At 69.9% G+C, this 55,711-nt stretch carries 50 protein-coding genes, 1 other RNA gene and 1 pseudogene (2 of these 52 cut by a window edge); 11 read left to right on the plus strand and 41 right to left on the minus strand.

The annotated features are described in order from the left end of the window. Positions 1–739: the 3' portion of an SDR family oxidoreductase gene (locus tag LG388_RS04425; protein ID WP_225781610.1), read on the plus strand. 281 nt of this gene lie to the left of the window's left edge; only the last 739 of its 1,020 coding nucleotides appear in the window; its start codon lies beyond the left edge, outside the window; it ends in the stop codon at positions 737–739. On the opposite strand, the gene LG388_RS04430 is transcribed toward LG388_RS04425, so the two are convergent. Further along, positions 723–1,688 carry a LysR family transcriptional regulator gene (locus LG388_RS04430; RefSeq protein WP_225781611.1) on the minus strand — a complete coding sequence of 322 codons (966 nt, stop codon included), beginning with the start codon at positions 1,686–1,688 and terminating at the stop codon, positions 723–725. The genes LG388_RS04425 and LG388_RS04430 overlap by 17 nt on opposite strands. Before the next feature lie 147 nt (positions 1,689–1,835). Here LG388_RS04430 and LG388_RS04435 point away from each other — a divergent pair, with 147 nt between their 5' ends. Beyond that, positions 1,836–2,240 carry a sel1 repeat family protein gene (locus LG388_RS04435; RefSeq protein WP_225781612.1) on the plus strand — a complete coding sequence of 135 codons (405 nt, stop codon included), beginning with the start codon at positions 1,836–1,838 and terminating at the stop codon, positions 2,238–2,240. 31 nt (positions 2,241–2,271) lie between these two features. Next, positions 2,272–3,027 carry a sulfite exporter TauE/SafE family protein gene (locus LG388_RS04440; RefSeq protein ID WP_225781613.1) on the plus strand — a complete coding sequence of 252 codons (756 nt, stop codon included), beginning with the start codon at positions 2,272–2,274 and terminating at the stop codon, positions 3,025–3,027. 306 nt (positions 3,028–3,333) lie between these two features. Here the strand turns inward: LG388_RS04440 and LG388_RS04445 are convergent, their stop codons facing one another. From LG388_RS04445 to LG388_RS04520, 16 genes and pseudogenes are all read right to left on the minus strand, one after another. Beyond that, positions 3,334–3,840 (minus strand): nucleoside deaminase, encoded by a 507-nt coding sequence (locus tag LG388_RS04445; RefSeq protein WP_225781614.1) that lies wholly within the window; start codon positions 3,838–3,840, stop codon positions 3,334–3,336. A gap of 32 nt (positions 3,841–3,872) precedes the next feature. Then, positions 3,873–4,907, minus strand: a complete 1,035-nt coding sequence (locus LG388_RS04450) for an ABC transporter substrate-binding protein (protein ID WP_225781615.1) — start codon at positions 4,905–4,907, stop codon at positions 3,873–3,875. 329 nt (positions 4,908–5,236) lie between these two features. Further along, positions 5,237–5,725, minus strand: a complete 489-nt coding sequence (locus LG388_RS04455) for an NUDIX domain-containing protein (protein WP_225781616.1) — start codon at positions 5,723–5,725, stop codon at positions 5,237–5,239. Positions 5,726–5,745: 20 nt separating this feature from the next. Further along, on the minus strand, positions 5,746–6,195 hold the full coding sequence (locus LG388_RS04460; protein WP_225781617.1) for a GatB/YqeY domain-containing protein: 450 nt from the start codon (positions 6,193–6,195) through the stop codon (positions 5,746–5,748). A gap of 173 nt (positions 6,196–6,368) precedes the next feature. Next, positions 6,369–6,581, minus strand: a complete 213-nt coding sequence (rpsU, locus tag LG388_RS04465) for a 30S ribosomal protein S21 (protein WP_007833691.1) — start codon at positions 6,579–6,581, stop codon at positions 6,369–6,371. A gap of 193 nt (positions 6,582–6,774) precedes the next feature. Further along, positions 6,775–7,992: an NAD(P)/FAD-dependent oxidoreductase gene (locus LG388_RS04470; RefSeq protein WP_225781618.1), complete on the minus strand. Its 1,218-nt coding sequence runs from the start codon at positions 7,990–7,992 to the stop codon at positions 6,775–6,777. An 8-nt stretch (positions 7,993–8,000) separates the two neighbouring features. Beyond that, the gene (locus tag LG388_RS04475; RefSeq protein ID WP_225781619.1) at positions 8,001–8,792 is read right to left on the minus strand and encodes a YaeF family permuted papain-like enzyme; all 792 of its coding nucleotides are present in this window, start codon (positions 8,790–8,792) and stop codon (positions 8,001–8,003) included. Next, a complete protein-coding gene (locus LG388_RS04480; RefSeq protein ID WP_225781620.1) occupies positions 8,789–9,922 on the minus strand; it encodes a sterol desaturase family protein in 1,134 nt (377 codons plus the stop codon). Before LG388_RS04480 ends, LG388_RS04475 begins: the two co-directional genes overlap by 4 nt. Positions 9,923–10,043: 121 nt before the next feature. Beyond that, positions 10,044–10,838 carry a uroporphyrinogen-III C-methyltransferase gene (cobA, locus tag LG388_RS04485; RefSeq protein WP_225781621.1) on the minus strand — a complete coding sequence of 265 codons (795 nt, stop codon included), beginning with the start codon at positions 10,836–10,838 and terminating at the stop codon, positions 10,044–10,046. Continuing rightward, positions 10,835–11,767 carry a DNA-binding protein YbiB gene (gene ybiB / locus LG388_RS04490; RefSeq protein WP_225781622.1) on the minus strand — a complete coding sequence of 311 codons (933 nt, stop codon included), beginning with the start codon at positions 11,765–11,767 and terminating at the stop codon, positions 10,835–10,837. The genes cobA and ybiB overlap by 4 nt, the downstream gene beginning before the upstream one ends. 82 nt (positions 11,768–11,849) lie before the next feature. Continuing rightward, complete coding sequence (locus tag LG388_RS04495) at positions 11,850–14,699, minus strand: nitrate reductase (protein WP_225781623.1); 2,850 nt, start codon at positions 14,697–14,699, stop codon at positions 11,850–11,852. Positions 14,700–14,725: 26 nt separating this feature from the next. Further along, a pseudogene (locus LG388_RS04500) lies at positions 14,726–15,928 on the minus strand (NAD(P)/FAD-dependent oxidoreductase); the annotation flags it as partial. Positions 15,929–15,956: 28 nt separating this feature from the next. Continuing rightward, positions 15,957–16,760, minus strand: coding sequence for an ABC transporter ATP-binding protein (locus tag LG388_RS04505; protein ID WP_225781624.1), 804 nt, complete (start codon positions 16,758–16,760; stop codon positions 15,957–15,959). Further along, positions 16,757–17,668 carry a nitrate ABC transporter permease gene (ntrB, locus tag LG388_RS04510; RefSeq protein WP_225781625.1) on the minus strand — a complete coding sequence of 304 codons (912 nt, stop codon included), beginning with the start codon at positions 17,666–17,668 and terminating at the stop codon, positions 16,757–16,759. The genes LG388_RS04505 and ntrB overlap by 4 nt, the downstream gene beginning before the upstream one ends. A 54-nt stretch (positions 17,669–17,722) precedes the next feature. After that, the gene (locus LG388_RS04515) at positions 17,723–18,979 is read right to left on the minus strand and encodes a CmpA/NrtA family ABC transporter substrate-binding protein (protein WP_225781626.1); all 1,257 of its coding nucleotides are present in this window, start codon (positions 18,977–18,979) and stop codon (positions 17,723–17,725) included. 391 nt (positions 18,980–19,370) lie between these two features. After that, a complete protein-coding gene (locus tag LG388_RS04520; RefSeq protein WP_225781627.1) occupies positions 19,371–20,633 on the minus strand; it encodes a nitrate regulatory protein in 1,263 nt (420 codons plus the stop codon). Positions 20,634–20,729: 96 nt separating this feature from the next. Here LG388_RS04520 and tsaD point away from each other — a divergent pair, with 96 nt between their 5' ends. After that, positions 20,730–21,773, plus strand: a complete 1,044-nt coding sequence (tsaD, locus tag LG388_RS04525) for a tRNA (adenosine(37)-N6)-threonylcarbamoyltransferase complex transferase subunit TsaD (protein WP_225781628.1) — start codon at positions 20,730–20,732, stop codon at positions 21,771–21,773. Positions 21,774–21,918: 145 nt separating this feature from the next. Here tsaD and lapB read toward each other — a convergent pair whose 3' ends face one another. The 10 genes from lapB to gyrA all read right to left on the minus strand — a co-directional run bounded on the left by lapB (position 21,919) and on the right by gyrA (position 34,630). Beyond that, positions 21,919–23,112, minus strand: a complete 1,194-nt coding sequence (gene lapB / locus LG388_RS04530; RefSeq protein ID WP_225781629.1) for a lipopolysaccharide assembly protein LapB — start codon at positions 23,110–23,112, stop codon at positions 21,919–21,921. Then, positions 23,102–23,428, minus strand: a complete 327-nt coding sequence (locus LG388_RS04535) for a lipopolysaccharide assembly LapA domain-containing protein (RefSeq protein ID WP_225781630.1) — start codon at positions 23,426–23,428, stop codon at positions 23,102–23,104. Before LG388_RS04535 ends, lapB begins: the two co-directional genes overlap by 11 nt. Positions 23,429–23,513: 85 nt before the next feature. Continuing rightward, positions 23,514–23,870: an integration host factor subunit beta gene (locus tag LG388_RS04540; protein WP_225781823.1), complete on the minus strand. Its 357-nt coding sequence runs from the start codon at positions 23,868–23,870 to the stop codon at positions 23,514–23,516. Between the two features lie 53 nt (positions 23,871–23,923). Next, positions 23,924–25,609: a 30S ribosomal protein S1 gene (gene rpsA, locus LG388_RS04545; protein WP_225781631.1), complete on the minus strand. Its 1,686-nt coding sequence runs from the start codon at positions 25,607–25,609 to the stop codon at positions 23,924–23,926. Between the two features lie 199 nt (positions 25,610–25,808). Continuing rightward, the gene (locus tag LG388_RS04550) at positions 25,809–27,830 is read right to left on the minus strand and encodes a bifunctional 3-phosphoshikimate 1-carboxyvinyltransferase/cytidylate kinase (RefSeq protein ID WP_225781632.1); all 2,022 of its coding nucleotides are present in this window, start codon (positions 27,828–27,830) and stop codon (positions 25,809–25,811) included. A gap of 147 nt (positions 27,831–27,977) precedes the next feature. Continuing rightward, complete coding sequence (locus LG388_RS04555; RefSeq protein ID WP_225781633.1) at positions 27,978–28,865, minus strand: prephenate dehydrogenase/arogenate dehydrogenase family protein; 888 nt, start codon at positions 28,863–28,865, stop codon at positions 27,978–27,980. A 264-nt stretch (positions 28,866–29,129) separates the two neighbouring features. Next, entirely contained in the window at positions 29,130–30,239 is a 1,110-nt protein-coding gene (gene pheA / locus LG388_RS04560; protein WP_225781634.1) for a prephenate dehydratase, read from the minus strand. A 61-nt stretch (positions 30,240–30,300) separates the two neighbouring features. Beyond that, a complete protein-coding gene (serC, locus tag LG388_RS04565) occupies positions 30,301–31,368 on the minus strand; it encodes a 3-phosphoserine/phosphohydroxythreonine transaminase (RefSeq protein ID WP_255632139.1) in 1,068 nt (355 codons plus the stop codon). A 50-nt stretch (positions 31,369–31,418) separates the two neighbouring features. Next, positions 31,419–31,994, minus strand: a complete 576-nt coding sequence (locus tag LG388_RS04570; protein ID WP_225781636.1) for a DUF2059 domain-containing protein — start codon at positions 31,992–31,994, stop codon at positions 31,419–31,421. Next, the gene (gene gyrA, locus LG388_RS04575; RefSeq protein ID WP_225781637.1) at positions 31,991–34,630 is read right to left on the minus strand and encodes a DNA gyrase subunit A; all 2,640 of its coding nucleotides are present in this window, start codon (positions 34,628–34,630) and stop codon (positions 31,991–31,993) included. Before gyrA ends, LG388_RS04570 begins: the two co-directional genes overlap by 4 nt. Before the next feature lie 227 nt (positions 34,631–34,857). Between gyrA and ompA the strand changes: the two genes are divergently transcribed. The 4 genes from ompA (at position 34,858) to ssrA (ending at position 37,468) form a co-directional block, all read left to right on the plus strand. After that, positions 34,858–35,514, plus strand: a complete 657-nt coding sequence (gene ompA / locus LG388_RS04580) for an outer membrane protein OmpA (protein WP_304956839.1) — start codon at positions 34,858–34,860, stop codon at positions 35,512–35,514. A 104-nt stretch (positions 35,515–35,618) separates the two neighbouring features. Then, positions 35,619–36,338 carry a bifunctional 2-polyprenyl-6-hydroxyphenol methylase/3-demethylubiquinol 3-O-methyltransferase UbiG gene (ubiG, locus tag LG388_RS04585; protein WP_225781638.1) on the plus strand — a complete coding sequence of 240 codons (720 nt, stop codon included), beginning with the start codon at positions 35,619–35,621 and terminating at the stop codon, positions 36,336–36,338. Further along, entirely contained in the window at positions 36,335–37,069 is a 735-nt protein-coding gene (locus LG388_RS04590; protein ID WP_370630097.1) for an HAD family hydrolase, read from the plus strand. The genes ubiG and LG388_RS04590 overlap by 4 nt, the downstream gene beginning before the upstream one ends. A gap of 13 nt (positions 37,070–37,082) precedes the next feature. Next, positions 37,083–37,468, plus strand: a transfer-messenger RNA (tmRNA) gene (ssrA, locus tag LG388_RS04595). Positions 37,469–37,550: 82 nt separating this feature from the next. On the opposite strand, the gene LG388_RS04600 is transcribed toward ssrA, so the two are convergent. From LG388_RS04600 to LG388_RS04610, 3 genes are all read right to left on the minus strand, one after another. Continuing rightward, positions 37,551–37,763, minus strand: a complete 213-nt coding sequence (locus tag LG388_RS04600) for a hypothetical protein (RefSeq protein ID WP_225781639.1) — start codon at positions 37,761–37,763, stop codon at positions 37,551–37,553. Positions 37,764–37,781: 18 nt separating this feature from the next. After that, entirely contained in the window at positions 37,782–39,143 is a 1,362-nt protein-coding gene (locus LG388_RS04605) for an IS5 family transposase (protein WP_225781640.1), read from the minus strand. Positions 39,144–39,393: 250 nt separating this feature from the next. Then, complete coding sequence (locus LG388_RS04610; RefSeq protein ID WP_225781641.1) at positions 39,394–39,678, minus strand: hypothetical protein; 285 nt, start codon at positions 39,676–39,678, stop codon at positions 39,394–39,396. 151 nt (positions 39,679–39,829) lie between these two features. Here LG388_RS04610 and LG388_RS04615 point away from each other — a divergent pair, with 151 nt between their 5' ends. Then, complete coding sequence (locus LG388_RS04615) at positions 39,830–40,105, plus strand: hypothetical protein (RefSeq protein WP_225781642.1); 276 nt, start codon at positions 39,830–39,832, stop codon at positions 40,103–40,105. 278 nt (positions 40,106–40,383) lie between these two features. On the opposite strand, the gene LG388_RS04620 is transcribed toward LG388_RS04615, so the two are convergent. The 8 genes from LG388_RS04620 to LG388_RS04660 form a co-directional block, all read right to left on the minus strand. Continuing rightward, on the minus strand, positions 40,384–44,667 hold the full coding sequence (locus tag LG388_RS04620) for a PilC/PilY family type IV pilus protein (protein WP_225781643.1): 4,284 nt from the start codon (positions 44,665–44,667) through the stop codon (positions 40,384–40,386). Positions 44,668–44,681: 14 nt separating this feature from the next. Next, on the minus strand, positions 44,682–45,311 hold the full coding sequence (locus LG388_RS04625) for a hypothetical protein (protein WP_225781644.1): 630 nt from the start codon (positions 45,309–45,311) through the stop codon (positions 44,682–44,684). Further along, positions 45,308–46,522, minus strand: a complete 1,215-nt coding sequence (locus LG388_RS04630) for a PilW family protein (RefSeq protein WP_225781645.1) — start codon at positions 46,520–46,522, stop codon at positions 45,308–45,310. Before LG388_RS04630 ends, LG388_RS04625 begins: the two co-directional genes overlap by 4 nt. A gap of 8 nt (positions 46,523–46,530) precedes the next feature. Further along, positions 46,531–46,965 (minus strand): type IV pilus modification protein PilV, encoded by a 435-nt coding sequence (pilV, locus tag LG388_RS04635; protein ID WP_225781646.1) that lies wholly within the window; start codon positions 46,963–46,965, stop codon positions 46,531–46,533. A gap of 44 nt (positions 46,966–47,009) precedes the next feature. Further along, positions 47,010–47,636 (minus strand): prepilin-type N-terminal cleavage/methylation domain-containing protein, encoded by a 627-nt coding sequence (locus tag LG388_RS04640; protein WP_225781647.1) that lies wholly within the window; start codon positions 47,634–47,636, stop codon positions 47,010–47,012. Next, entirely contained in the window at positions 47,630–48,076 is a 447-nt protein-coding gene (locus LG388_RS04645; RefSeq protein WP_304956840.1) for a type IV pilin protein, read from the minus strand. Before LG388_RS04645 ends, LG388_RS04640 begins: the two co-directional genes overlap by 7 nt. Before the next feature lie 206 nt (positions 48,077–48,282). Continuing rightward, positions 48,283–49,587: a cytochrome c gene (locus LG388_RS04655; protein ID WP_225781648.1), complete on the minus strand. Its 1,305-nt coding sequence runs from the start codon at positions 49,585–49,587 to the stop codon at positions 48,283–48,285. Continuing rightward, positions 49,584–50,312 carry a c-type cytochrome gene (locus LG388_RS04660; RefSeq protein WP_225781649.1) on the minus strand — a complete coding sequence of 243 codons (729 nt, stop codon included), beginning with the start codon at positions 50,310–50,312 and terminating at the stop codon, positions 49,584–49,586. Before LG388_RS04660 ends, LG388_RS04655 begins: the two co-directional genes overlap by 4 nt. Positions 50,313–50,506: 194 nt before the next feature. Here LG388_RS04660 and LG388_RS04665 point away from each other — a divergent pair, with 194 nt between their 5' ends. Continuing rightward, positions 50,507–51,946 carry a PLP-dependent aminotransferase family protein gene (locus LG388_RS04665; RefSeq protein ID WP_225781650.1) on the plus strand — a complete coding sequence of 480 codons (1,440 nt, stop codon included), beginning with the start codon at positions 50,507–50,509 and terminating at the stop codon, positions 51,944–51,946. Between the two features lie 18 nt (positions 51,947–51,964). Here LG388_RS04665 and LG388_RS04670 read toward each other — a convergent pair whose 3' ends face one another. The 3 genes from LG388_RS04670 to LG388_RS04680 form a co-directional block, all read right to left on the minus strand. Then, complete coding sequence (locus tag LG388_RS04670) at positions 51,965–52,933, minus strand: DMT family transporter (protein ID WP_225781651.1); 969 nt, start codon at positions 52,931–52,933, stop codon at positions 51,965–51,967. Further along, positions 52,930–53,529, minus strand: coding sequence for a methylated-DNA--[protein]-cysteine S-methyltransferase (locus tag LG388_RS04675; RefSeq protein WP_225781652.1), 600 nt, complete (start codon positions 53,527–53,529; stop codon positions 52,930–52,932). Before LG388_RS04675 ends, LG388_RS04670 begins: the two co-directional genes overlap by 4 nt. A 94-nt stretch (positions 53,530–53,623) precedes the next feature. After that, positions 53,624–55,135: an AlkA N-terminal domain-containing protein gene (locus LG388_RS04680; RefSeq protein WP_225781653.1), complete on the minus strand. Its 1,512-nt coding sequence runs from the start codon at positions 55,133–55,135 to the stop codon at positions 53,624–53,626. A gap of 286 nt (positions 55,136–55,421) precedes the next feature. Between LG388_RS04680 and LG388_RS04685 the strand changes: the two genes are divergently transcribed. After that, a protein-coding gene (locus tag LG388_RS04685; protein ID WP_225781654.1) for a phosphomannomutase/phosphoglucomutase crosses the window boundary here: on the plus strand, positions 55,422–55,711 show its 5' end (the start). 1,093 nt of this gene lie beyond the right edge of the window; the window shows 290 of its 1,383 coding nt (coding positions 1–290); the start codon lies at positions 55,422–55,424; its stop codon lies beyond the right edge, outside the window.

Below are 55,711 nucleotides of genomic sequence, written 5' to 3' on the forward strand. Positions count from 1 at the left end.
GGGCAAGGGTTCCAACCGCGTCTTCGAGCATTCGGTGGACGTGGGCGGCACGCGCAACGTGCTGGCCGCCTGCGTGGCGCAGGGCGTGCGGCATCTCGTCGTGTCGTCCAGCGGCGCGGCCTACGGCTACCACGCCAACAACCCCGACTGGATCGACGAGTCGCAGCCGCTGCGCGGCAACGAAGCCTTCGCCTATGCGGACCACAAGCGCCAGGTCGAGGAGCTGCTGGCGCAGGCGCGCCGCGACCATCCTGAACTGGCGCAGACGGTGCTGCGCATCGGCACCATCCTCGGCGAGCGCGTGCACAACCAGATCACGGCGCTGTTCGAGAAGCCGCGGCTGATCGCGATCCGTGGCAGCGCCAGCCCTTTCGTCTTCGTGTGGGATGAAGACGTGACCGGTGCCATCGCGCATGCGCTGGCCGGCGCGCCTGCGGGATGCTTCAACCTCGCCGGCGATGGCGCGCTGGGCATCCGGGAGATCGCACAGCGCCTGGGCAAGGGCTGCATCGAATGGCCGGCGCCGGTGCTGCGCACGGCCCTGGCCGTGGGCTCGGCGCTGGGCCTGAGCCGCTACGGGCCCGAGCAGCTGGACTTTCTGCGCTACCGGCCCGTGCTGGCCAACCGGGCGCTGAAGGAGGTCTTCGGCTACCGGCCCGCGAAGACCAGCGCGCAGGCCTTCGAGGCCTTTGTCGCGGCCCGCGCGGCGCAAGACCGGCCCGTCAGCCGTCGTCGCTGAACGCGGGCCCTTGCGCGGTCGGCGCCGCGGCCGCGGTGAGCCGCTGCCACAGCCTTTGCGCATGCGGGGCCAGCTCGCCCGGGCCGCACACGCAGACCAGCCGGCGCTGCGCGGCCCAGGCATCGCTGAGCGGCACGCGCGCGATCCGCGTGCTGCGCGCGCAGCGAGCGGCCGCTGCGTGGGGCACCACGCCGGCCCCGATGCCCTGCTCGACCAGGCGGCAGATGGCGTCGAAGCTGCGCACGCGCACCCGGTAGTGCACGCGCAGCCCCTGCCGCTGCAGTTGCAGGCCGATGTACTCCTGCAGCGGATTGCCGGCGGACAGGCCCACCAGCGCCAGCTCGGGCGCGCGCCGGTCGCCGGCCGCGCGGGGCAGCCGTTCGGCCAGTGCCGCGAGCGAGGCCCGGCGCGTGCCGGCCAGCACATGGCCGCGCGGCAGCACGAGCACCAGCGCATCCGCACGGAAGGGCCGCTGCACCAGGCCGCGCAGGTCGGCCAGGTCGGAGCAGATGCCGATCTCGCCCAGCCCGGCGCGCACGCCGTCCGCCACGTCGGCGCTGGCGCGCTCCTCCACGTCCACCGACAGCCGCGGGTGCGCGGCCAGGAAGTCGGCCAGCGGCGCCGGCAGGTGCTCCATGATGGCCGAGGTGTTGCACAGCAGGCGCACATGGCCGCGCAGCCCGGCGCCGTATTCGCCCAGCTCGCCGTGCAGGCGCTGCATCTGCGCGCCCACCACGCGCGCATGGTGCAGCAGCGTGCGGCCGGCCTCGGTGGGCCGCACACCCTGGGCATGGCGCTGCAGCAGGTCGCTGCCCAGCGCTTCCTCCATGCCGCGCACGCGCTGGCTGGCCGAGGCCAGCGTCATGTGCATGCGTGCCGCGCCGCCCGTGATGCTGCCGGCCTCCACCACGTGGATGAACAGGCGCAGATCGGTGAAGTCGAATCGCATGGCGCGCAAGGTAGCACGCCGGCCTCAGCCGCCGCCTGAGGCCGGCTGCCGCAGATCCACATTGGCGCGCGGGCCGCGGCGCCGCAGACTGCGGCCGTCGTTCCAGTCCTTGTTCTCCGCCGCTGTTCGCCCGCCAGGAGTGCCGCCATGCCGCTTTCTTCCGCTTCTTTCCGCCCTTCGGCAGCCGCCGGGCTGCTGTTCACCGGCCTTGCTGCGCTCACCGCCGCCGCCGGCCCGGTGCACGGCATCGATCCCGCGCTGCCGCTGACGCGCGAACAGGCTTTTTCGCTGGCGCTGGAGGCCGACACGCAGCGCGACCGCGCCGCCGTGCTGCACTGGCTGCGCCGCGCGGCCCGGGCCGACCTGCTGCCTGCGCAGGAGATGCTCGGCGTCGTTCTGATGCAGGGCCTGCTGCCGGCGGGTGCCGAGGGAGCGCGGGCGCGCTGCGAGGCCCGCGACTGGTTCCACCGCGCCGCGCAGCAGGGCAGTGCCATCGGGCGCATGCACCGCGATCTCATCAACCGCGCACTGGCCGGGCAGGTGTGCGGATGAGCGTGGCCCGCGGCGAGCAGAAGGTACACGCATGAGCCCGCTCGAGACGCTGCCGGGCGCCGCTTCCGCCGCCGCCGTCTTCCTGCTGGCCGGCATGGTCAAGGGGGTGATCGGCTTGGGCCTGCCCACCTTCTCGATGGCGCTGCTGGCGCTGTGGATGCCGCCCGCGCAGGCGGCGGCGCTGCTGGTGGTGCCTTCGCTGGTCACCAATGCGTGGCAGGCCGGGCCGCTGGGGTCGCTCGGCGCGCTGCTGCGCCGGCTGGGCGGCCTGCAGCTGGGCGTGTTCGCCGGCACCGTGGGCGGGGTGCTGGCCTGGGGCCCGCCGGCGGGCCGGCTGGGCGCGGGCCTGCTGGGCCTGGCACTGATCGCCTACGCGGCCTGGGGCCTGGCCGGGCGCCGACTGGCCGTGCCGGCCCGGGGCCCGGGCTGGGCGGGCGCGGCGGTGGGGCTGGTCACCGGGCTGCTCACGGCGCTGACGGGGGTGTTCGTGATTCCGGCCGTGCCCTGGCTGCAGAGCCTGGGCCTGGAGAAGGACGAGCTGGTGCAGGCGATGGGCTTGTGCTTCACCACCTCCACCGTGGCGCTGGCGCTGGGCCTGGCGGCCGTGGGAAGCTATGCGCCCGCGGGGCTGATGGCCTCGCTGGGCATGCTGCCGGCGGCAGGGCTGGGCATGGTGGCCGGGCAATGGCTGCGCCGGCGCCTGCCGCTGGCGCTGTTCCGGCGCTGCTTCTTCATCGCGCTGGCCCTGCTGGGGGCGTGGATGGTGAGCCGGGCCGCCATGGCTTGAGGCGCGGCCGGCTGCCCGGCGGCCAGGGATGGACCCCTGAGCACGTGTTCAAGGTCTCCCAGGGGCCGCGCAGCCCCCTTGCCGGGGGGGCCTGCAAGGCGCGCTGCGCCGCTCGTAGTGATCTACGAGCAAGCAGCGCAACGCCGCAGGACGCCCGGCAAGGCGGCTGCCCTGCGGGTTGGAGCGAAATCGGGCGATTTCTTCGGCCGTTCGCTTGCATGGACACCAGTCCATGCGGCGCGACCGGCCTGCGAACTCATCCCGATTGCGCTCCAACGCGACCCCTGCGAGACCTCGAACACGTGCTCAAACCTTCCAGGCGCCCACGTGCGACGCGGAGGATTCCTCGATCAGTGCTGGCCCCACGCACTCGATGGGATGCGTGGAGGCCGTGAACACGTCGCGGCAGGAGAGTTCGGCATCGCGCTGGTCCAGACGCTCGCCGCGGAACCCACGCAGCCGCACGGCGTCGATGCCGTACACCACGCGGCCGATGTTGGCCCAGAAAATGGCGCCCGCGCACATCACGCAGGGCTCGCCGGACGAGTACAGCGTGGCGCCGGCCAGTTCCTCCCGGCTGAAGCGCGGACTGGCCAGGCGCACGGCCGAGGTTTCGGCATGGGCCGTGCAGTCACCGGTTTCGCCGTTGGCGTTCCAGGCCTGCGCCATCACGCTGCCGTCGGGTGCGACGATCACGGCCCCGAAGGGCCGGTTGCCGCGGCTGCGGGCCGTGTCGGCCAGCGCGATGGCCTGGCGCAGGTAGCGGCCGTCGCGTTCGTCGAGCGCGACTTCCTCGGGCAGGGCGGGGTGCATCGCATCTCCTTCTGAGAGGCGGCCGGCGGCGTTCATGCCTGCACCTGCCGTTCGGCCAGTGCGGGCAGGAAGGCCGTGTTGAACAGCTTCTCGGGGGCAGGCTTGCGAGCCAGCTCGAAGACCGTCGCCACCTCGTCGATCTGCCTTGACAGCACGGCAGGCCGGATGCCGCCCAGTCCCACCTCGCGCGTTTCGGGGGTGCTCAGGTACTGGCGCGTGATGGCCCAGCGCTGGCGCTCCACGTCGAGCTTGAGGATGGGCTCGCGGGCGCGCATGGCGGCCAGGGCGGCTTCGGGATCGACCAGTGTTTCGCGCAGCGCGCGGTGGCTGGCGCGCACGAAGGCGCGTGCCGCGTCCGGCTTCTCCTGCAGCAGCCGGCCGCCAAGCAGGGCATTGCCGTACAGATGCAGGCCGGCCTTCTGGTATTCGAGCACCGACAGTTCCTGCGCCGGCAGGCGCGCGAACAGCGACACGGCCGAATCGTGGAAGTAGGTGGCAGCGTCCACGTCGCCGCGCACCATGACGTTGTCGCGCGCGCTGAAGTCGGTCGTCACCCATTCGAAGAGGTCGGGGCGGGTCTTGAGCGCGCGGGCCGCCATGGGCCAGCTGCGGCGCGTGGCTTCCACCGCGGCGGCGGCCACACGCTTGCCTGCGAGGGACTGGAAGTCGCTGCGGATGCCGCGGTCCTTGCGGCCGATGATGACGAAGGGGGCGCGGTTGTAGTACTGGTAGATGGCCTGCACCGGCGTGTCGGGGTTCTGGGCGTGGAACTCCACCAGCGAACTGATGTCGCCCAGCCCCAGGTCGTAGGCACCGCTGGCCACGCGCGTGATGGAAGCGACGGAACCCGAGCCGACGTCGATGCGCACGTCCAGCCCCTCTTCCTTGTAGTACCCGTTGGCCAGCGCCAGGAAGAAGGGCGCGGTCTGGCTGGTCACGCGGAAGTCGAGCGTGAAGCGCAGGGGCGTGAGCGCCTGGGCGAGCACGGCGGGGGCGGCCAGGCTGCCGCCGAGGGCAGCCGCCAGGGGCGGGGTCAGGGTGGAGGCGAGGAATCGACGGCGTTGCATGCGCGGAGCTCCGGTTCGTGGGCCGGCACGCAGCGCGCGCCGGCGGAAGGCCCGGCCATTCGGCGGTGGGCCGTGGGAGCCGGGGAACTGAGCAATTTCCGGGCGGGCCCTCGAAGGCGAAGGGCTGGCGCTGAACGCTTCTACTCGTGCGGGGAAGCCAGCACGAAGCGTGCCGGCGCGCGCGGGTGGGCTCGCTGCGGCGCGTCTGCATGCAGCGCCTGAGGGGACGGCGCGCCGGGCTTCGCCGCGTGCGCGGGCGTCCCGCTTTTGGTGCGTGCGCGCGTCGGCGGTGCGCGCAGGCCTCGCGCAGTGCGGAGAGAGGGCGGGCCTCAGCCGCCGCGTGCGACCGCGTTGCGCACGATCGCGATGGCCTGCCGGTAGGGCAGGGCAAAACCGTCCAGCGCATCGCCCTGGGCCAGCCAGCGGAAGGCGAACACCAGGCCGTCTTCCTCGGGGCTGCCGTGGGCCGTGTGCGTGAAGGTCTCGGGCAGCGGGGCACCGTCCCAGCGCATCAGGAACAGGTGCCACAGCTGCGGATGCGCGTGGCGGTTGCTTTCTTCCCCTGCGGCGCAGTCGCGGTGCAGGGTGCCCAGGCTTTGCAGCGGGCCCTCATAGACCAGGCCCGACTCTTCCCACAGCTCCCGGCGCACGGCCGCTTCGGGCGATTCGCCGGGCTCGATGGTGCCCTTGGGCAGTTGCAGGCCGCCATCGCCGGGATGGTCGAAGACCAGCAGCCGGCCGTGCGCATCGACCAGGCAGGCGCAGGCCTTGCCGATGGTCAGGATGGGCGAAGAGTCGCTGCTGCCGCTGTGCTGCATGGGGCCGCCTGCAGCCGGGCTCAGGCGCCCGACAGCGCGGCCTTCACCGCGGCGCTGACCTGGCCCATCTCGGCCTTGCCGGCCAGGCGGGTCTTGACCACGCCCATGACCTTGCCCATGTCGCCGGGGCCGCTGGCGCCCAGCTCGGCCACGATGGCCTTCACCTCGGCCAGCACCTCGTCGGCGCCCAGGCGCTGTGGCAGGTAGGCCTGCAGCACCGTGATCTCGGCCGCTTCCTTGTCGGCCAGCTCGGTGCGGCCGGCCTGGTTGAAGGCGGCAATCGAGTCCTTGCGCTGCTTGATCATCTTGTCGAGCACGGCCACCACGGCGGCGTCGTCGAGTTCGATGCGCTCGTCCACTTCCTTTTGCTTGATGGCGGCCAGCAGCAGGCGGATGGTGGCCAGGCGCTCGGCTTCCTTGGCGCGCATGGCGGCCTTCATGTCGTCGCTGATCTGTTGCTTGAGACTCATGGGCTTTCCTTCATCAAATTAGGGAGACCGAGGCTTCCCGCTGCACGGGGGGCGATGCCTCTGGGGGGCGTTTTCATCCCGGGGCGGCCCGGCGATGAAAACACAAAAGCCGCGGCAGGTGACCCCGGCGCGGCTCGTGGCACAGGCTGCAGGCGCAGCCGGTGACTTCGGAATCAGTACAGCTTCTTGGGCAGCTGCATGCTGCGCACGCGCTTGTAGTGGCGCTTGACGGCCGCAGCCTTCTTGCGCTTGCGCTCGGCCGTGGGCTTTTCGTAGAACTCGCGGGCGCGCAGGTCCGTCAGCAGGCCCAGCTTTTCGATGGTGCGCTTGAAGCGGCGCAGGGCAACGTCGAAGGGCTCGTTTTCTTTAACGCGGATGGTGGTCATTGAGTGAACAGTGGATGAAGGTGGCCCGCGCAAGATCGGCACGCAAAGCCGGGTTTCCTCAACTGAAAATCTGGATGGCCCGCTGAGGTCAAGGCCGAAGTTAGCCCGCGAGTATAACTTTTTTTGCGGCATGTCCAGCGCTTTTCGACAGGGCACCGGGGTGTTCCGCTTGTCTTGGCGCAGCCGCGGCCCGTCATGCCGAGGGCCGCAGCGCCTGGGCGCAGGCGTGGGCGCTGGCCCAGGCCCACTGGAAGTTGTAGCCGCCCAGCCAGCCGGTCACGTCCACCACCTCGCCAATGAAGTACAGGCCGGGCTGCTTCGATTCCAGCGTCTGCGAGGACAGGTCGCGCGTGTCCACGCCGCCGGCCGTCACCTCGGCTTTCTTGTAGCCCTCGCTGCCCGAGGGCGTGATCTCCCAGCGCGCGATGCGCTCCGCGAGCCGCGCCAGCGCCTTGTCGCCGGCTTCGTTGATGGGGCGTTGCAGCGCTTCATCGCTGGCGGCCCAGGCGTCGGCCAGGCGGGTGGGCATCAGCGCCGCCAGCTCGTTGGCCACGCGCTTGCGCGAATCGCGCTTGGCGGCCTGCAGTGCGCCGGCCACGTCCACGCCGGGCGCCAGGTCGATCTGCAGCGGCGTGCCGGGCGTCCAGTAGCTGGAGATCTGCAGCACGGCCGGGCCCGACAGGCCGCGGTGCGTGAACAGCAGGTCTTCGGCGAACTCCATCCGCTCTTTCTTGCTGCCCGTCGCCATGCGCACCGGCAGGGCCAGGCCGGCCAGCCCGGCATAGGGCGCCCAGGCCTCGCCACCGAAGGTCAGCGGCACCAGCGCCGGGCGGGGCGTGACCACGCGCAGGCCGAACTGCTCGGCGATGCGGTAGCCGAAGTCGGTGGCGCGCAGCTGCGGAATGGACAGGCCGCCGGTGGCGATGACCAGCTGCGGTGCCTGCACCGGGCCGCGCGCGGTGTCGATGCGGTAGCGGCCCGCTTCGTGCACCACGCCCTGCACGCCGCAGGGCTGCCAGCGCGTCACGCCGCCGGCCTCGCACTCGGCCAGCAGCAGGTCGATGATCTGCTGCGAGGAGTCGTCGCAGAAGAGCTGGCCCTTGTGCTTCTCGTGCCAGCGGATGCCGTGCCTGTCGACCAGCGCGATGAACTGCGCGGGCGTGTAGCGGGCCAGGGCCGAGCGGCAGAAATGCGGGTTCTGGCCCACGAAATGGCGCTGCGGCGCGCGCGGGTCGAGGTCGCGGTTGGTGAAGTTGCAGCGGCCGCCGCCGGCGATGCGCACCTTCTCGGCCACGCGCGGGCTGTGGTCCAGCAGCAGCACGCGCAGGCCGCGCTGCCCGGCCTGCGCGGCGCAGAACAGGCCGGCCGCGCCGGCGCCGACGATCACCGCGTCGAAGGAAGAATCGTTCACGGTCTCGGTCAATGCATCCCTCCCTCGCCCGCCACCACCGTGGGCTGGTACTTGAGGTGGCCCACGTAGCGCAGCGGCTGGTGCGCGGGGATCGACGGCACATCGCCTTCACGCATGTGCAGCAGGTCGGCCGGGCTGACCCAGCGCGGGTCGGCGGCCGTGATGGGCGCACCGGCCTGGTTGAAGGCCTCCAGCACGAACTGCGAGCAGAAGAACTGGTCGTTGCGGCTCACGCCCAACTGCACGAAAGCCATGCCGCTCACGCAGTAGTGGCGCACGGGCGCGGGCACGCCCGGCAGCTCGCACACGCGGCGGTTCAGCACGAAGGGCGCCTGCAGCAGCACCCCGGCCGTGTTGTAGCGCGTGCCCACGCGGTCCAGGGCCCATTCACGCAGCTTGCGCGCGTGCCCGGGCTGCAGGCCCTGGGGGCGGAAGGCGACCACCATGTGTTCTTCGTCGAGCACCTCGCCGATGCTGCGCGCGCGCACGCCGCTGCCCACGGCCTCGGCCACCTGGCCTTCGCCGAGGTAGAGCACGGCATGGCTCACGGGCGAGAAGGTGCCCAGCCGGATGCCGATGGAGTTCAACGTCTCGACCGAGGTCAGCAGGATGTCGCCGGCCTGCAGGGCGGTGGCGTCCACCAGCGCGCCGCCGTTGCCGGGCGCGATGGACGAATGCTGGATGCGCACGCGCGGCAGCGGCGCGTCGGCGGTGGGCAAGTCGATGTGCGAAGCGCAGGCGCCCAGCAGCAGCGCAAGAAGCGTGGCCGCGAGCGCCCGGCAGGCGATGCGGCCGCTCATCCCTTCCACACGAACGGGAACTTGAGCTGCTTGAAGAAGCCGTTGGGCACGTAGTCGCCCACCACGCCGTAGCGCTCGGGCCAGAGCTTGTCGCTCTTCACGGCCGTGCCGAACAGGTAGTCGAGGAAGGCGTAGTGCGCGGCATAGTTCTTGTCGATGGCCTCGTCGTCCTGGCTGTGGTGCCAGTGATGGAAGTTGGGCGTGACGATCACATAGCGCAGCGGCCCCAGGCGCACGCTCACGTTGCAGTGGTTGAACACGGCCTGGAAGCCCACGATGACGATGTACGCGTCGATCACTTCCTTGGAAAAGCCCAGCACGTAGATGGGCGCCAGCACCAGCGTGCGCGTGATCAGCAGCTCCAGGATGTGCTGGCGCGAGCCGGCCATCCAGTCCATGCTCTTGACGCTGTGGTGCACCGCATGCAGGCGCCACAGCAGCGGCACCTCGTGGTAGGCGCGGTGCGTCCAGTACTGCACCAGGTCGGCCACCAGGATGATCAGCAGCACGCCGGCCCAGAAGGGCAGGCCGGCCACCCAGCCGCGGATGCCGTCGTGCGCGGCCCAGCCGAAGAGCTTGTGCACCAGCAGGTTGGTGGCCAGCAGCACGAAGCCCACGATCATGTGGTTGACGATGAAATGGTGGAAGTCGGTCTGCCACTCGGCGCGGAAGATGGGCTGGTCCTTGCGCAGCGCGAACAGCTTCTCGATGAAGATGAAGATCAGCGCCGAGCCCAGCAGGTCGAGGATGAACCAGTCCAGCCCGATGTAGGGCGTGTGGTCGGGGAAGTTCGGGTCCACATCCACCTTGTGCCCGCCCAGCAGCGCCGCCGCCACCACCAGCAGGAAAGCGAAGGAGGACAGCCAGCGCGAGCGGTTGAACACGATGTTGACCAGCGCCAGCCCGCCTGCGACCACCAGGGCCGCGAGCATGATCCAGCGCATCACGTCCACGTCGTAGCTCTTGCGCAGCTCGGGGGTTGTGAGGTACTGCGGAAAGTGAAAGGCCAGCACGCCCAGGAAGCACAGCATGCCCAGCGTGAGCGCGAGGGTGCCCGTGACCAGGCCCTTGCCGCGCTGCAGCTCGCCGTGGCTTTCGGTGAATTGATTGAGTTTGTCCAGCTCCAGCATGCGCGTGCCCCGAGCGTTGCCAACGAAGGCGCGGATTCTAGGAGTTGGTGCCCGCCGCGCCGACTGGCCGATCGGCCAGTCGACCGGGCAGGCCGGCCGCACGGGAGAGGCCGGCCCGCGTTCAGGTGCCGAAGCGCGCCGCGTCCTGCTGCGCGGCGGCCATGCCGCGCAGCACGTCGCCCACCACGATCACGGCCGGGCTGCCCAGGCCCGCGGCGCGCAGGTCGGTGGCCAGGTTCGCCAGCGTGCTCGTCACCTGACGCTGGCCGGGCAGGCTGGCCTGCTGCACCACGGCCACGGGCGTGTCGGCCGGCAGGCCGCCGTCCTGCAACTGCTGCTGGATGGCGTCCACGCCCGCCACGCCCATGTAGATGACCAGCGTCAGCCGCGCGTCGCGCGCGGTGGCGGCCAGCGCGCGCCAGTCGGTCGGCTCGTGCCGGGCGGCGGCGCCGGTCTTGGCATGGCCGGTGACGAAGACCACGCCCTGCGCGCGGTCGCGGTGCGTGAGCGGCACGCCCAGCGCCGTGACGGCCGCCAGCCCGGCCGTGATGCCGTTGATGACGCCGCATTCGATGCCCGCTTCGCGCAGGTGCTCCACCTCTTCGCCGCCGCGGCCGAAGATGAAGGGGTCGCCGCCCTTGAGACGCACCACGGTCTCGCCTTCGCGCACCGCGGTGATCATGAGCTTCTCGATGAAGGACTGGGGCGTGCTCTTGCAGCCGCCGCGCTTGCCCACGTGGACGATGCGCGCCTCGGGCCGTGCCCATTGCAGGATCTCGTCGTTGACCAGGTCGTCCACCAGCAGCACGGTGGCCGCCTGGATGGCCTTCACGGCCTTGAGCGTCAGCAGTTCGGGGTCGCCTGGGCCGGCGCCGACGAGGGTGCAGCGGCCCTGGATCAGGGAAGGGGTGTTCATGCGTGGGGCCTCGGTTCTTGGGTCAGGGCGCGTGTCAAGGCATCGATATGGGCCACCTGCGCCGCAATGGCCGGCGGCACCGGCAGCTCGCCGGCCAGCACGCGGCGCGTGTAGTCGGCCGTCACGTCAGCGGCCAGGCTGTCGGGCAGGCCGGGCACTTCGGGCAGCGTGCCCGGCTGCTGGGCCTGCAGCGCCACCGGCCGGCCGCGCACGAAGCCGTCCAGCTGCGGCGTGCGGCGCGGGTCGCTGACCACTTCGCCTTCCAGCCCGCGTGACAGCAGGGCCGTGAGGCCCAGCAGCTCGAACAGCTCGGTCATCACGGTGGCGAAGGCCGGGTGCGTGTAGCTGCCGATCACCACCGCCGGGCCATCGACGGGCTGCATGAGCTTGACCACGCTGTGGCCCGCGTTGCGCAGCCCGACGATGCGGCGCACGTCCAGCAGACGCGCGAGGCCCGGGTGCAGCAGCGCGGTGCCCACCACGGCGACTTCGCCGGCCTCGATGCGCTGCAGCTGCGTGCGCGCCGGCACGTCGAGCAGCGCCAGCACGTCGCTGGCCAGCACGCGGCTGGATTCGGTGGCATGGCCGTGCACCAGCACCGGCAGCCCTTCGCGAGCCAGCAGCAGCGCCAGCAGCGGCGTGAGCACCGGCAGCCGGCGCGCGCCGTTGTAGCTGGGCAGCACGACGACCGGGCGCGTGCTGGCCGGCAGCTTGTTCAGGCGTGCGTGCGTGGCGTCCAGGAAGCCCGCCATCTCGGGTGTGGTTTCGCCCTTCACGCGCATGGCCAGGCAGAAGGCGCCGATCTCCAAGTCGGTGACCTCGCCGTCGAGGATCTGGCCGAACAGGTCGGCCGCCTGCTCGCGCGCGAGCGGCTTGGCGCCGCGAGCGCCGCGGCCGATTTCCTTGATGTAGTGCGCGATGCTGCCCATGGGTGCGTCGATTGTCCCGCAGCCTTTATGCCGGAAAGCCCATTCGCTTATGCCACCGGGCGGCAGTACGGCAGGGGTTGCATCACGCGACCCGCTCGGCCGCGCGCAGCATGCGCCGCAGCTCGGGCACGCAGGAGCCGCAGTGGGTGCCGCATTTCAGCGCGCCCTGCAGGGTGGCCAGGCGCTGGTTTTCGCTGCCTTCGCAGGCGCCGCCGTGGGCCAGGTGCGCCTGGATGGTGGCCTCGGCCACGCCGAAGCAATTGCACACCGTCCTGCCGCGCGCGGCCACGCCCTGCGGCGCATGGGGGGTTGCGGCGAGCAGCTGGCGCCCCAGGTGCTGGGCCGGCAGCCGGTCCTGCAGCAGCGTGCGCATCCAGCCCTGGGCGCGCGTGTCGCCGGCCAGCAGCACGGCGTGCACATGGGCGTGGTCGCCGTCGCGGCGAAGACGCACGGCGCGATGCTGGCCGCGGCGCAAGTCGGTGTAGCGCAGCGTGTGGGCGGTGTCCAGGCCCAGCAGCACCTCGATGCGGGCCAGCAGTTCGCCGGCCGGGGCTTCGTGTGCGGCGGCGCGCAGCAGCACGCCCACGGGCGCGGTGTCGCCCTCGGCCAGCGCGCCGCTGGCGCTGAAGGGCACGCAACTCACGAAGGGCAGGGCGCCTGCCGCTTCGCGCAGCTCGGTGCGCACGGCCAATGCGCGATCCGCCGGCAGCCAGGCCATGGCCAGCAGCGACCAAGGCAGCTCGGCCTTGAGGATCTTCACGGCCGTGTGCTTGAGCTCGGGCTGCTTGGAGACGGGGCAGTGCGCGGGCGTGGTCAGCGCATTGACGCCGGCCAGCGGCAGGCCTGCGCTGGACCGCCCGCCCAGGTACTCCGGCCCCCAGTGCATGGCCATGAAGGCCTGCGCGGGCGCCAGCGTGTCACTGGCCGCCACGGGTACCACCACGCTGCCGCGCCGCGAGGTCAGGTACACCAGGTCACCCTCGCCGAGCTGGCGCCGCGCCATGTCTTCGGGGTGCATCTGCACCACCGGCTCGGCCACGTGGCCGAACAGGCGGCCCAGGGTGCCGGTGCGGCTCATGCCGTGCCACTGGTCGCGCAGGCGGCCGGTGGTCAGCGAAATCGGCCAGCGCGTGTCGGGCGGTTCGGTCAGCGCCCGCCAGGGTTCGACCACGAAGCGGGCGCGGCCGTCCTCGGTGGCGAACACGCCGTCCTCGTACAGGCGCGCCTTGCCTTCGATCGCGCGCGCCGGTCCCGCGCCGGCGCGGCCCGTGCCATGGGTGCCCGCGGCCGGATCCGCAGGGCACGGCCACTGGCGGGGCTGGTCTTCGAGCAGCGCGTAGCTCAGGCCCGTGATGTCCAGGTCGCGCCCGCGCGTGGTTTCGCGGTGCTCGTTCCATACCTGCTCGGGCCGCCGGTAATCGAAGCGCGGTGCGTTGCGGCCCAGGCGCAGGGCCAGGCGCTGCGCGAAGTCGGTGGCGATGGCCCAGTCGTGCCGCGCCTCGCCGGCCGGCGGCACGGCCGCGCGCACGCGCGAGATGCGGCGCTCGCTGTTGGTGACGGTGCCTTCCTTCTCGCCCCAGGTGGTGGCGGGCAGCAGCAGGTCGGCGAAGGCGCAGGTGGCGGTGCCGGCAAAGGCTTCCTGCACCACCACGAACTCGGCGCGCTGCAGGGCGCGGCGCACCGTGGCCTGGTCGGGCATGGACTGGGCCGGATTGGTGCAGGCGATCCACAGCGCCTTGATCTCGCCGTCGGCCGCGGCCTGGAACAGCTCGATCGCGCTCTTGCCGGGTTGCGCGGGGATGCGGTCCACGCCCCAGAAGGCCGCCACCTCGGCGCGGTGCGCGGGGTTGGCCAGGTCGCGGTGCGCGGGCAGCAGGTTCGACAGGCCGCCCACTTCGCGCCCGCCCATCGCATTGGGCTGGCCCGTGAGCGAGAAGGGCCCGGCGCCGGGCTTGCCGATCTGCGCCGTGGCCAGGTGCAGGTTGATCAGCGCCGTGTTCTTGGCCGTGCCGTGCGCCGACTGGTTCAGGCCCATGCAGTAGAGGCTCAGCGTGGCGGCCGAGGTGGCAAAGAGCCGCGCGGCGCGGTGCAGCAGTGCGGGCGCGACGCCGCAGACCTCGGCCACGCGCGCCGGGGTGCAGTCGCGCACCAGGCTTTCGAGGGCCTCGAAGCCCGTGGTGTGGGCGGCGATGTAGGCCGGCTGCGTCCAGCCCTCGCGCAGCATCACGTGCAGCAGGCCGTGGAAGAGCATCACGTCGCTGCCGGGGCGAATGGCCAGGTGCAGGTCGGCGATCTCGCAGGTGTCGGTGCGGCGCGGGTCCACCACGACGATCTGCAGCGCCGGATTGGCACGCTGGGCGTCCTCGATGCGGCGGAACAGGATCGGGTGCGCCCAGGCCGTGTTGCTGCCGACGATGAACAGGCACTGCGCGTGGTCCAGGTCCTCGTAGCAGGCCGGCGGCGCATCGGCGCCCAGCGTCTTCTTGTAGCCGGCCACGGCGCTGCTCATGCACAGGCGCGAGTTGGTGTCGAGGTTGTTGGTGCCGATCAGGCCCTTGGCCAGCTTGTTGAAGACGTAGTAGTCCTCGGTGAGCAACTGGCCCGAGAGGTAGAAGCCGACGGCGTCGGGGCCGTGGTCGCGGATCACGGCGGCGAAGCGGTCGGCGGCCAGCGTCAGGGCGTCGTTCCAGCGGATCGGCTGCGCCGCGCCGCCACGGCTCTGGCGCTGCATCGGCTGCAGCAGCCGCGTCTGGCGCGTGACCTCGGCCGTGGCCGTGAGATGCAGCGTCGAGCCCTTGGTGCACAGCCGGCCGAAGTTGGCCGGATGTTCGGGATCGCCGCGCACGCCGGTGATCTGCGCGCCCTCGGACTGGATGATGACGCCGCACCCGACGCCGCAGTAGGGGCAGGTGGAGCGCGTTTCGGTACTCATGCTGTGCCCCGTGACGCGGCCTGCCGACCGAACATCAGCTGCTCACGCAGCGCAGCGATGTCGCGGCCTTCGCGCAGCAGCTCGAAGTACCAGTGCCCGTCGGCTGCGTCGCCGTACAGGCAGGCGCCGACCAGCCGGTCATTGCGGATCACGAGCTTCTTGTACGCGCCGCCTTCGGGATCGCGCAGCACGATCTCTTCGGTGCCTTCGCCGCCCAGGAAGTCGCCGGCCGAAAAGAGTTCGATGCCTGTCACCTTGAGCTTGGTCGACGTGAGCGAGCCGGGGTAGCGACCCAGCCCCATCTGGGCCAGGTGGTTGGCGGCCACGGCCGCCTGCTCGAACAGGGGGGCGACCAGGCCGTAGGCCACGCCGCGGTGCTGCGCGCATTCGCCCACCGAATAGATGCGCGCATCGGTCACGGTCTGCAGCGTGTCCGTCACCACCACGCCGCGTTCGCAGTGCAGGCCCATCGTCTGCGCGAGTTCGATGTTGGGGCGGATGCCCACGGCCATCACCACCAGCTCGGCCGGCAGCGCGCGGCCGTCGGCCAGGCGCACGGCCTGCACGCGCCCGCCCTCGGGTCCGACCATCGCCTGCGTTTCGGCCTGGAGCGCGAAGGCGATGCCGCGCGCCTCCAGCGCGCTGCGCAGCAGCTTGCCGGCGTCGCGGTCCAGCTGCCGTTCCATCAGCCATTGGCCCCGGTGCACCACCGTGACCTGCATGCCGCGCTGGCGCAGGCCGTGGGCCGCTTCCAGCCCCAGCAGGCCGCCGCCGATGACCACCGCATGGCGATGCGCGCGGGCGGCCTCGATCATGGCTTGGGTGTCGGCGATGTCGCGGTAGGCGATCACGCCCGCCAGGCCGGCGCCCGGCACGGGCAGCACGAAGGGGCGCGAGCCGGTGCACAGCAGCAGGCGGTCGTAGGCGGCCTCGGTGCCGTCGTCGGCCCGCACCACGCGGCGTGCGCGATCCACGTCCACCACAGTGCAGCCCGCGTGCAGCGTGATGCCGTGCTCGCGGTACCAGTCGAAGGCGTTCAGCACGATGTCGTCGAGCGTCTGTTCCCCGGCCAGCACCGGCGACAGCAGGATGCGGTTGTAGTTGGGATGCGGCTCGGCGCCGAAGACCGTGATGTCGTACAGATCGGGGGCCAGCCGCAGCAGCTCCTCGAGCGTGCGCACGCCGGCCATGCCGTTGCCCACCAGCACCAGTTTCAGCTTCTCCGGCATGCCGCGCTCCCTTGCCTCTGCGGTGTGTTCAGGCCGCCTTCTCGACGTGGCCCTGGCGCGTGTACAGGAAGTCGATCACGGCCTTGCGGCAGCGCACGTAGGCCGGGTCTTCGGCCAGTTCCACGCGGTTGCGCGGTCGCGGCAGATCGACCCTCAGCACTTCGCCGATGGTGGCGGCCGGGCCGTTGGTCATCATCACGATCCTGTCCGAGAGCAGCACGGCTTCGTCCACATCGTGCGTCACCATCACCACCGTGCTTTGGGTCTTCTGCACGATGGCCAGCAGTTCGTCCTGCAGCTTGGCGCGCGTCAGCGCATCCAGCGCGCCGAAGGGCTCGTCCATCAGCAGCACCTTCGGTTCCATGGCCAGGGCGCGCGCAATGCCCACGCGCTGCTTCATGCCGCCCGAGATCTCGCCGGGGCGCTTGTGCGCGGCAGGGGTGAGGCCGACCAGGGCCAGCGCCTCGTCGGTGCGCTGCTTGAGCTGCGCCCGGCTCTCGGTGGCCGCGAACACCCGCTCCACGCCCAGGTGGATGTTCTCGAAGCAGGTGAGCCAGGGCAGCAGCGAATGGTTCTGGAACACCACCGCGCGCTCGGGGCCCGGGCCGGCGATCTCCTTGTTGGCGCACAGCAGCGCGCCTTGCGTGGGCTTGGTCAGCCCGGCGATGAGGTTCAGCAGCGTGCTCTTGCCGCAGCCCGAGTGGCCGATCAGCGCCACGAACTCGCCCCTGGCCACCGTGAGGTGGATGTCGCGCAAGGCGACGAAGCGGCCCTTGGGTGTTTTGAACGCCTGCTCGACGCCCTGGATCTCGATGAACTTGCTGCTGCTCATGACTTCACCTCTTCGAACGTGAATGCGGTGGCGAGCCGGACCAGGGCGAGCTCCAGCACCAGGCCGACGATGCCGATCACGAAGATCGCGATGAGGATGTTCTTGACGTTGAGGTTGTTCCACTCGTCCCAGACCCAGAAGCCGATGCCCACGCCGCCGGTCAGCATCTCGGCCGCCACGATCACGAGCCAGGCCGTGCCCACCGCCAGGCGCACGCCGGTCAGCATGTAGGGCAGCACGGCCGGGAACAGGATCTTGGTAACGATCTTCCATTCCGACAGGTTCAGCACGCGCGCCACGTTCATGTAGTCCTGCGGCACGCGCTGCACGCCCACGGCCGTGTTGATGATCATGGGCCAGATGGAGCAGATGAAGATGGTCCAGATGGCGGCCGGGTTGGCGCCCTTGAACACCAGCAGGCCGATGGGCAGCCAGGCCAGCGGCGAGACCGGGCGCAGCAGGCTGATGAGCGGGTTGAACATGCGCGCCAGGAAGTTGAAGCGCCCGATGGCGAAGCCGGCCGGAATGCCCACCAGCGCCGCCAGGCCGAAGCCCAGCGCCACGCGCTGCAGCGAAGACAGCACGTTCCAGCCCACGCCCTGGTCGTTGGGGCCGTTGCTGTAGAACGGATCGCTGAACACCTCCACGGCCTGCTTCCAGGTCTCGACCGGGGCGGGGAAGCTGCCTTCGCTGCGCAGGGCCACCATTTCCCACACCAGCAGCAGCAGGCCGAAGCCCATGAGCGGGGGCAGCACGCGCAGCCAGAAGGCGCTGAAGTCCAGCGGCGCGCGGATGGGGCGTGCCTCCGTGTCGGGGCGGACGGGCGTGCGTGCGGCAGGCGCGCTGGCGGCGTGGGCCGGGGCGGGCGCCTCGGCCTCGGCAGGCAGGTGGAAGACGGCGGCAACCATGGTCGGGGCTCCTGTGGCGGGGAAAGGGGCGGTCATCCGGCGGGGATCCGGCATTCAGGCGCGGACCTTGAAGGCATCGGCGTACTTGGCGGGGTCCTTGCCGTCCCACACCACACCGTCGATCAGCTTGCTGCTGCGCATGGCGCTGGCCGGCACCGGCGTCTTGGTGGCCGCAGCGGCCTGCTTGTAGAGGTCGATGCGGTTGATGGCCGTGGCCACCTTCAGGTAGTCCGGGTGTTCCTTGAGCAGGCCCCAGCGCTTGTGCTGCGTGAGGAACCACATGCCGTCCGAGAGATAGGGGAAGGAGGCCGCGCCGTCGTTGTAGAACTTCATGTGGTTGGGGTCGTCCCAGTTCCTGCCCAGGCCGTTGGTGTAGCGGCCCAGGATGCGCTGGTTGATGGCGTCCACGCTGGTGTTGACGTAGCTCTTCCCGGCAATGGTCTCGGCCATCTTGTTCTTGTTCGTGAGGCCGGCGTCGATCCACTTGCCGGCTTCGAGGATCGCGGCCGTCACGGCGCGCGCCGTGTTCGGGTACTTGTCGGCAAAGTCGGCCGTGGTGCCCAGCACCTTCTCCGGGTGGTCCCTCCAGATGTCCTGGGTGGTCACGGCCGTGATGCCGATGCCGTCCATGATGGCGCGCTGGCCCCAGGGCTCGCCCACGCAGAAGCCGTCCATGTTGCCCACGCGCATGTTGGCCACCATCTGCGGCGGCGGCACCACGATGGCCTTGGCGTCCTTCAGCGGGTGGATGCCGCTGGCGGCCAGCCAGTAGTACAGCCACATGGCGTGCGTGCCGGTGGGGAAGGTCTGGGCGAAGGTGTATTCGCGCTTCTCGGCCGCCATCAGCTTCGCCAGCGAGGGGCCGTCCACCGCGCCCTTGTCGGCCAGCTTCTTCGACAGCGTGATGGCCTGGCCGTTGTTGTTCAGGGTCATGAGCACGGCCATGTCCTTCTTCGGGCCGCCGATGCCCAGATGCACGCCGTACACGAGGCCGTAGAGCACGTGGGCGAAGTCCAGCTCGCCATTGACCAGCTTGTCGCGCACGCCGGCCCAGCTCGCTTCCTTGCTGGGCACGATCTTCACGCCGTACTTCCTGTCGATGCCCAGCACCGACGCCATCACCACGCTGGCGCAGTCGGTGAGCGGGATGAAGCCGATCTTCACCTCTTCCTTCTCGGGCTTGTCGGAGCCCTGGGCCCAGACGGCGGCGCGCAACGCGGGGTCGATGGCGAGGGCGCCGGCAGCGGCGGCCTGCAGCACACGGCGGCGGCCCAGGCTGCGGGGGGCGGAGGAGCGGGAGGCATCGGTCATGAAGGAACTCCGAAAGAATCGAGGGGCGACAAACAAAAACAAAAAGGCGTCCTCGCCGCGCCGGCCCTGTCGCGTGCTGCGAACAGATGCCGGTGGGTGAGGACGCCTTTGTCCTGGGTCGGCCGGCCGCCCCCGCCTTTGGGAGCGGCCTGCCTTCAGACCTTCGTCGGTCTCTGCCAGCGATGCAGCAAGCGCCGTGCCATGTCTGCCTGCACGGCCGTGGCCGCCGCCGCTGGCGGGCGCTGGCGCGCGCAGCCCAGCGGGAATCCATGGGAAAGAGGGCGCCTCGCAAGGGCGGGGCGGCCCCACATGCGCGATCGCCAGCGGCCCCTGGGCAGGCACATCGTTTGTGCGCCGCACCAGTTTGGCGTGCCGCCGCGCACGCCGGCGTTCAGCGCGGCGCGGTGCCCAGGGGCAGGAAGTCGGCCATCGCCAGCACCGATTCGGCCACATCCACCAGGCGGCGGTTCTGGTTCATCGCGGTCTGGCGCAGCATCTTGTGCGCCTCTTCCTCGCTGAGCTGGCGGTGCGCCATCAGCAACCCCTTGGCGCGCTCCACCACCTTGCGCTCGTTGAGCGTGGCGCGCACCTGCTGCAGCTCGTCGCTCATGGCCTGCAGGCGGCGCGACTGTTCCTGCACCATCTGCAGCACCGAACGGTCGAGCTGGCGGCCGTAGGTGGGCGTGGACGCAGAGGGGGGCGGCCCGCTGGCGTCGGCTTCGGCGAAGAAGTCGCCGGCCTGCACGGCCTGCGCCTCGAGCGCTTCGTCGCGCTGCAGTTCGGCGCGGGCCTGGGTCATCTTGCGGCCGCACAGGGCGCGCAGCTCCTCGGCCAGTTCCTCCTCGATCGCCTGCATGGCGTCGATGCGCTGCGAGCAGACTTCAAACCAGGACGGGCCGAGCTCCGCGTCCAGCACCGTGCCGGCCGGCGAGGCGCAGGCGATGCGGCGCAGCCGCTCCAGCTCGGCCAGCGGCGCCGTGGCCTGGCTGCGCTGCCAGCGGCTGCCCAGGGCTTCGTTGCTGAAGTCGCGGAACACGCCGAAGCAGCGCTCCTGCGATTCGATCAGGTGCAGCCAGTGCTGGCGCTGGGCATCGCTGTTGCCGCCGCGCAGGAAGGCGGCGGCGCCGAAGGCCCGTTCCTGCCCCGCGAATTCCTTGCCCTGCATGAAGTTGAACTGCGCCACCAGCCAGCGCGAGATGTCGGGGTCGGTCGCGCCGTCGGCGGCTTCGAAGACCACGGCCAGCAGGCCGGCCAGCAGGCGCGCGAAGGCGGCGGTGGCGAGTTCGGGGCTGAGCTGCAGCGCCTGCGCGCGCGCGCGCAGCGCGGGCAGGGCATCCAGGCCCTGCAGCACATAGGCCACGCGCGGAAACAGGCGCGCGCCGCCCGCCAGGCGGCGCGGATCGCTGACCAGCGGATCGAGGGCGGCGCGCACCTGCGCCTCCTGCCGCCGGCTTTCGGCGATCTGCCGGACGCGCTCGGCCGCATAGCGCTGGCCGCCGGAACCCAGGAAGACGTTGGTCAGGCCGCGTTCGCGCTGCAGCGCATGCACCAGCCGGCCGACGGTGGCCACCAGCTCGCTGGTGCGCGCGAGCTGGTCCAGCTCGTCGATCTCGCAACGGCGGGCCGCAATCAGGAAGCCAAGGCTGGAGGTCATCGGGGGAAAACGGGCGCTGCGGGCAAAGGGGGCGCCTGGGCCGCCGCAATTTCCGTGCCGCGGCAGGGAGCAGGGGCCGGCCCCTACACTCGGACGATGCGAATCCTGGGCATCGAATCCTCCTGCGACGAAACCGGCGTGGCGCTGGTGGAAAGCGACGGCAGCGGGGCCTTGCCGCGCCTGCTGGCGCATGCCCTGCACAGCCAGATCAGCATGCACCAAGCCTATGGCGGCGTGGTGCCCGAGCTGGCCAGCCGCGACCACATCCGCCGCGTGCTGCCGCTCACGCAGGCCGTGCTCGCCGAGGCGAAGCTGGCGCGCGAGGCCATCGACGTGGTGGCCTTCACGCGCGGCCCGGGGCTGGCCGGGGCGCTGCTGGTGGGGGCCGGCGTGGCCTGCGCGCTGGGCGCGGCGCTGGGCAAGCCCGTGCTGGGCGTGCATCACCTCGAGGGCCATCTGCTTTCGCCTTTCCTGAGTGCCGACGCGCCCGAGTTCCCCTTCGTGGCGCTGCTGGTGTCGGGCGGCCACACGCAGCTCATGCGCGTGGAAGGCGTGGGCCGCTACGAGCTGCTGGGCGAGACCATCGACGACGCGGCCGGCGAGGCCTTCGACAAGAGCGCCAAGCTCATGGGCCTGCCATACCCGGGCGGCCCCTGGCTGGCCCAACTGGCCGAGGGCGGCGACGCGCAGGCCTTCAGGCTGCCGCGTCCGCTGCTGCACAGCGGCGACCTCGACTTCTCCTTCGCCGGCCTGAAGACGGCCGTGCTGACACAGGCGAAGAAGCTGGGTGACGAACTGGAGGCGCGCAAGGCCGACCTGGCCGCGTCCACCCAGGCGGCGATCGTCGAAGTGCTGCTGCGCAAATCGCTCAGCGCGCTGGACGGCACGGGACTCAAGCGCCTGGTGGTGGCGGGCGGCGTGGGGGCCAACCGGCAACTGCGCGCGCAGCTCGACGCGGCCTGTGCGCGCCGCGGGGTGCGCGTGCACTACCCGGAACTGCACCTGTGCACCGACAACGGCGCCATGATCGCCATGGCCGCCGCCATGCGCCTGCAGGCCGGGCTGGAAGCCGCGCAGCCGCGCTATGCCTTCGACGTGCGGCCGCGCTGGCCGCTGGACGCCCTGGCCGTCGGTGCCTGAGCACGCGCGTGAACCGCCTTCTCCCGAGCCGGCGCGCGTAGCGAAGCCCCAGGGCATCCAAGGGGCCGGCTCTGCCGGACCGTCGGGTGCGCCCCCTTTGGGAGCCCGAGGGGCACGCCGCGAAGCGGCCCCCGGGGGTTGCTTTCTAGAGTTCTTCCACGCGGCGCGGCGGGTAGCTGTCCCAGGCCTGGCAGCCGGGGCAGTGCCAGAAATGCTGGTGCGCCTCGAAGCCGCAGGCCGCGCAGCGGTAGCGCAGCAGCGGGCGGGCCGCCTGGTCCAGCGCGCGCTGCACCGGCGCGTGCGTGCGGTCGTCGTCCGAGAATTTTTCCTGGCTGAGCCAGCGCGAGGCGGCGACCAGCGAGGCGGGCTGGTGCTGCAGATGGCGCAGGTAGCCGTGGCGGGGGGGTGTCCCGGCGGTCGAGGCGGCCGATTCCTCACTCGCTTCCTCATCGGGGCCGCTGCCCAGCGCCATCAGCGCCTCCAGCACGTCGATGGAGGGCGACTGGGCGTAGCGCGCGCGCAGCAGGGCGCGCGCCTCGTCCGTGCGCCGCGCGCCCTGGGCCGCCTGCTGCAGTTGCGCGGCATAGAGCGGCAGCGCCATGGGCGCGACCTCGCTGAGGCGGCGCAGCGTCTCGTAGGCGGCGGCCGAGTCGCCTGCGCGCAGCTGCAGCGCAGCCAGATCGATGGCCGGCCGGGGCGCTTCCGGCGCCAGTTCGCACGCCTGTTTCAGCAGCGCCAGGGCCTGTTCGGCCGCGCCCTGGCTGCTGTGCTCGAGCGCCTGCTCGCACAGGTGGTGGGCACGCCGCGTGGCGTAGCTGGCCTGGCCGGCGGCGTCCAGCTTCTGCGCCACGGCTTCGGCCTGCGCCCACTCGCGCGAGCGCTCGTAGATGGCCAGCAGCGCGAGCCGGGCCTCGTTCTCGAACTTCGTGCCCTCCAGCTTCTGCAGCGCGGCCTCGGCGCGGTCCAGCAGGCCGGCGCTCAGGAAGTCCTGCGCCAGCGCATGCTGGGCGCGCTCGCGGTCGGCGCGGCTCAGGTCGCCACGCGAGAGCAGGTGTTCGTGCACGCGCACGGCGCGCTGGTATTCGCCGCGGCGGCGGAACAGGTTGCCCAGCGCGAAATGCAGCTCCTGCGTGTCGGGGTCGTTCTGCACCGCCTCGATGAAGGCATCGATGGCTTGGTCCTGCTGTTCGTTGAGCAGGTAGTTGAGGCCGCGGAAATAGGCTTTGGGCGCTTGCCGGTTCTCCAGCCGCAGCTGGCGCAGGTCCAGGCGCGAGGCCAGCCAGCCCAGCACGAAGGCGGCCGGAAAGCCCAGCAGCAGCCAGCTCAGGTCAAAGTCCATGGTGGCGCGCGATGGTGGGTTCCTGGACGGCCGGCACCGGGGCCGGCGTGGCGGGCACGGCGGCGGGTACGGCCTGCGCGCCAGCGGCAGCCTGCGCCTGCTGGGCGGCCTGGCGGCTGCGCCACCACAGCGGCAGCATGCCCAGCACGCCCACCGTCATGCCGCCAGCGAAAGCGGCCAGCACCACCAGCACCAGCGGCGCGCGCCAGTAGGTGCCAAAGAAGAAGTTCACCGTCGCGTCCTGCTGGTTGTTCAGCGCGAAGGCGAAGAGGGTAAAAAAAATGGCTGCCTTGAGCAGCCACAGGAAGTATTTCATGCCGGTCCCGTGTGCCGGGACGATTCTAAGAAGGCCGCGCGGCGCGTTGCGGGGTGCCGCGGCGCCCCGGCGGCCGGGCACGGCGTCATTCGTCGCCGTCTTCGTCCAGGGCCGCCGCGGCGGCGGCGGCGCCTCGCCCATCCACCGCCTCGCGCAGGGCCTTGCCCGGCTTGAAGTGCGGCACGCGCTTTTCGGGGATCTGCACGCTTTCGCCGGAGCGCGGGTTGCGGCCGATGCGCGGCGGGCGGCGATTGACCGAGAAGCTGCCGAAGCCCCGGATCTCGATGCGGTGGCCGCGCACGAGGGCGTCGCTCATCGCGTCGAGCATGGTCTTCACGGCCGATTCCGCGTCCCGGTGCGTGAGCTGCGGGAAGCGGGCGGCCAGTTCTTCAACAAGGTCGGAGCGGGTCATGTGCCGATGCGGGAAGGAAGGCGGAAACAGACGAAAAAAAAGACAAGGTGGCCCGGAGGCCGACCCTGTCTTCGCGCAGCAGCTTACTTGTCGCTGCCGTCCAGCTTGGCGCGCAGCAGGGCGCCCAGGCTGGTGGTGCCGGCGTTCTCGCGGGCCGACTGCTGGCTCAGGTGCGCCATGGCTTCCTGCTGGTCGACCAGGTCCTTCTGCTTGATCGACAGCTGGATGTTGCGGGTCTTGCGGTCCACGTTGATCACCACGGCCGTCACTTCGTCGCCTTCCTTGAGCACGTTGCGCGCGTCTTCCACGCGGTCACGGCTGATTTCGGAAGCGCGCAGGTAGCCCACCACGTCGCCGCCCAGATCGATCTCGGCGCCACGGGCATCGACCGTCTTGACCTTGCCGGTCACGGTCTGGCCCTTGTCGTTCACGGTCACGAAGGTGGTGAACGGGTCGCCGTCGAGTTGCTTGATGCCCAGGCTGATGCGCTCGCGGTCCACATCGACGGCCAGCACGATGGCTTCGACTTCCTGGCCCTTCTTGTAGTTGCGCACGGCGGCTTCGCCGGGCTCGTTCCAGGACAGGTCGGACAGGTGCACCAGGCCGTCGATGCCGGCCGCCAGGCCCACGAACACGCCGAAGTCGGTGATCGACTTGATCGGGCCCTTGACGCGGTCGCCGCGCTTGGTGTTCTGCGCGAATTCCTGCCAGGGGTTGGCCTTGCACTGCTTCATGCCCAGGCTGATGCGGCGCTTGTCTTCGTCGATCTCGAGGACCATGACTTCGACTTCGTCGCCCAGCGACACGATCTTGTTCGGAGCCACGTTCTTGTTGGTCCAGTCCATCTCGGACACGTGGACCAGGCCTTCGATGCCGGGTTCGAGTTCGACGAACGCACCGTAGTCGGCGATGTTCGTGACCTTGCCGAACAGGCGCGTGCCCTGCGGGTAGCGGCGCGACACGCCCAGCCACGGGTCGTCGCCCATCTGCTTGAGGCCCAGCGAGACGCGGTTCTTCTCGGTGTCGAACTTGAGGATCTTGGCGGTGATTTCCTGGCCGGCCTGCACCACTTCGCTCGGGTGGCGCACGCGGCGCCAGGCCATGTCGGTGATGTGCAGCAGGCCGTCGATGCCGCCCAGGTCGACGAACGCACCGTATTCGGTGATGTTCTTGACCACGCCGTGCACGATGGCGCCTTCCTTCAGCGTTTCCATCAGCTTGGCGCGCTCTTCGCCCATGGAGGCTTCCACCACGGCGCGGCGGCTCAGCACCACGTTGTTGCGCTTGCGGTCGAGCTTGATGACCTTGAATTCCAGGGTCTTGTTCTCGTAGGGGGTCAGGTCCTTGACCGGGCGCGTGTCGATCAGCGAGCCGGGCAGGAAGGCGCGGATGCCGTTGACCAGCACCGTCAGGCCGCCCTTGACCTTGCCGCTGGTGGTGCCGGTGACGAATTCGCCGGATTCCAGGGCCTTTTCCAGCGCCAGCCACGAAGCCAGGCGCTTGGCGGTGTCGCGCGAGAGGATCGTGTCGCCATAGCCGTTTTCCACGGAGCCGATGGCCACGGACACGAAGTCGCCGGCTTGCACTTCGAGCTCGCCCTGGTCGTTCTTGAATTCCTCGATCGGCACGTAGGCTTCGGACTTCAGGCCGGCATTGACCACCACGTGGTTGTGCTCGACACGCACCACCTCGGCGGTGATGACCTCGCCTGCGCGCATTTCAGAACGCTTGAGGGACTCTTCGAAGAGAGCGGCAAAAGATTCGGACATGAGTGTTCCTGTTCCGTCCACCAGGTTTCCAGCTGCCCATGCAGGATCGCTCGCAGCTGTTTCTAGGACTGGGGGCGGTGGGTTGTGGGCTTGCGCCCGGGTTGCGGGTTGAACAACCGGCAGGCCGTGCGCTGACGCGCGAGGAGAACCTGCCGGGACCAAGAAGGCCGCTGCACCGGGGGTGGAGCGGCCCGGCCTTTCAGCTGTCGCCGAAGGGCTGCACCTGCCGCCACCAGTTCAGCACCTGATCCACCGACTGATCGACGGTCTGATCGGAATTGTCCAGGAGGCGGGCATCCTCGGCCGGCTTCAAGGGCGCCACGCTGCGGGTCGAATCCCGTGCATCGCGCGCCTCCAGGTCGGCGCGAAGGTCGGCGATGTTAGCGCAAATTCCTTTGGAAATCAATTGCTTATGGCGGCGCTCGGCGCGATGCGCGGCGCTGGCCGTCAGGTAGACCTTGAGCGGGGCGTCGGGGAAGATCACCGTGCCCATGTCGCGCCCGTCGGCCACCAGGCCCGGCAGCTGGCGAAAGCCCTGCTGCAGCGCATGCAGCGCCTCGCGCACGGCTGGCAGCGCGGACACGCGGGAGGCGTCCATGCCGGCCTCTTCGGTGCGGATGGCGTCGCTGATGTCCTCGCGTGCATCGCCTTCGCCCAGCCAGATGCGGCCGGCGTCGAAGCGCAGGGGCAGGTCGCGTGCCAGGGCGGCGATGGCGGCTTCGTGCGCGGGCTCGGGCCGCAGCCCGGCGCGGCGGGCGGCCAGGCCGGTCACGCGGTACAACGCGCCCGAGTCGAGGTAGTGGTAGCCCAGGCGGCGCGCCATCTCGGCCGCCAGCGTGCCCTTGCCCGAGGCCGTCGGGCCGTCCACGCAGATCACCGGCACCGAGGCCGGCTCGACCACCTCGAACAGCGTCTCGAAGTAATCGGGGAAGGTCTTGGCCACGCATTGGGGATCGAGGATGCGCACCGGAAGTCCGTCGGGATTCAGCGCGGCCAGCGAGAAACACATCGCCACGCGGTGGTCGTCGTAGGTGTGGATGGCGGCGCGGCGCCAGTGGCCGGCCGGCAGCGGATCGACGCGCAGGGAGTCCGGCCCCGCCTCGACCGTGGCGCCCAGCTTGCGCAGCTCGGCGGCCATGGCGTCGATGCGGTCGGTTTCCTTCACGCGCCAGCTCGCGATGTTGCGCAGGATGCTTGGGCCGTCGGCGTACAGCGCCATCACGGCCAGCGTCATGGCGGCATCGGGGATGTGGTTGGCGTCGAGGTCGATGGCCTTGAGCGGCCAAGCGCCACGCCGCACCTGCAGCCAGTTGGGGCCGCTGTCCACCCGCGCGCCCATCTGCTGCGCGGCCTCGACGAAGCGGATGTCACCCTGGATGGAGGCGGCGCCCACCCCTTCGATGCGCACGCCGTCCTGGCCGGCGCGCGGCGCCGCCAGTGCGCCCAGCGCGATGAAGTAGCTGGCCGAGGAGGCATCGGCTTCCACGTGGATCTGGCCTGGCGACTGGTAGCGGCTGCCGGCGGGAATGGTGAAGCGCTGCCAGCCTTCGCGCTCCACGGCGATGCCGAAGCGCTCCAGCAGGTTCAGGGTGATCTCCACGTAGGGCTTGGAGATCAGCTCGCCCACGACGTCGATCACCACCGGCCGCGTGGCGGCGGCCAGCGGCAGCGCCAGCAGCAGCGCGGTGAGGAACTGGCTGGACACGTCGCCGCGCACGCGGATGGGGGCATCGAGCTGCAGCTGCGTAGGCGCCACGGGGCGAATGCGCAACGGCGGGTAGCCCGGGTTGCCCAGGTACTCGACCTCGCAGCCCAGTTGCACCAGCGCGTCGACCAGGTCGCCGATGGGCCGTTCGTGCATGCGGGGCACGCCGCGCAGGTCGAATTCGCCGCCGAGCAGTGCCAGCGCGGCCGTGAGCGGACGCATGGCCGTGCCGGCATTGCCCAGGAAGAGGTCGGCCTGCCGCGTGCGCACCACGCCGCCCAGGCCCATCACCTCCAGCGTCTGGCCCTCGCGCCGCAGGCCGCAGCCCAGGGCGGCCAGCGCGTCCAGCATCACGCGCGTGTCGTCCGAGTCCAGCAGGTCATGGACCTGCGTCGTGCCCTCGGCCAGGGCCGCCAGCAGCAGCACGCGGTTGGAAATGCTCTTGGAGCCGGGCAGGTGCACCGTGCCGCCGGCGGCAAGCAGGGGCGGCAGATCGAGGAAAGGCGAGGCGTACATGGCAAGGGGCGCCAGAGGGCGCGGACTCGAAACGACGGGGGCGAAGGAGGCTGGCATCCGGGGCCGATCCCCGGGACGTTCAGCTTCCGGCTCGGCGGCCGGGCGCGGCGCGGGCGCGCACCTGCGCCCCGGCGTCGCATCCAGCCCTCAATCTTCGGCACCGAGCGGCGTGTTGCCCGGGGCGGGCCACTGCAGGCGGGTCTGGCGCGCGGCGCTGATGGCGCGGTCCAGCGCGGCGCCGTCGCCCTGGGCGATCATCGCTTCCATCTGCAGCAGGGTGTTGCGAAACAGCTGCGACTGGCGCAGCACCTGCTCGCCATTGGCCAGCAGGATGTCGCGCCACACGGCCGGGTCGCCGCCCGCGATGCGCGTGAAGTCGCGAAAGCCCGGGCCGGCCAGCTCCAGGAAGCGCTGCCCCTCGGGCTGGGCCGCCATGGCGTTGACGAAGGCGAAGGCCAGCAGGTGCGGCACGTGGCTCACGGCCGCGAAGGCGGCGTCGTGCGCGTCGTGCGGCATGGTCACTACCTGCGCGCCCACCTGGGCCCACAGCTGCGCGGCCTGCTGGTGGTAGCTGCGGCGCGTGGCTTTCACGGGCGTGAGGATCACCTTGCGCTGATGGAACAGCGTGGCTTCGGCATGCTCGACGCCCGACACTTCCTTGCCCGCGATCGGGTGGGCCGGCACGAAATGGCTGAACTTGTGCTGCAGCGCGCGTTCGGCCGCGGCGATGACGTCGCCCTTGGTGGAGCCGACGTCCATCACCAGCGCATGCGGCGCCAGGCCGTGGCGGATGGCGCGGAAGGTGGCTTCGCTCGCGCTCACGGGCACCGCCACCAGCACCAGGTCGGCGCCCGACACCGCCAGCAGCGCCGAAGGCGCGGCCACGTCGATCACGCCCAGCTGGCGTGCGCGTTCGGTGGTGGAGGGCGACTTGCTGTAGCCCACCACCCGCTTGACCAGGCGCGCGCGCTTGAGCGCCAGCGCGAAGGAGCCGCCGATGAGGCCGCAGCCGATGAGACCGAGTTGCTCGAACATCAGGCCTCCGCCGGGCCGCCCCAAGGCAGGCCTGCGCCCCCCCGGGGGGCAGCGATACACGAAGTGATGAGCGTGGGGGTCGTCGCAATCGCCTCCGCCGGGCCGCCCCAAGGCAGGCCTGCGCCCCCCCGGGGGGCAGCGATACACGAAGTGATGAGCGTGGGGGTCGTCGCAATCGCCTCCGCCGGGCCGCCCCAAGGCAGGCCTGCGCCCCCTCGGGGGGCAGCGATACACGAAGTGAGGAGCGTGGGGGCAGCCATCGCTTCAGGCCTTCACCGGGTACGCGCCGATGATCTTGAAGAAGGCGCTGAGGCTGCGCAGCTCCTGCAGGGCGGCGGCCACGTGCGGCTGCGAGGGATGGCCGTCGAGGTCGATGTAGAAGTAGTAGTCCCACTGGCCGGTGCGGGCCGGGCGCGACTCGAAGCGCGTCATCGAGACCTTGTGCGTCTTCAGCGGCACCAGCAGGTCGTGCACGGCGCCCGGCTTGTTGGGCACCGACACCACGAGGCTGGTGCAGTCATGTCCGGACACCGGGGGCATGGCCAGCGTGGCGGGCAGAGTGATGACGGCGAAGCGGGTGCGGTTGTAGGCGTCGTCCTGGATCGCGTGGGCCACGATGTGCAGGCCGTACTGGGTGGCCGCCCGTTCGCTGGCCAGGCCGGCCCAGGCCGGGTTGGTGGCCGCCAGACGGGCGCCCTCGGCATTGCTGGACACGGCGCGGCGCTCGGCGTTGGGCAGATGCTTGGACAGCCAGGCCTGGCACTGCGCCAGGGCCTGCGGATGCGCCAGCACCGCCTCGATGCCTTCCATCGAGTTCTGCTGGCGCAGCAGGTTGTGGCGGATCAGCAGGCTGACCTCGCCCACCACATGGGTGGGTGAGTGCAGGAACATGTCGAGCGAGCGCGTGACCACGCCCTCGTTGGAGTTCTCCACGCCCACCACGCCGTACTGCGCGCTGCCGCTGGCGGTGGCATGGAAGACCTCGTCGAAGCTGCCACAGTAGATCAGGTCGGCGGCGCCGCCGAAGTACTCGATGGCGGCCTGCTCGCAGAAGGTGCCCTCGGGGCCCAGCACGGCCACGCGCTGCGGCGACTCGAGCGCCAGGCAGGCCGACATGATCTCGCGCCAGATGGCCGCCACATGCGCCTCGCGCAGCGGGCCCGGATTGGCGGCCTTGACCTTCTCGATGACCTGCGCGACGCGGTCGGGGCGGAAGAAGGGTGTGCCCTCGCGCTTCTTGACCTCTCCCACCTGTTCCGCCACCCGGGCCCGCGCATTGAGCAGCTGCAGCAGCTGCGTGTCGAGGGCGTCGATCTGCGTGCGCAGGTCGGCGAGGCTGGCGGAAGGATCGGGCGAGGGGGTGGAGGCGGTCATCGGCGGGGAAGGGAAGGGCGGCGGCCCGCCCCCGCGCGAAGAGGCGCAGATCCGGGCGGGCTCAGGCGTGTGAACGCTCGAATTCTCGCATGTAGGCCACCAGCGCCTGCACGCCCTCCAGCGGCATCGCGTTGTAGATGCTGGCGCGCATGCCGCCGACCGACTTGTGGCCCTTGAGCTGCAGCAGGCCGGCGTCGCGCGCGCCGTCCAGGAAGGCCTGGTTGCGCGACTCGTCGCGCAGCTGGAAGGGCACGTTCATGCGCGAGCGCCAGGCGGGCGCGACCTGGTTCACGTAGAACTGCGATCCGTCGATGGCGCCGTACAGCAGTTCGGCCTTGGCGATGTTGCGCCGCTCCATGGCTGCCACGCCGCTCAGTCCGCCCTCGCGCTGCGCGAGCAGCCACTTGAAGGTGAGCCCCGCCACGTAGATGCCCCAGGTCGGCGGCGTGTTGTACATGGACTGGTTGTCGGCCACCGTGCGGTAGTTGAAGGCACTGGGGCAGATCGGCAGGGCATGGCCCAGCAGGTCGTCGCGCACGACCACGATGGTCAGGCCGGCCGGGCCGATGTTCTTCTGTGCGCCGCCGAAGGCCAGGCCGACGCGCGACCAGTCCACGGGCCGCGAGGCCACGTGCGAGGAAAAGTCGATCACCAGCGGCGCCCGGCTGCCCAGCGCGGCGAGGTCCGGCAGTTCCTGGAACTCGATGCCGTTGATGGTCTCGTTGGAGCACAGGTGCACGTAGGCGGCGTCGGGGCTCAGCGTCCATTGCGCGGGCGCGGCCACGTCGGTGTGGCCGTTGCCGGCATTGGTGCTTGCCACGCGCGCCTGGGCGTAGCGCCCGGCTTCCTTGTACGACTTGGTGCTCCAGCTGCCCGTGACCACGAAGTCCACCACACCGCCGCGCGACAGGTTCAGCGGCACGATCGCGTTTTCGCCCAGGCCGCCGCCCTGCATGAACAGGATGTGGAACTCCGAAGGCACGGCCAGCAGCTGGCGCAGGTCGGCCTCGGCCTCGGCGAGGATCTGGCCGAATTCCTTGCCGCGATGGCTCATCTCCATCACGCCCAGGCCGCTGCCGTGCCAGTCCAGCATCTGCTCGGCGGCTTCGCGCAGCACTTCTTCCGGCATGGCGGCCGGACCGGCCGAGAAGTTGTAGGGCCGAGGCCCGCCCGCCGCGCTCACTTCTTGGCCGGCGCCTTGGTGCCCGCGGCGTTGCCGTTGGCAGGACCCGTGGGTGCCCCCAGCGCCTTGGCCACCGCCTTGTCCAGCTGGTCCAGCTTGGGTTCGATGCTGGTGCGCGTGTCGGCGACCACCTTCTCGGCCAGGGCCGCCTGCAGCTGGGGGTTGATTTCCTGGTACTTCTTGCTCACCGGCGAGTTGATCCAGGCCACCAGCTGGCGCAGTTCCTCTTCGGAGAAGTTCTGTTCCAGCACCGGCGTCAGGGCGGCCGGTGCCACCTGCACGGCCCGGTCGCGCACGATGGGGTAGGCCTCGTCGAAGTACTTCTTCAGCTCGGCGTCGGCGGCCTTGCCGGCGGCTTCGCGCTTGGCCTCGGGCACCTGCGTCTGCAGGTAGCCGGCGCCGGCACGGGCCACGGGCAGGCTCGACTCCTCGACCAGGCCGCGGGCCAGCGCTTCCACGCCGGGACGCTGCAGTTCCAGGAACTGCTTGATCAGCGCCGCCTTGTCCTGGGCCAGGGCCAGGCTGGAGGTGGCCAGCGTGGCGGCCAGCAGGGAGAGTTTCAGTGCTTTCATTCAGGACTTTCTGTGGAGGTGTTGGAATCGCCTTCGGCTTCCGCCCCGGCATGGGCGTCGTTCTCGACGATGCGTTGCAGGCCGCTGAGCTTGGCCCCTTCGTCCAGGCCGATCAGCGTGACGCCCTGCGTGGCACGGCCGAGTTCGCGGATCTCGCTCACCCGGGTGCGCACCAGCACGCCGGTGTCGGTGATGAGCATGATCTCGTCGTCGGCATGCACCAGGGTCGCGGCCACGACCTTGCCGTTGCGCTCGCTCTGTTGGATCGCGATCATGCCTTTGGTTCCCCGGCCATGTCGCGTGTATTCGGTGATGCTGGTGCGTTTTCCGTAACCATTTTCGGTCGCGGTGAGCACGCTCTGCTGCTCGTCCTCGGCCACCAGCATGGCGATCACGCCCTGGCCTTCTTCCAGCGTCATGCCGCGCACGCCGCGCGCATTGCGGCCCATGGGGCGCACGTCGTTCTCGTCGAAGCGCACGGCCTTGCCGCCGTCGCTGAACAGCATCACGTCATGCTTGCCGTCGGTCAGGGCGGCGCCAATCAGGTAGTCGCCCTCGTCCAGGCCGACGGCGATGATGCCGGCCTTGCGCGGGTTGTTGAATTCGTCCAGCGGCGTCTTCTTCACGGTGCCCATGGACGTGGTCATGAACACGAATCGGTCGGACGGGAAGTTGCGCGCCTCGCCGGTCAGTGCCAGCACCACGTTGATCTTCTCGCCGTCCTGCAGCGGGAACATGTTGACGATGGGCCGTCCGCGCGAGTTGCGCGAGCCCGCCGGCACTTCCCACACCTTGAGCCAGTACAGCCGGCCACGGTTAGAGAAGCACAGGATGTAGTCGTGCGTGTTGGCGATGAAGAGCTGGTCGATCCAGTCGTCTTCCTTGGTGGCCGTGGCCTGCTTGCCGCGCCCGCCGCGCTTTTGCGCGCGGTACTCGGACAGCGGCTGGCTCTTGATGTAGCCCGAGTGCGAGAGTGTCACCACCATGTCGGTGGGCGTGATGAGGTCCTCGGTCGACAGGTCGTAGGCGCTGTGCTCGATCAGGCTGCGGCGCGCGCCCAGCTTGGTCTGGCCGAATTCCTGCTTCAGCGCCGTGAGCTCGTCGCCGATGATGGTGGACACGCGCCCGGGCTTGGCCAGGATGTCGAGCAGGTCCTCGATCTCCGCCATCACTTCCTTGTATTCGGCCGTGATCTTGTCCTGCTCCAGGCCCGTGAGGCGTTGCAGGCGCATCTGCAGGATTTCCTGGGCCTGCGTGTCCGACAGCCTGTAGAGGCCATCGCCTTGCAGGCCGTAGGCGCGCTCCAGGCCTTCGGGGCGGTAGTCGTCGGCATTGACGATGCCGCCGTCGGCGCGTGTGCGCGTGAGCATCTCGCGCACCAGCTGGCTGTCCCACGCGCGGGCCATCAGCTCGGCCTTGGCGACCGGCGGGGTGGGCGACTCGCGGATGATGCGGATGAATTCGTCGATGTTGGCCAGCGCGACGGCCAGGCCTTCCAGCACGTGGCCGCGCTCGCGCGCCTTGCGCAGGTTGAAGACCGTGCGGCGGGTGACCACTTCGCGGCGGTGCTGCAGGAAGACCTCGATCAGGTCCTTGAGGTTGCACAGCTTGGGCTGGCCGTCGACCAGCGCTACCATGTTGATGCCGAAGGTGTCCTGCAGCTGGGTCTGCTTGTACAGGTTGTTCAGCACCACCTCGGGCACTTCGCCGCGCTTGAGCTCGATCACCAGCCGCATGCCCGATTTGTCGGACTCGTCCTGGATGTGGCTGATGCCTTCGAGCTTCTTCTCGTGCACCAGCTCGGCCATGCGCTCCTGCAGCGTCTTCTTGTTGACCTGGTAGGGGAGCTCGTCGACGATGATTGCCTGGCGCTGGCCGCGGTCGATGTCCTCGAAATGGCACTTGGCGCGCATCACCACCTTGCCGCGGCCGGTGCGGTAGCCTTCCTTGACGCTGTTGATGCCGTAGATCACGCCAGCCGTGGGGAAGTCCGGCGCCGGGATGATCTCCATCAGGTCGTCGATGCTGGCCTCGGGATGGCGCAGCAGGTGCAGGCAGCCATCGACCACCTCGCCCAGGTTGTGCGGCGGAATATTGGTGGCCATGCCCACGGCAATACCGCCCGAGCCATTGACCAGCAAATTCGGCAGCCGGCTGGGCAATACGATCGGCTCTTTCTCGCTGCCGTCGTAATTGGGCCCGAAATCGACCGTTTCCTTGTCGATATCGGCCAGCATTTCATGCGCGATTTTGGCCAGGCGAATTTCCGTATATCGCATGGCCGCGGCGTTGTCGCCGTCGACCGAACCGAAATTGCCCTGGCCGTCCACCAGCATGTGGCGCATGGAGAAATCCTGCGCCAGCCGCACGATGGTGTCGTAAACCGACTGGTCGCCGTGCGGGTGGTACTTGCCGATCACGTCGCCCACGATGCGCGCCGACTTCTTGTAGGGGCGGTTCCAGTCGTTGTTCAGCTCGTGCATCGCGTACAGCACGCGCCGGTGCACCGGCTTGAGCCCGTCGCGGGCGTCCGGCAGGGCGCGACCGACGATCACGCTCATGGCGTAATCGAGGTAGCTGCGGCGCATCTCCTCTTCGAGACTGATGGGCAGCGTTTCTTTGGCGAAGGAAGTCATCAAGGCGTCAAGACTGGGCGGAATGGCGGATTTTACGCCCCCGGGGATGTGGCGACCAAGCAACAGAACAGGCCGGATTCCGCCGCCGTCCTACGCTTGCGCCCCCCGCCCAAGCCGGTTTGCCAAAGACCCTATGGCACAATCATCTGAACGTTTTGGGTGGTGGTCACTTGAGACGTCCTTGATTCGCAGCGCGGCTGCGGCTTTTTCCCCCCAAGAGGAGAACCATGAAGAAACTGAACAAAGTGGCGATGATGTTTGCAGTCGCTGCGATCGCCACGGCCGCCGGCGCGCAGACCCGTGTGACCGCCGCCAACGGTGGCCCCGTGATCGACAACTGGCAGAACGGCACGAGCGAACTGGTCTGGAAGAACGGCACGAATGAACTGTGCTGGCGCGATTCCAACTGGACGCCCGCCACGGCTGCTGTGGGTTGCGATGGTGCTCTGGTTCCCGCCGCCGCTCCTGCTCCCGCCGTGACGCCGGCTCCCGCAGCGCCTGTCGCTCCGCCGGCTCCCCCGGTCGCCGCGTCCAAGGTCACCTTCGCTGCCGACGCCTTCTTCGACTTCGACAAGTCGGTGCTCAAGCCCGAAGGCCGCGCCAAGCTGGACGACCTGGTCAGCAAGATCCGTGGCATCAACCTGGAAGTGATCATCGCCGTCGGCCACACCGACTCGATCGGTTCGGACGCCTACAACCAACGCCTGTCGGTGCGCCGTGCCGAAGCCGTGAAGGCCTACCTGGTCTCCAAGGGCATCGAACGCAACCGCGTCTACACCGAAGGCAAGGGCGAGAAGCAGCCTGTGGCGGACAACCGCACCAAGGAAGGCCGCGCCAAGAACCGCCGCGTGGAAATCGAAGTGGTCGGCACCCGCGCCAACTGATTCGGATCCCGCGATCTTCGGAAACCCCGCCTCGGCGGGGTTTTTGTTTTGTACGGACGGCAGGCCTGGGCCCTGCGGCCGCAGGGCACGCCGATAATTTGCGCATGACCGCAGAAAAGCTCAACGCCGATCCGGCCGAACTGGCCAAATTCTCCGAACTCGCGCACCGCTGGTGGGACCTGGACAGCGAATTCCGGCCGCTGCACGACATCAATCCGCTGCGCCTGGACTGGATCGAAACGCTGGCGCCTGTGGCCAATCAGCGTGTCGTCGACGTCGGCTGTGGCGGGGGCATCCTTGCCGACGCCCTGGCGCGCCGCGGTGCGCAGGTGCTGGGCATCGACCTGGCGAGCAAGGCGCTGAAGGTGGCGCAGCTTCATGCGCTGGAAGCCGGCACGCGGGGCGTTAAGTACCGCGAGGTCAGCGCCGAGGCGCTGGCGGCCGAGATGCCCGGCCAATTCGACATCGTGACCTGCATGGAAATGCTGGAGCATGTGCCGGACCCGGCCTCCGTCGTCCGGGCGTGCGCGACGCTGGTGAAGCCCGGCGGCTGGGTGTTCCTGTCCACCATCCACCGCAACGCCAAGGCATTCGCGCTCGCCATCGTGGGTGCGGAGTACGTGCTGGGCATGCTGCCCCGCGGCACGCACGAATACGCGAAGCTGATCCGGCCCAGCGAACTGGCGGGCCACTGCCGTGCCGCCGGCCTGGAACTGCAGCAGATGCGCGGCCTGCAGCACAACCCGGTCACGCGCCGCTACTGGCTCAGCAACGACACCAGCGTCAACTACATGGTCGCCACGCGCCGGCCGGCTGCCGCATGAGCGCCGTTCTGCCGCACGAAAGCGCTGCCGTCACCGCGGGCCCACAGCAGGAAGGCCGTCCAGTGGCCGCAGGGAGGCTGCAGGCGGTGCTGTTCGACCTGGACGGCACCCTCGTGGACAGCGCGCCCGAACTGGGCGCCGCCGCGGACCAGATGCGCACCGAACGGGGCTTGCCTTCCCTGCCGCTGGCAGACTATCGGCCCATGGCCGGCGCCGGCGCGCGCGGCATGCTGGGCATCGCCTTCGGCATCACGCCCGACTCGCCCGACTTTCCCGCGCTGCGCGAGGAGTTCTTCGTGCGGTACGAGCGCCGCATGCTCGAAGGCACGCATGCGTTCGAGGGCGTGCCGGAGCTCTTGCAGGCGCTTCAGGCACGGGGCCTGCGCTGGGGCGTGGTCACCAACAAGCAGCGGCGCTTCACCGAGCCGCTGACGGCCGCGCGGCCGCTCTTCGCCACGGCCGGCGCCATCGTGAGCGGTGACAGCACACCGCACGCCAAGCCCCATCCCGAACCTTTGCTGGAAGCCGCCCGGCGTCTGGGCGTACCGCCCGGGGCCTGCATCTATGTGGGAGACGACGAGCGCGACATCGTCGCGGGCCGCGCGGCAGGCATGCGCACGGTCGCGGCCGCCTACGGCTACATGGGGGCGCGCGCCGACGTGACGCTGTGGAAGGCCGACGCGACCATTTCTTCGCCACTGGCCCTCTTGAAGCTGCTGGAAGAGGCCTAAAATGCGAAGCTCTGGGGCTGCACTGGTTTCGACGTGGGTTCGGGATCGCAGCGGGGCATGTCGAGCTGAATGCGCTCGTTAAACAGATTCAAACAAACTAACTGCAAACGACGAACGTTTCGCACTCGCCGCTTAATCCCGGTGAGCCTTGCAACAGTTGGCCGATGGGCTGGGCAAGGGGGCGCTAGAGCAATCTGGTGCCTCCCGGCTGCAAGGGAATCCACATTGGCTGGCCGTGGTCCGGGCATCTTGGGCCATGGCGAGATTCAAGGATGCTGGCTGTGAGTGGAGCGTGCGCCTGCGCGCCACTGACGGCGAGACCCAAAACAGACCGCTAAACATGTAGAACTGCGCGACGAAGGCTTGCGGACGGGGGTTCAAATCCCCCCAGCTCCACCATTTTTAACCGTGTGAATCGATATAAATCAACGACTTAGCGACCACCCGCTCCGTCCTGATCCGTCACAGAACGGCCCCCGATTCACACGTTTCTCACACGCGTTTTGCCCCCTTCCTGGGGCTTGGGCCAAGCCGGCAAGCCCGGTAGGCTTTCTCGGCCGTAGCGTGCGGCGGGCCGCTCGAACCCCAGAGCCGCGCCCTGATCGACCCAGCGAGCATAGTTGCGGATCACCATCTCGGTGTTCTTGTGGCCGAGCAGCTTGGCGATGTACGCAGGGTTCTCGCCCTCGCTCAATAGTCAGCCCTGAACAATTCAGTTGTCAGCTACAGATAGGCTGACGTCGCCAGGAGCGGCCAGCAGTGCGGCGATGACCGCCTGCATCGATAACCCGAATCGGGCGCAATAAAGCCGCAGCGCGGCCAGGATCAGGCGCAGGTTATGCCCGGCACCGCACATCACCGCGTGCAGCGCATCGCCCAGCGCACCCTTGAGCGGGTTGCGGCCCAGCCGCCCGTCCATCTTCATGTGCCCAATGGCCGGTTCGATGGCGCTGCGCCGCTTGATCATGGCCCTGAGCGTTCGGGTGATGCCCCGCTTTTGGCCCGACATCAGGATGCGCACACCTTCAACTTTCACACCCCGGTAGCCCTTGTCCACGATTGCCGTGGCGGGCGGCCTGTCCGTGCCAGTGAGGATGCCCACCTGCTCCAGTGTCTCAGCCAGGGTGTGGCCGTCGTAGGGGTTGCCCGGCATGGAGCGCATGCCCACCACCAGGCCTTCCTTCAACGTGGTAGCGATGCTGACCTTCACGCCGAACTCGTACGGTGTCCTGGCTTTGCCTTTGCTGATGCATTCGACCTCGGGCGCGTGCAGGGCGTACAGCTTGTTCTTGTCCTTCGTGCGTTGACTGAGGATGCGGCCGGTGCGCTGCAGCAGGTCTTGGACCTTGGCCTGGGCCGCTTCGGGCAGCATGTGCAGTTGGCGGGCCACCTCGCGGTGCACGCGGCCAACCCGGGTGCGCAGTGTGCGAACGGCCTTGTTCATGCGCTTGAACTGCTTGGCGTGGGCGTAGCGCCCGATCTGCGCGGCCAGCCGTGGGGCGATGCGGTTGTAGTTCTGGCGCAGTTTCAGCCCATTGCCCTCGGCCACCTTGACCAGGTGCTGGCGGCTTCGCTCCAGCAGGCGGCTGTCGGTGGGGTGAGCGATAGCCTTGGGCATCACCGTGGTGTCCACGATCACTTGCTGCACGCTGGCTTTCTTGATGACGCCACCACGCCGGGCGGCATCGATGCTGGCCGCCAGCAGCATCTCCACGCCTTCTTCCCCAACGCGCTTTCTCCAGCGCGTCAGGCTGGACGGGTCAATGGGCAGCTCGGTCTGCAGGTAGGTCTCGCCGCAGAAGAACTGCCAGTATGGGTTCTCCACCCAGGTGTTGACCACCGCCTCGTCGGAGGCATCGAAGGTGTGCTGCAGGTACAGCAGCCCGGCGACCAGGCGCGGCGCCAAGGCGGGCCGCCCGCGCCCCGAAGTGAACGACACCGCGAACGTGCGCTCGATCTCGGCCCAGTCGATCAGCGCGCCCAGCCTGACCAGCGGATGCTTCATGTTGATCTGCTCGTCCAGTCGTGGACGAAACAACTCGCCCGTTTGCGGCTGCGAAGGCTTCGGACCCATCGGACTCCCCGGAGAAATTTGCAAGAAAACAGGCACTGGCAAGACCATACCTTGCAAATCCCGCGCCCATCAACTCGAAGAACAACCAGTCAGATCAAGGGCTTGCGAGTTGTTCAGGGCGGACTAAGGGGCTGCGTACAGGCGCCAGCAAAAAGGCCCACCGCCGTGGGTGGGCCAAGCCGCAGCCGCCGTCAGGGAGGAGAAACGGCGGATCGTGCCTGTGGTGCCTCATGATGGCAGCGGCCTCCCCTCAGGTCAACCGCACGTCGAAGTACGCCTCCTGCACATCGCCGAGGTCGCGGAAGCCGGCCGTGCGCGCGGCCTCGTAGGCGGCGTGGTAGGCGCTGGCCAGCCGGTGCTCTTCCTTGGTCAACTCATCGGCGCTGGACTCGCTGGCGTTCTGGAAGGCCTTGAACGCGGCCTCGGCCTCGCCGCCCAGCTTGCGCTCCAGCTCGCGCCGGAAGCGCGTCACGGCCGTGGTGAGCATGGCCGGGTCGGCGCCGGGGTAGTCCTGGAGTGTGATGCGGAGCGGCATGGGCGGAATCTACCGCTCCGGCCGTGGCATCGGTGTGAACTCGCGGCGCCGGCCGACAGGGAGCGCGTCCGAATTCCGGACGCGCATGCTCGGATTTGAAATCGGACCATGCCGCCCAGACCTACTGTGCATCCATCCAGCACAATCCGCCATGCCCATCGATCAAATCGCCATCCCCATTCTGGGCGCGCTCGCCGCCTGGCTGTCCCAGGAGCGCCGGCCCCGGCTGCAGCGCTGGGCCTGCATATTCGGGCTGATCGGGCAGCCGTTCTGGTTCTGGGCCAGCTGGAAGGCCGAGCAGTGGGGCATCTTCGCCGTGTCGGTGCTGTACGGCTTCGCGTGGCTGCGCGGGCTGTGGGTGTTCTGGATCAGGCCGCGCGAGCAGGCGGCCGACGTGGGCGTGGTGAGCCTGCCTCCGGGCCGCTGAGTCACACGTTTCTCACACGTTTTGCGCGCCAGCGAGCGAAACCCGCATGGATAAAGGCTCTGCGGGCTTGCGGACGGGGGTTCAAATCCCCCCAGCTCCACCAATTGCCGGTAAGAGGCGCTTACTGAGAGATCGGTAAGCGCCTTTTTTCTGCTTCTGACGGCATGCACGCTTGCGACTGGGTGCCCAGGCTGGGGTCTCATCACCAGATGTGAACCGAGTGCACGTATCTTTTGGAGAGCCGCCTCGGCGAGCCGAACGCCGAGGCGGTAAGCACTTCAATTGCCGACTGGAATCTCGCGCCAGCTCAGGCGGCGAGGGTCGGGGTTCCCGAAGTTGCCCGGCACGTTCTGAATACCCCCTTGGTCGGTGCCGGCGATCAGTTGCGTCTTGCCCCGGATGGTCAGGAAATTCAGGTCGGTGATCAGGCTGTTGACGCTCATGTAGGCCAAGCCATCCTTCAGCACCGTCTTGCCGCTCGCATAGTTCAGCGCGTAGGCCCGGCTCAGGCCCGAGGGGCTGCACGCATCGCCCGTTGGGAGGACAGAGGGGAAGCTGGCGATACCGATGATGCCGTTGTAGGCGTCGGCGCCATCGCCCACCACACGCCAGCCCACCGTGCCGGTGTGGCCCAACTCCAGGCGCCAGCCGGCTTTGCCGTCCACGTCGACGCCGATCGTCGGATCGGTCACGTCCATCAACTGGTCCCGAGCCACAGGCCACGCCTCGCCGTCGTTCGCCTGGCCGGCGAAAGTCGCAATGCCGCCGTCCACGACGGCATAGAAAGTTTGCCCCTGGGCGTCCTGAATGTCATTGCTGTGCAGCAGGCGGCCGGTTCCCACCATCACGAAACGCTTGCGTTTGACGGGGTGGATCTCCACAAGGGGGCGTGAGGTGACGGGTTGCGCATTGCCTGCGGTATCGGTGAGCAGAGCGATCCGGACCGGCGCCGGATAGCTGCCACTCGAGCCGCGCGCCGCGCTCAGGTCGAAGCGCCACAACTGGCCGTCCAGATCACCCACATAGACCGAATCGGCCGTCATGTCGCTGTAGTCGCGCACGTAGGCCGTGGGTCGGGCCAGGCCGCTGGAACTGGTCGCCCCGGTGCTGATGTCTTCCAGCAGTGCGCCGTTGGTCGGGTTGACGATGAACAGGTGTCCCTTCCCGTCCACGTTGTTGTAGCCTGAGGTGAACATGGCCACCCACCCGTACTTGGCGGTCTTCACGACGATGGGTTCTCCGAAGCTGTAGCCCATGTCGATGCAGTTGCTGGTACAGGTGCCGCCAGCGGCCGTGGGCAGCTTGTTGCGGGCCGGGAACTCCCACAGCACCTTGCCGGCCACGACGGATTCGCTGGTCATGGCCGATGGGTCTGTCACATCGATGGCGTAATAACTACGCCCCCCCTTGCCCAATCCTCCTATCAGCACGCTTCGCCAACTGGCGTTGGTCGTGCCGTCCGCGCTTACGGTAGTGGCGAAGGCGCCCCCAGCATTGTTGAAATCGATGTCGAACACCCTGGCCGTGGCATCGACGAAGTTGCGGTGTGCATAGGCGGGCTGCCCCAACTGGCCCAGCAGACCATCGGTGCTGGGAGCCGTGAGATCTGCGGGATCAGGCTGGAACAGTACGCTCGGGATGTAGGCGAACAGCTCGGTGCCCGCATCGGTGCCCAGCCCTCCCTTGAAGGCATGCAGCATGCCATCGTTGGCGCCCACATACAGCATGGTCTGGCGGTTCCTGTTGGCTTCCTTGAAGTCGCTGTAGCCAGGGTTCGCGGTTTCCGAGTAATTGGCGGGTGGGCCGGCCACGACCGTGACCTTGGAGTTCACGATATCGCCCAAGCGATGGCGCTTGACGCCCGTGGACAGGGTCGTCGAGCGCGCACGGTAGCCATTGGCTTCGCGCGAGATGTCGCCGCGCAGCCAGTTCAGATAGTCCGCGCTGTCATCCCCCGCGACGTACGTCGTGTCGAGCAGGGCTTTCTGCGCGGTGGAGATGGTGTTGTGGCGGAATGCCACGCCACCGCCGGCGCCGTTGGAAGCTTCGGGATCCCAGGTGACCACCCGGCGCTGGGTGTCCCAGCCCGTGCCCGCCAGTTGGTTCTCGAAGCGCGTGGCTGTGCTCCAAGTGGGGGTGGCGGCCAGCAGGGGCATGCCGCTGGCGTCGACGGTAATCACGCTGCCTGTCAGTTCGCCGCTCCAATTGGAGGAGTCATACTGCGTCGCATACGATGCGTTACTGGCCGCCGTGATTTGCTTGGTCGCCAGCGAGAACGAGGTGGTGAAGGCCTTGATGTCGCCCACGATGTTTTCGAACGCGCGCGTCAGGCCGCTCACCATGGTGTCCGGGCGGCCAGCCGTGAAGTAGTTGTCGGGGCGGTTCTGCGAGCCCACCATTTCACCCGTCGTTGACCACCAGTCCAGCGGGATCGTGCCGGCGAAGGTATAGGGGTCGAAGTTGGACGGCACCTTCATGCCCCCGAACTTGGCCGCGAGGTAGAACTTGTTGTTGGCCACGAAGGGCTGCTCCAGCACGTCCACCCAATAGGTCTGCACCGTCTGCTTGCCATGGGTCTTGGCGTCGCTGGCGACATCGGGCCGGATGTCCTTGGTGTTCGCGTCATAGGCAAGCCCAGCCATGTAGGAGCGCGAATAGCTCGCGCCCGAGGCCATGGTGGCGAAAGAGCCGCCGCCCACGCCCTGCAGGACACCGACTTTGTTGGTAGCCGTCATGGCGTTGACCGAGGTGTCGGCCGACACGGCGCTAGGCATGGCCGGTTCGCCGTCCGACGAGTCATTGCCCGGCACGTTCTTGTCGCGGTGGGTATAGATGTCGCCGATGCCCAGCACGAAGTTGCGCTGACAGGAGTATTGGATCGGATCGTCCCAGTTGGTGATCACCGGAAAGCCATCCAGCCAGACTCTCTTGTCGGCGACGCTGGCATTGCCCATGTTCGACCACTCGGGTACGTTCCCCAGATTGCGGTAGTACCTCAGCACTGAATAAAAAAGTTCGTTCACGGGGTCATTGCTCTTGTAGCTGCCTGGAATCAGCTGGCCGAACTGGTTCAAGTAGTTGATCACGCCGCTGTCGTTGATCGTGACCCCCGTGGCTGAAGTGGTGGCCGCCGCATCGGCGGAATCGGGGTTGCGCACGAATATGCCTGTGCTCGGACTCCATTCCGCCGCTGCGTTGGTGATGCTTGGCTGGCCTGGCACGGGCTGGGTGGGGCCCACGAACTTCTGCCGGGCGCGCAGCACCGCCCCGTCTCGCATCGTGCTGGAATCGTTGAGATAGCCGAAGGCGCTGTAGCGCATGTCCTGTGCGTACTTCTGCACGAGCCCTTCGGGCTTGTAGTTGCTGCCGTAGGCCTTGCAGTTGCTTTCCAGGCCGCCCGCAGTGCTTGAGGGATCGCAGACCTTCACTCGCATGGTCAGGTCGTACACCCCGTCGACGGCTGCGGTGTTGTTGTAAGCGACGGCTGCCGTGGTTTCGAGCGGCGACGAGAACTTCTGAAACGCGCCACCGGAATTGGGCGTGGACCACCATAGAACAAGTCTGGCGCCTCCGCCGGTATCCGCATGATCGATGCGCACCGAGAAATTGCTGCCAGCCGTCAGGTTGACTGTGCGTGAGTCGTGGGTGCCGTTGCCCGACTCATTGATGATGCGGGTGCTGTTGTTGAAGGTGCTGTTCCCCGACGGATCGACCCAGAGAATGCCGAGGTCGTCATGCTCCAGGCGGAAGCGATAGGCGCCCGTGACTGGAGCGGTGAAAGTGCCCGTCCAGCGCGTGGAGAAGTTGTCCGCGTTGACGTTGGTGGTCGGCGCGTTGTTGCCCCAGTTCTTGTCCGCCGGAACGTTGGTTTCGTCGCCTCGGGCGGTTGGATTGCTGAAATTGGTGTTGTTCCAGTATCGAACCGTGAAATTGCGTGCTGCCAGCAGCGTGAAGCGCATGCGAAAGCCCATGCCGTTCACTCGCAAAAGCATGGGCGTGGTCGAGGTCAGCGGCGTGGCGCCGGAGACCATGTTGGCTGGCAGAGATCGGTCCGGGAACAAGCCCTGGCCCGAATGCCAGCCTTTCTCAAGGATGGTTTCCGTGGCTGTGTCGACGACTCGCCGACCACCCGTCATGGCCCAGCGGAAGGGGTCGATGGCCGCCGTGGCTGCCCAGTTCAGGAAGTTGCCACTCCACTTGCCGACGCAGGTGCGGTTGGTGGCGGCGCCGGCGGGCTGGAAATAGCTGGTGTTGCCCGTGTCCGTGCTGTTGCGCGTCTCGCTGTACTGGTAGGTGTAGCACTTGTTCGGATCGAAATAACCCAGGAAGGTGCTGCTGCTCGAGTAGTTGTCGGTGTGGGCCATGCGCGAAGCGGTGGGCCATTCCACCGACAGTGCCAGGGCCAGGTTGCCCGGCACGCTGGCACTGGCGAACACGGGCTGGTTGGCCAAGGGCACCTGCGCTGCGGCGGTGCCCGGTGCGACCAGGCCTTGCAGCGGCACGAGTGCTGCCAGCGTCAGCGCGCAGGCGCGCCGGAGTCGGGTGAGGGGCATGTGGCTCATGGCGGAGCGGCAGTTCAAAGGGGTTCGGGCCGGGTGATCGAGCTCTGGATGAAGACCTGCGTGTTGCGCGGGCCCGTGATGCGGGCCGACACGCGGTAGACGGGTTCGACGGGTGGCTTGGCGCCATCGCGCAGGTAGTGGCTGCCACCGCCCGAATCGCGCGAGAAGGCCACGCAGTTCTGCAGCCCTTGCTCGACGGCGGTCTCGGTGGCCACGGTGCACAGTCGCTCGATGATGTAGCGCACCCGGACACCGTCGCGCCCTGTCAGGTCGTTGGCGGCCCGGCCGTTCTTGGCGAATTCGGTGTCGCTGAGCAGCGCCAGCGGAATGCCCTGCGCGTTCGCCGGCAGAGGCACGGGGCTGTAGTTGGCGGCGGTCAAGGCAGTGCCGGTGGCGGAGGCTCCTTGCGGGAACACGACGTCCAGCGCCTTGGCTACGGCGGCCTCGCCCTGATTGATCAGATCGCGGCGAAAAGCCAGGTTTCCGGCGTTGTCGAGGTTGCTGTTCATCGAGCGCATGAGGGCCACGCCGCCGGCCAGCAGGATGATCAACGCGACCAGGGTGAAGATCAGCGCCGCGCCGCGCTGGCGGCGCAAAGGCGCAGGGGCCGGAGGCCGCGCAAGGAAGGAAAGGCCGGTCATCATGGTTCGAGTTCGGGTTGCACCATCAGCGCATTGCGCAGCGGGATCGTGGTTTCGACCAGCCGATGGGCGTGGTGCCGATCGGCCTCGCTGAGCGTCACGGTCTGTTCGCCGGGCAGGCCTGCCAGCATGACCACGCTCTCGGGCGCGGCCAGCTGCGACTGGCGGGCGCTGCTGCGCACGAGCAGGCTGACGCGCACGCCCACGATGCGGCGCAGTGCCCGGGCGCGGTCCAGCGCCGAGCTGCTCAGCAGCGTGCCGATGGCATAGTCGCCGGCCGGCTCCGTCCAAGTGGGAGCGGGCGTGGCCGTTCGGTCGTCGATGTTCGCGTCCACGCTGTAGATGGCGCGCATGGCGACCACGCCCTCAGCCACGGCCTGTGCTTCGTCTGTGCCACCGGTCTGCAGCAGGTCATAGCGGGACAGCACGCGGTTTGCGCCGACTCCAAAGAGCTGCAGGGACAGGTTGCCGCTGCCGGTATTGCCCAGACCAGTGATGAAGGACTCGCCGCCGCCGGTGACGGTCTGCAGCGTGTTGCTGCCATCGGCAGTTTCGCGGTAGTAGTCGCCACCCAGGGGCAGCACGTCATTTCCGGCGGTGTGCTCGAAATCGGCCTTCACTTGCGTGACCACGCAGGCCTCGGATTCGGGTCGGCTCAGAAGCAGTACATCGTTGGGATGCAGGGCCAGTGTCGTGTCCACGCGCACGCGGCTTTCGGTCGAGCTGCCGTCGATGAAATCGCGCACGCGGCGCGGCACATCACCGATGGCGGCGCTGCCGCTCATCACCATCAGGATGTCCGATCCCCCCTCCGATTGTCCCTGCCCGATGAGCACGGGCGCCATGCGCAGATTGGCTGTACCCGTGGCGCCGCCCAGCAGGCCGGCGAAAGGCGCAGGCAGGGCGGCGGTGCGTGGCAACAGGGCCGAGCCATTGCGGGACAGATGAGGCAGGCAGCCCAGTGCGCCCAGGTCCCAGCCTTGGGCGAAACCCGCGCCTGCGCTGCGAACGGCCTGGTCCAGCACCGTGGCCGCATAGGCGCTGCCCTGATTCATGTCGTTGGATCCGCCTGTGTTTCGCTCCTGCGTCTGGCTGACGACGATCAAACTGGTGACGGCCAACACCACGACCAAGCCGATGGCCATGGCCACCATCAGCTCGATCAGCGACAGGCCTCGCTGGATCGCCTCGCGGCTCGCGCGAGGCCAAAGCATGCGGGCACTCATGGGGTGGGGTCCTGCGAGAGAACGACTCGGGTGTGCAGCCTGCTGCCGTCATCGCTGGCGCGCGCCGGCGGCCGCCATGTGATGGTCACGTCCACTCTGTCGGGCTCCCCAGAGACGGAGGTGATGCTGCCTTCCCCGTTGGGCAACTGGGCGGCCACGGCGTTCTCCCACGCAGTCAGCGTGTCGGCGTCCAGAGTGACCGAGCGCTGCATCCACATCAGGCTCGCTGCATCGTCTGCCAGCATGGCGGCGCGGTTGCGGTCCTCGGCTTCGCCGGACATCTCCATCGTGCGCGCCTGCAGCCCGATTAGGCCCAGCAGGCCCAGCGACAGCAGCAGCACTGACACCAGCACTTCGATGAGGGAAAAGCCGCGCGCGTGGCGCGTGCGCACGCCCGGTCGTGGCGCGCGCTGGAGGTGAAAGTCGTTCATGGAAGGAAGGTCTGTGCGTGTCTTGCGGCACGAGTGGTGCGATCTCAGGCCGGGCAACCGTCGGGGAAGGTCGCCATGTCCTTGTCCCGGTCGCACATGCGCACCTGCCCGCCCACGCTGACGAGCACGCGCAGGCGCCGCGTGGCTTCCGTGCGGCCTACGTCCAGGCTGTGCTGTGCCGAGCCGGAAGGCAACTGGCAGTTGGCACTGGTGATGCCGGGTGAGGTGTTGGCGACGAGACGCCCCAGGGTGTTGAAGCACAAGGCCGTCGGTCCAGTCAGCGTCACGCCTTCCCCCACGTCGTTCACCACGCCGGTGTCCAGCAATTCCCGGCTTTCGCTCGAACCATCCAGGGGCACGGTGTAGGTAGCCCAGTACTTGCCATTGGCCTTCGCCGCCACCGTGTCGCCGCTGGCCGTAGGTTTGTCGTCGGTGAGCACGAAAACCACCTGCCGGCTGCGGCGCAGGGCTTCTGCCTGGGCACTGCGCACGCCGTTTTGCAGCGTGCTGGCCACGGCGCGCACCTGGTTGTTGCGGATCCATTGCGCCATGGAAGGCACGCCGATCATGAGCAGGATGGCCAGGACGGAAATCGTGACCATCAGCTCGACGAGCGTGAATCCCCGGGCACGGTCGGGCGTGCACCATGGGCATGAAGGCTTGGTCAGCACGCTTGGCCCTTCTTGAGAATCCAGGCCGTTGCGCAGTTGCCCCAAGGGCCGGTGGTGGAACGCACGTTGCGTTGATCGATCTTGAACGTGAACCCGTCGCCGATGGCCTGGATGGTGAAAGCAGCGTCGGTGGGGGTGCCATCACAGGACAAAGCGAAACTGCCTGCCACGCGGCTGGTGCCACAGGGCGTGGTCACGCTGTTGGCCGTGGCGTAGGTGCGGTGGTTCTGGTAGTGGCGCTCCATGTCGGCGCGCAGCGTCTGCAGGCCGGCCGTGCCTTCTGCGATACGCCCGCGCAATACGTAGTCTCGGTAGCCGGGATAGGCGATCGCCGCAAGGATGCCGATGATGGCCACGACGATCATCACTTCAATGAGCGTGAAGCCTTTTTGCAAGCGGGCGGCGCGCCTGCGCGCAGAGGGGCGAGGAATCGTCAACATGCGGTGCTGGAGTGGGTGGAGCGTCAGGTCATGATCACTCACGTTGGTGTCATGATTGTCTCAATTGTGTTCAATTGCAATTCCGCTGGGCGCGCGGAATCTGCCGCTCGTCGTCGCCCCGACCGCGGGAAACGTGAATACGCGCCGAACCTGCCCCTCGAACCCGCCCCGGCGTCCGTGCTCTCGCGTGGGCTCGTGCGCCGTTCTCAGCGCCGCGCCACGTCCTGCAGGCCCAGCGCCGACCCGTTGTTGCCCCAGCTTCCGCGCACGTAGGTCAGCACGGCCGCGATGTCCGCGTCCTCCAGCACATGGCCGAACGGCGGCATGCCGTGGGGGCGCGGGTTGCCCGCGGTGGCGGGCAGGTAGCCGCCCTGGCGAACCATCCGGACCAGGTTGGTGGGCGGGGCCAGGGCCACGGCGCGGTTGCCGGCCAGGGGCGGGAAGGCGCCGGGCTGGCCCTGGCCCTGTTCGCCGTGGCACCAGGCGCATTGCTGGGCGTAGATGCGCTCGCCGCGCAGCATCTGGGCGCTGGGAGGCGCCCCCGGGGGCGCGGCAGGCGGGGCAGGGGTCGCCGCCTGCCGGTCGGGAATTGCGCGCAGGTACCGGGCCATGGCCTGCAGGTCCTCGGCTTTCAGATGCTGGGTGCTGCGGTAGACCACCTCGGCCATCGGGCCGCTGACCGAGGCGTGGCGGTTCAGGCCGGTCTGCAGCAGGGCGACGACATCTGCTTCGCTCCAGCGCATCACGCCGGCTTCGCGCGAATCGTCCAGCGCGGGCGCATACCAGCCCAGGCCGGTGAGCAGGCCGCCGCCCAGGCTGCGGCCCGTGTCGGTCGCACCCAGCGCGTTGCGCGCGCCGTGGCACGCCATGCAATGGCCCAGGCCGCCGACCAGGTAGGCGCCGCGGTTCCATTCGGCGTCCTGGCCGGGCTGGGGCTCGAAGGCCGCGGGCCGGAAGTACAGGGCGCGCCACACCGCCAGCGCCGCCTGGGTGCTGTACGGAAAGCGCAGGCTGTGGGCGCGGTTGGCCTGTTGCACGGGCGGCAGGGTGCGCAGCCAGGCGTAGAGCGCGTCGCTGTCTTCGCGCGTGATCTGCGTGAAGCTGGTGTAGGGAAAGGCCGGGTACAGCAGGCGGCCGTCGCGCGAGCGGCCATGGTGCATCGCGCGCCAGAAATGCGCGGCGTTCCAGGCGCCGATGCCGGTGCGCTCGTCGGGCGTGAGGTTGCCGGCGTAGACCGTGCCGAAGGGGGTGGGCAGGCCCACGCCGCCCGCGTAGTCGGCGCCGCCCGGGGCCGTGTGGCAGCCCGCGCAATTGCCCGCCAGCGCCAGGTAGCGGCCGCGCTCGATCTGCTGCGCACTGGCCGCCAACGCAGGCGCGTCGCTGGGGATCGGCGCTTCGCCGCGCAGGTTGAGCCAGGTCACGGCCGCGGCGGCCAGGGCCGCCAGCGCCGCCACCGTGCCCAGGGCCAGCGCCACGCGCAGGCCGCGGCGGGACGCGCGCGGCGCCGTCATCGCGCGGCCCCCGCCGAAGCTGCCTGCGCCTGCGCACTGCAAGGCTGCGGCAAGGGGTGCGCTGCCGCGGGCGCCGCCTGCGTCGTGCTGGGCATGGGCTGGGCCGACAGCCAGCCGGCCACGGCCTGGATGTCGGCCGGCTGCAGCTTGCGGCCCACCTCGGCCATGCAGTCGGGCGGCAGTGCGCGGCGCTCCCCGGTCAGCCAGGCGCCCAGCTGCGACGCGATGTACAGGCGCGGCAGCCCCAGCAGGCCAGGAATGCCGGGCTCCGTGCCCGTCAGCGCCGCGCCGTGGCAGCTCGCGCAGGCCGGCAGGCCGCGCGCCGGGTCGCCCTCGAACACCAGCGTGCGCCCGCGGGCCAGCACCCCGGGGGCCAGGTCCGGCGCGGCGGGCGGTGGGTAGGGGTAGCGCAGCCCGGCGAAGTACGCGGCCATCTCGCGCAGGTAGGCGTCGCTCAGGTTGGTCAGCAGGTGGTTCATGGCCGGCTGCAGCCGGCGGCCGTCGCGGAAGTTGCGCAGCTGCTCGTACAGGTAGCCGGCCGGCTTGCCCGCGATGCGCGGGAAATAGCCCGAGTTGGTGGCTTGGCCGTCGCGGCCGTGGCAGGTCACGCAGGCCGCCACGCGCGGCGCCATGTCGGACGCGGCCGGCTGGGCCAGGGCGGTGGCGCCCGGCGCCGCCAGCAGCAGGGCGAGCCAGCAAGTGGTGAGGATGTTGCGGATCGGCATCGGTGGAACTGTTCTGGGGCGCGCGCGCAGGAACCGACCGTAGCAGATTCGCGCCGGGCTCCTGGCCCCGCGTGCCCCGCCCGGTTGTCAGTGCGCGTGCAGCGGGCCGCGGGTTTCCGCAGGCCCGCACGCCATCCTGCCCGCGGTCGATCTGCACCGGTAGACTCAGTTCTGTGGATATACGACCGGATCAGATGGCGCGCAGCGCCGGCCCGCTGCGCTACCAGCAGCTGGCCGACGACCTGGCCGAGGCCATCGCGGCCGGCCTGCTGCGCGCGGGCGAGCGGCTGCCTTCGGTGCGCGCCATCTGCCGGGAGCGCGGCCTGAGCCCCTCGACCGTGTTCCAGGCCTACGCGCGGCTGGAAGCGCAGGGCCTGGTCGAAGCACGCCCGCGCTCGGGCCATTACGTGCGCGCGCGGCGGCCCGCGCCCCGCGCACCGCAGGCGGCCCGGCCGCAGGCGCAGGCGCGGCCGGTGGCGCTGAGCGACCTCGCCTTCGAGCTGGTCGCCGGCGCGCAGAACGCGGCGCTGGTGCCGCTGGGCTCGGCCTTTCCGGCCTCGCACCTGTTTCCCTTCGACGCACTGGCCCGCTGCGGGGCGCGCGCCCTGCGGCAGGTGCCGCCGGCGCAGATCACCAGCGCGCGCACGGCCGGCGACCCGCGCCTGCGCCACCTGCTGCGCCGCCGCTACGCGCTGCACGGCGTGGCGCTGGAGGAGGACGAGCTCATCGTCACCAACGGCGCGCTGGAGGCGTTGAACCTCTGCCTGCAGGCCGTGACGCGCCCGGGCGACGTGGTGGCGGTGGAGTCGCCCACCTTCTATGCCGCGCTGCAGGTGCTGGAGCGCCTGGGCCTGCAGGCCGTGGAAGTGCGCACCGACCCGGCCACCGGCGTGGACCTGGACGCGCTGCAGGCCCAGCTGCGCCAGCGCCGCGTGGCCGCGCTGTGGTGCATGCCCAACTTCCAGAATCCGCTGGGCGCGCTGATGCCCACGGCGCACAAGCAGGCGCTGGCCGGGCTGCTGGCGCAGCATCGCCTGCCCATGATCGAGGACGACGTGTATGGCGAGCTGCATGCGGGCGCGCGCCGGCCGCCGCCGGTCAAGGCCTTCGATGCCGAGGGCTGGGTGCTGCACTGCGCCTCGTTCTCCAAATGCCTGGCGCCGGGCTACCGCGTGGGCTGGGCCGCGGCCGGGCGCTTCGGCGCGCAGGTGCAGCGGCTCAAGACCATGGGTTCGCTGGCCACTTCGCTGCCGCCGCAGATCGCGGTGGCGGAATACCTGGCGCAGGGCCACCTGGAGCGCCACCTGCGCCGCCTTCGCGGCGCCCTGGCCGCGCAGCAGGCGCAGGCCCAGGCGGGGGTGGCGCGCCACTTTCCTGCCGGCACGCGCATGACGCGGCCGGCGGGCGGCTACTTCCTCTGGGTGGAACTGCCCGCGCAGGTGGATGCGCAGGCGCTGCACCGGCGCGCGATGGCCGAATCCATCAGCACCGCCCCCGGCGTGCTGTTCTCGGCCGACGGGCGCTTCACGCACCACCTGCGGCTCAATGTGGGCCACCCGGGCGATGCGCGCTTCGCGCCGGCCCTGCAGCGCGTGGGCGAACTGGCGCAGGCGCTGGCGGCCGCCCGGGCCTGAGCCCTCGGCCCAGGCCTGTCAGCGGGCGGCCGTCCGCCGGCCCAGGCGCACCAGCCCGGTCGACAGCGCGACCCCCACCACGATGATGGCCGCGCACATCAGCATCCAGCCCGTCACCCCCTCGCCCAGGAACAGGGCGCCGTAGGCAACGGCGAAAACCGGCACCAGGAAGGTCACGGTGAGCGCGCGCTGCGGCCCGGCGTTGGCGATCAGGCGGAAGAACAGGATGTAGGCGAAGCCGGTGCAGGCCACGCCCAGCGCGATCAGCGCCAGCCAGGCACGCAGGCTGGGCGGCTGGGCCGGCCACAGCCACAGGGCGGGCAGCGCCAAGAACAGCGTCGCACCAAGCTGGCTGCCGGTGGCCGTGGCCAGCGCGGGCGCGCCTTGCAGATGCTTGCGCGTGGCATTGGCGGCAATGCCGTAGCTCACGCAGGCGCCCAGGCAGGCCAGCACGGCCCAGACCGCCTGCGGCGCAGCCGGGCCGGACCCGCCGGCGCCCTGCAGCCCGGCCGAGCGGCCGGCCAGCAGCGCCACGCCCGCGAAGCCGATCACCAGCCCGGTCAGGCGCGAGCCGTCCGGCCGGTCGCCGAACCAGGCCCAGGCCACCAGCGCGCCGAACATGGGCACGGTGGCGTTGAGCACGGCGCCCAGCCCGGCGTTGATGGTGATCAGCGCGAAAGCGAAGAGCGCGAAGGGCAGGCCCGAGTTGAGCACGCCGATGGCCAGGGCCGGCTTCCAGTGTTCGCGCAGCGCAGGCATCTGGCCGCGCAGGGCCAGCAGCGGCAGCAGCGTGAGCGTGGCCACGGCCACGCGCAGCGCGGCCGTGGGCAGCGCGCCGAACTCGGGCGCGCCGATGCGCATGAACAGGAAGGACGCGCCCCACAGCGCGCCCAGCAGCACCAGGTCCAGCAGCCAGGGCTTGGGCGCTGCGGCGGCCGGCGCCGCAGCGCCGGCAGGGGCGCGCTCGGTCGAAGGTGCGGCGCTCATGCCCGCGCCCCGGCTGCCGTGGCCGCCGGGCGCGCCGGCGCGGCACCGGCGCGCGGGGGGCTCGCCCCTGCGCTGGGCGCTGCCAGGCCTTCGATGCCTTCCAGCGTCAGCAGTTGCACCTTGCGCGGCAGTCCGCCCGCATAGCCGGTCAAGCTGCCGTCGGCGCCGATCACGCGGTGGCAGGGCACCACCACGCTCAGCGGATTGCGCCCCACGGCCGCACCGACGGCGCGCGCGGCCGCGGGCTGCCCGATCTGCGCCGCCAGCGCGCCGTAGCGCAGGGTCTGGCCGCGCGGAATGGCGCACAGCGCGCGCCACACCGCTTGCTGGAAGGGCGTGCCATGCGACAGATCCAGCGGCAGGTCGAAGGCCGGCCGCCGGCCGGCGAAGTAGTCGAGCAGCTGGCGCTCGGCCTCGCGCAGCAGCGCGTCGCCTTCGTCGGGCGCCCAGCGCTGCACGCAGCGGCTGTCCGGGCTGTGGCGCTGGCCGTCGAACCACAGGCCGGCCAGGCCGGCGTCGGTGCGCGCCAGCAGCACGGCGCCCAGGGGGGTGGCGATGCGCCGCTGGCGCAAGGGCAGGGAAGGGGGGAATCTCATGGCAACGCTCGGGATGTTGTGTGGATGTAGGAAGCGTGTTTTGACCTCATGCCGGGGCTGCGCCGCGCCGCCGCGGGCGGTGGCAGCGCCGCCCTCAGGCCGCCGCGTGCCAGGCCCGCAGCACCGCGTAGCTGCGCCACGGCCGCCAGGCTTGCGAGGCGTCGGCGGCCGCGCGGGCGCTGGTCACGCCCAGCGCCTTCTGCAGGGCAATGTCTCCGGAGGGGAAGGCGTCGGGCCAGCGCAGCGCGCGCATGGCAATGTACTGCGCCGTCCAGTCGCCGATGCCGGGCAGGGCCTGCAGGGCGGCACAGGTGCGCACCGGGTCGGCGCCCGGGTGCAGCGGCAGGCGGCCTGCCAGCGTCTCGCGCGCCAGGGCCTGCATCGCGGCCTGGCGCTGGCGCACGATGCCCAGGCCGCCCAGCAGGTCCGGGTCGGCGCCGGCCAGCGCGGTGGGCGTGGGAAAGAGCCGGTCCAGCCCCGCGAAGGGCGTGGCGAGGGGCTCGCCCAGCGCCTGCACCAGCCGCCCGCCCAGCGTGCGCGCGGCCGCGACGGTGATCTGCTGGCCCAGCACGGCGCGCACGGCCAGCTCGAAGCCGTCCAGCGCGCCCGGCACGCGCAGGCCTTCGCCGGCCGGGAAGTCGGCGCCCAGCACGGCATGGATGGGCTGCGGGTCGGCGTCCAGGTCCAGCCAGCCGCGCACGCGCGCGATCAGCACGGGCAGCGCAGGCGCCAGCGATTCGGACAGCTGCAGCCGCACGCGGGCCGCTTCGGCCTCGAAGCGCAGCTGCAGCCAGCCGGTGTGCGTCTGCCCGGCATGCGTGAGGCGCAGCGTGCGCTGCAGGCCGGGGCCGTCGGCGGCCGGCTGCTCGGCGCCCGGCAGCGCGCGCCGGGCCAGGAAGCCCTGCATGGCGGCCACGTCATAAGGCGGCCGCCAGGCCAGCCGGACCTCGAGGTGGCCCGCGCCCGGGGACGCGCTGCCTGCCGGCGCGGCGCGCCGCAGCGCGCCCGGGCTCAGGCCGTAGTGCTGGGCGAAGGCGGCATGGAAGCGCCGGGCGCTGCCGAAGCCGGCGGCGCGCGCCACTTCGGCCATGGGCAGCCGCGTGTCGGCCAGCAACTGCTTGGCCGCCAGCAGCCGCCGCGTGAGCAGGTACTGCAGCGGCGAGACGCCGAACTGCGCCTCGAAGATGCGGCGCAGGTGGCGGTCGCTCACGCCCAGGCGCTGCGCCACCGCAGCCGCGCCCGGCGCACGGCCTTCCTCGGCCCAGGCCTCGGGTTCGTCCATCAGCCGGGCGGCCTGCAGCGCCAGCGTGCGGGAAGCGTCTTCGGTGCTCCAGGCCGCCGCCAGGGCGGCGCTGGCACGCGGGGCCAGCTCGGGCCGGCAGCGCAGGCAGGGGCGAAAGCCCGCCGCTTCGGCCTGCGCCGCGTGGCGGTAGAAGCGGCAGTTCTCGCGCCGCGGCAGCTTCACGCGGCACACGGGCCGGCAGTAGATGCCGGTCGAGGTCACGGCGGTGAAGAAGGCGCCGTCGAAACGCGCATCGTGCGTTTTCATCGCAAGGTAACAGGCGTCGCCATCCGTAGCGTCGATGGGAGCGGGAGCAAGGGCCATGAGGCATCTTAGGTGCCCGCGAGGCAGTGGCTGTGCCATTTCCGGACATGCGACTGCGCGTGGCCCCACAGAGGGTCCGCCGGCCGCTGCCGATCGTCGAAAGGGGCGGTCGTGGCGCTTTCTGCGCCATTTCCCGCCCCGCCCTCGCGCGGATTTAGGCCCCCTGTCCGACGCGGCCCGCCCAGGGGCCGGTGCCTACAATGCCGCGCAGTTCCTGCCGCGAGCGCCGGCGCCCGTCGCCCCGCGCGCCGCCCGGCGCTTCGGCCATCCCACCCCGAGAAAATTCATGCAACTGAGTCCCAGCATCTTCAAGGCCTACGACATCCGGGGCGTGGTGCCCGCCACGCTCGACACCGAAGTGGCCGAGGCGCTGGGCCGGGCCTTCGGCAGCGCCGCGCGCGCGGCCGGCGAGCGGGCCGTGGCCGTGGGCCGCGACGGCCGTCTGTCGGGGCCGGCGCTGGCCGAGGCGCTGATGCGCGGGCTGGTGGCCACGGGCATCGAAGTGATCGACATCGGTGCCGTGACCACGCCCATGCTGTACTTCGCGGCCAGCACCCTGGCCACCAGCGGCATCCA

The organism is Xenophilus sp. Marseille-Q4582, from assembly GCF_916700565.1.
Taxonomy (GTDB): domain Bacteria; phylum Pseudomonadota; class Gammaproteobacteria; order Burkholderiales; family Burkholderiaceae_C; genus Xenophilus.

Excerpts from the sequence above, each read along its gene's own strand:
- LG388_RS04430 (WP_225781611.1), bottom strand. The coding sequence starts at position 1,688 with ATGCGATTCGACTTCACCGATCTGCGCCTGTTCATCCACGTGGTGGAG.
- LG388_RS04435 (WP_225781612.1), top strand. The coding sequence starts at position 1,836 with ATGCCGCTTTCTTCCGCTTCTTTCCGCCCTTCGGCAGCCGCCGGGCTG.
- LG388_RS04440 (WP_225781613.1), top strand. The coding sequence starts at position 2,272 with ATGAGCCCGCTCGAGACGCTGCCGGGCGCCGCTTCCGCCGCCGCCGTC.
- LG388_RS04445 (WP_225781614.1), bottom strand. The coding sequence starts at position 3,840 with ATGCACCCCGCCCTGCCCGAGGAAGTCGCGCTCGACGAACGCGACGGC.
- LG388_RS04450 (WP_225781615.1), bottom strand. The coding sequence starts at position 4,907 with ATGCAACGCCGTCGATTCCTCGCCTCCACCCTGACCCCGCCCCTGGCG.
- LG388_RS04455 (WP_225781616.1), bottom strand. The coding sequence starts at position 5,725 with ATGCAGCACAGCGGCAGCAGCGACTCTTCGCCCATCCTGACCATCGGC.
- LG388_RS04460 (WP_225781617.1), bottom strand. The coding sequence starts at position 6,195 with ATGAGTCTCAAGCAACAGATCAGCGACGACATGAAGGCCGCCATGCGC.
- rpsU (WP_007833691.1), bottom strand. The coding sequence starts at position 6,581 with ATGACCACCATCCGCGTTAAAGAAAACGAGCCCTTCGACGTTGCCCTG.
- LG388_RS04475 (WP_225781619.1), bottom strand. The coding sequence starts at position 8,792 with ATGAGCGGCCGCATCGCCTGCCGGGCGCTCGCGGCCACGCTTCTTGCG.
- LG388_RS04480 (WP_225781620.1), bottom strand. The coding sequence starts at position 9,922 with ATGCTGGAGCTGGACAAACTCAATCAATTCACCGAAAGCCACGGCGAG.
- cobA (WP_225781621.1), bottom strand. The coding sequence starts at position 10,838 with ATGAACACCCCTTCCCTGATCCAGGGCCGCTGCACCCTCGTCGGCGCC.
- ybiB (WP_225781622.1), bottom strand. The coding sequence starts at position 11,767 with ATGGGCAGCATCGCGCACTACATCAAGGAAATCGGCCGCGGCGCTCGC.
- LG388_RS04495 (WP_225781623.1), bottom strand. The coding sequence starts at position 14,699 with ATGAGTACCGAAACGCGCTCCACCTGCCCCTACTGCGGCGTCGGGTGC.
- LG388_RS04505 (WP_225781624.1), bottom strand. The coding sequence starts at position 16,760 with ATGAGCAGCAGCAAGTTCATCGAGATCCAGGGCGTCGAGCAGGCGTTC.
- ntrB (WP_225781625.1), bottom strand. The coding sequence starts at position 17,668 with ATGGTTGCCGCCGTCTTCCACCTGCCTGCCGAGGCCGAGGCGCCCGCC.
- LG388_RS04515 (WP_225781626.1), bottom strand. The coding sequence starts at position 18,979 with ATGACCGATGCCTCCCGCTCCTCCGCCCCCCGCAGCCTGGGCCGCCGC.
- LG388_RS04520 (WP_225781627.1), bottom strand. The coding sequence starts at position 20,633 with ATGACCTCCAGCCTTGGCTTCCTGATTGCGGCCCGCCGTTGCGAGATC.
- tsaD (WP_225781628.1), top strand. The coding sequence starts at position 20,730 with ATGCGAATCCTGGGCATCGAATCCTCCTGCGACGAAACCGGCGTGGCG.
- lapB (WP_225781629.1), bottom strand. The coding sequence starts at position 23,112 with ATGGACTTTGACCTGAGCTGGCTGCTGCTGGGCTTTCCGGCCGCCTTC.
- LG388_RS04535 (WP_225781630.1), bottom strand. The coding sequence starts at position 23,428 with ATGAAATACTTCCTGTGGCTGCTCAAGGCAGCCATTTTTTTTACCCTC.
- rpsA (WP_225781631.1), bottom strand. The coding sequence starts at position 25,609 with ATGTCCGAATCTTTTGCCGCTCTCTTCGAAGAGTCCCTCAAGCGTTCT.
- LG388_RS04550 (WP_225781632.1), bottom strand. The coding sequence starts at position 27,830 with ATGTACGCCTCGCCTTTCCTCGATCTGCCGCCCCTGCTTGCCGCCGGC.
- LG388_RS04555 (WP_225781633.1), bottom strand. The coding sequence starts at position 28,865 with ATGTTCGAGCAACTCGGTCTCATCGGCTGCGGCCTCATCGGCGGCTCC.
- pheA (WP_225781634.1), bottom strand. The coding sequence starts at position 30,239 with ATGACCGCCTCCACCCCCTCGCCCGATCCTTCCGCCAGCCTCGCCGAC.
- serC (WP_255632139.1), bottom strand. The coding sequence starts at position 31,368 with ATGCCGGAAGAAGTGCTGCGCGAAGCCGCCGAGCAGATGCTGGACTGG.
- LG388_RS04570 (WP_225781636.1), bottom strand. The coding sequence starts at position 31,994 with ATGAAAGCACTGAAACTCTCCCTGCTGGCCGCCACGCTGGCCACCTCC.
- gyrA (WP_225781637.1), bottom strand. The coding sequence starts at position 34,630 with ATGACTTCCTTCGCCAAAGAAACGCTGCCCATCAGTCTCGAAGAGGAG.
- ompA (WP_304956839.1), top strand. The coding sequence starts at position 34,858 with ATGAAGAAACTGAACAAAGTGGCGATGATGTTTGCAGTCGCTGCGATC.
- ubiG (WP_225781638.1), top strand. The coding sequence starts at position 35,619 with ATGACCGCAGAAAAGCTCAACGCCGATCCGGCCGAACTGGCCAAATTC.
- LG388_RS04590 (WP_370630097.1), top strand. The coding sequence starts at position 36,335 with ATGAGCGCCGTTCTGCCGCACGAAAGCGCTGCCGTCACCGCGGGCCCA.
- LG388_RS04605 (WP_225781640.1), bottom strand. The coding sequence starts at position 39,143 with ATGGGTCCGAAGCCTTCGCAGCCGCAAACGGGCGAGTTGTTTCGTCCA.
- LG388_RS04610 (WP_225781641.1), bottom strand. The coding sequence starts at position 39,678 with ATGCCGCTCCGCATCACACTCCAGGACTACCCCGGCGCCGACCCGGCC.
- LG388_RS04615 (WP_225781642.1), top strand. The coding sequence starts at position 39,830 with ATGCCCATCGATCAAATCGCCATCCCCATTCTGGGCGCGCTCGCCGCC.
- LG388_RS04620 (WP_225781643.1), bottom strand. The coding sequence starts at position 44,667 with ATGAGCCACATGCCCCTCACCCGACTCCGGCGCGCCTGCGCGCTGACG.
- LG388_RS04625 (WP_225781644.1), bottom strand. The coding sequence starts at position 45,311 with ATGATGACCGGCCTTTCCTTCCTTGCGCGGCCTCCGGCCCCTGCGCCT.
- LG388_RS04630 (WP_225781645.1), bottom strand. The coding sequence starts at position 46,522 with ATGCTTTGGCCTCGCGCGAGCCGCGAGGCGATCCAGCGAGGCCTGTCG.
- pilV (WP_225781646.1), bottom strand. The coding sequence starts at position 46,965 with ATGAACGACTTTCACCTCCAGCGCGCGCCACGACCGGGCGTGCGCACG.
- LG388_RS04645 (WP_304956840.1), bottom strand. The coding sequence starts at position 48,076 with ATGTTGACGATTCCTCGCCCCTCTGCGCGCAGGCGCGCCGCCCGCTTG.
- LG388_RS04655 (WP_225781648.1), bottom strand. The coding sequence starts at position 49,587 with ATGACGGCGCCGCGCGCGTCCCGCCGCGGCCTGCGCGTGGCGCTGGCC.
- LG388_RS04660 (WP_225781649.1), bottom strand. The coding sequence starts at position 50,312 with ATGCCGATCCGCAACATCCTCACCACTTGCTGGCTCGCCCTGCTGCTG.
- LG388_RS04665 (WP_225781650.1), top strand. The coding sequence starts at position 50,507 with ATGGCGCGCAGCGCCGGCCCGCTGCGCTACCAGCAGCTGGCCGACGAC.
- LG388_RS04670 (WP_225781651.1), bottom strand. The coding sequence starts at position 52,933 with ATGAGCGCCGCACCTTCGACCGAGCGCGCCCCTGCCGGCGCTGCGGCG.
- LG388_RS04675 (WP_225781652.1), bottom strand. The coding sequence starts at position 53,529 with ATGAGATTCCCCCCTTCCCTGCCCTTGCGCCAGCGGCGCATCGCCACC.
- LG388_RS04680 (WP_225781653.1), bottom strand. The coding sequence starts at position 55,135 with ATGGCCCTTGCTCCCGCTCCCATCGACGCTACGGATGGCGACGCCTGT.